The organism is Vibrio sp. MarTm2 (genome assembly GCF_027587055.1).
In the GTDB taxonomy this organism is placed as follows: domain Bacteria; phylum Pseudomonadota; class Gammaproteobacteria; order Enterobacterales; family Vibrionaceae; genus Vibrio; species Vibrio sinaloensis_D.
In genome coordinates, this window is sequence record NZ_JAPPTK010000004.1 from 115,344 (window position 1) to 173,014 (window position 57,671).

The window sequence follows — 57,671 nt, forward strand, 5'->3', positions numbered from 1 at the left end:
TTTGCGGTATTGGTCGATTATCCAAACGTTCAATTGTCGCAACTCTGATCTTTATGACCGTTGCAGCCATTACCGTGTTTGCACGATTTCATCTTTTATAAACCTTAGTGAGAGACACAATGAATAAAGTAATTTTCCGTTTAACGTCTTTGTTTGCAGGGATTTTATTTGGGTTAGGGATGATTATTTCAGGTATGGCTGACCCTGCAAAAGTTGTCGGGTTTTTGGATGTTGCTGGGCAATGGGACCCAAGCCTCGCTTTTGTGATGGGCGGTGCGTTGTTGGTATTTATGCCAGCCTACTTTTTCGTCATTAAGCCTAGAACACGTCCTGTTGTCGCGGGTGAGTTCTGCCTTGCTAAAAAAGACAAAATCGACAAGCGATTAGTGAGCGGCGCAGTGGTCTTTGGTTTAGGTTGGGGTTTAGCGGGTATTTGCCCGGGTCCTGCAATGTCTAGCTTGGCTCTAGGGAACATGGGTGTTTGGCTGTTCTTTGCCAGCATGATGGTGGGATTGGGAGGAACAAACCTACTGATTTGTATGAAAAATAGCCGAGAGTCGCAAACGCAAGCTGCGTAACGACTACAATGGATGAAACAAGCGTGATGGAGTGGTGATGATGAGAAGGATGAGTTTGAGTGTTGCTATTGCCTGTTCAATAGCAATGGGAGCAAATGCGCAGCAAAATGAACAACTGTACACCGTCAATTTGGAGCCACTTTCACAAGTTATTCATTTAGACGGGGTGGTGCAGCCTATCAATCAGGGGACGGTTGCGGCGCAAACATCGGGCCGTATCGTAAGTTTGAATGTTGACGTGAATGACTATGTCAAAGAGGGGGCTGTTCTACTCGAAATCAGTGCCGTGCAGCAATCCGCCTCTTTGGATGCGGCTCAAGCTCAACTTTCCAGTGCCGAGGCTCAAAATAGAGAGGCTCAGGCACAACTGAAGCGCTTTACACAATTGTTTCCCAAAGGAGCGATTTCCCAAGATCAGATGGATTCAGCTCAAGCGCGAGCCAGAAGTGCAGCGGCTTCCGTCAAATCGGCGCAAGCAAACGTGGAACAAGCCAAAGAACTGTTGGGATACACCAGTGTAACCGCACCGTATGATGGCATTGTGACCAAGCGACATGTGGAGTTAGGAGAAACCGTCGCACCCGGTACGCCGTTACTGAGTGGCTTCGCCCTTAATGTGCTGCGTGTCGAAACCGATATTCCTCAACGTTACCAAGCAAGGGTAGAAACCGTCGAGCAGTTCCAAGTGGTTGCCCCAAGTGGCGAGGAAATCACGCCTATCGAGATGAGTTTGTTCAGTTATGCCGATCCTCAATCTCATACTTTCAAGATTCGATTATCGCTACCGGAAAACACGGAAGCTGTTGTACCGGGAATGTGGGTTAAAACTGAATTTGTCTATGGTGAGAAAGAGACATTAGTCATTCCCTCTACGGCAGTTGTACGCAGAGGTGAACTCAGCTCTGTCTACCGGATTCAAAACCAGCAACGTGTGTTGAATCCTGTTCGCTTAGGTCAAGAGTATGGGGATTATGTAGAGGTTTTATCTGGGCTTGAAGAGGGCGATGTGATCTCAACGGTTGCGTTGGCGCCAAAAGGAGAGTGATGATGGATAACCGATTAGGGATTTCAGGTCGTATCGCAGCTGCGTTCCAAAACTCCGCGATGACGCCACTTTTGGCTCTCGTCGGGATCTTAATGGGCGTGTTTGCCGTAATCGTCACACCAAAAGAGGAAGAGCCGCAAATAGATGTCACCTTCGCGGATGTCTATATTCCATTTCCAGGTGCTTCACCGAAAGAAGTAGAAAGTTTGGTTACCACCCCAGCCGAGCAAATCATCTCCGAAATCCAAGGTATCGATAAGCTTTATTCGTTTTCGCAGCCCGACGGCGCGATGATCGTTGCGATTTTCGAAGTCGGTGTGAGTCGAAATGACGCGGTGGTAAGACTTTATAATAAACTCTATTCAAACAAAGATTGGATGCCTCAAGGCATTGGCGTTGGTGAACCTATCATTAAACCGAAAGGCATTGAGGATGTGCCGATTGTGAGTTTGACGTTAAGTGATCACTCGGGCCGTCTAGATCAACAACAACTCACACAAGTTGCTCATGGGTTAGAAACTGAACTCAAGCGCATTCCTGGTACACGCGATATCTACACGATCGGGGGGCACAATACCATTGTCGATGTGCGTCTTGATCCCGCGAAAATGAACAGCTTTGGTATCACATTGGATCAATTGAACCAACATTTACCTTCTGCGAATAACAGTTCACCGATGCTGCGCCTTACTCATGATAACCAAGAGTTCCCAGTGCAAATTGGCCAGTTTCTAACACGTGTGCAAGAAGTTAAGCAATTGGTGATTGGTTTACATAATAATGCTCCTGTCTATCTTCAAGACGTCGCGGACGTCACCTTGGGGGCCAACACACCCACGCAAAACGCATGGACTAGCGATAAGCAGCAGATTTACCCAGCGGTAACTTTGGCCATCGCTAAAAAAGCGGGCGAAAACGCGGTTAATGTCGCGCAAGCGATTGAAAGCCGAGTTCAAGAGCTTGAAAATCAACTTATTCCAAAGAGCGTCACGGTCAAGATCACGCGAGATTACGGCAAAACAGCAGCGGATAAGAGTAATACACTCATCGGCAAGTTGGCATTTGCAACCGCCGCGGTCGTGATTCTTGTTCTGCTTACCATGGGGTGGCGCGAAGCCTTTGTTGTTGGTTTTGCAATCATCGTGACACTTATGATCACCTTGTTCGCCTCTTGGGCATGGGGTTTTACACTCAATCGCGTCTCTCTGTTTGCGCTTATCTTTTCTATCGGGATTCTTGTCGACGACGCTATCGTTGTCGTTGAAAACATCCACCGTCATATGTCGCAGGGGAAAGCGAAACTGAGCGAGCTTATCCCTAGTGCAGTAGATGAAGTAGGTGGACCGACGATCTTAGCGACGTTGACGGTTATCGCAGCGTTGTTGCCAATGGCGTTTGTGAGTGGGCTAATGGGACCTTATATGAGCCCAATTCCGATCAACGCGTCAATGGGGATGCTGATTTCATTGGTGGTCGCGTTTGTGGTTTCTCCTTGGTTAGCTAGCAAGGTATTAAAGCCGGCAGCACACGGAGAATCAAAATCCGGCGGTACTTTCTTCCACCGAATCATGTCACCCTTTGTCACCGCAAAAGCGCAGGGCAGAAATCGATTTATGTTGCTGCTTGCGATCTTAGCGCTGATTGCCGGATCCGTTATGTTGCCAGTGGTTCAAGCCGTTGTATTGAAAATGCTGCCATTCGACAACAAGTCGGAATTCCAAGTGGTATTGGATATGCCAGAGGGAGCGTCATTGGAGAAAACTCAGCGTGTGCTATTTGAAATGGGCGCGCAGCTCGATAATGTGCCGGAAGTCACTGATTACCAAATCTACGCTGGTACGGCTGCGCCGATTAACTTTAACGGTCTTGTTCGTCATTACTTTATGCGCAATCAATCTCATCAAGGTGATATTCAAGTGAACTTGATTGGGCGGAAAGAGCGCGATCGAGACAGCCATGAGATTGCTTCTGCGGTTCGTCCTTTGTTAAACGAAGTCGCGCAAAAGTTTGGTGGCAAAGTCAAAGTGGTTGAAGTTCCACCGGGGCCGCCAGTGTGGTCGCCAATTCTTGCCGAAGTATACGGACCAACGCCGGAGCTTCGTCATCAGGCTGCTCGCGAGATTCGACAAATCTTTAAAGGTACAGAAGACATTGTTGATGTGGATATGTACTTACCTGAATCACACCAGAAGTGGCAAGTTGTAATCGACCGAAGCAAAGCCGCACATTTTCAAGTGCCTTATGGTGCGATTGTTGATGCGCTCGCTACCTCGGTGGGCGGAAAACCGGTCAGTTACCTACATAGCGAACACAGCAAATATCCGGTTCCGATTCAAGTTCAGGGGAGTGAGAGCGCTAAAGTAAGGCTAGAGCAAGTTCTGAACATGAAGGTGGGCAGTGTTAATGGTCATGCTTATCCACTGTCTGATTTGGTGTCTGTCCGTCAAACACGTATGGATGACTATATCGTACACAAAGATATGGTGCCGATGGTGATGGTGGTCGGTGATATGTCTGGTTCGGTCGATAGTCCACTGTATGGCATGTTTACTATTGGCAGCGCGATCGATGAGAAAATGGATGTCGAGCAATTCTATGTCAACCAACCAGATGGTTTGCAAGGCATCTCTATTTTGTGGGATGGTGAATGGACCATTACATACGAAACTTTCCGCGATATGGGCATAGCGTATGCGATAGGGATGGTATTGATTTACTTGTTGGTGGTCGCTCAGTTCAAATCCTATCTTGTTCCACTCATCATTATGGCGCCAATTCCGTTGACGATTATAGGCGTTATGCCGGGGCACGCGTTGCTAGGGGCTCAGTTCACTGCAACATCTATGATTGGCATGATCGCGCTCGCAGGGATTATTGTCCGCAACTCAATTCTGTTGGTGGACTTCATTAACCAACAAGTTGAAGAAGGGGTTGAGTTTTCAGAAGCGGTGATTCAATCGGCCGCGGTGAGAGCAAAGCCTATTATGCTGACGGCACTGGCGGCAATGATTGGCGCGGTGTTCATTCTCGACGACCCAATATTTAATGGACTTGCGATCAGCTTGATATTCGGCATCTTTGTTTCTACCGTACTCACTTTGCTCGTAATACCCGTCCTGTATTATGTCGCGATGAGAAAGCGCTTTGCTTAGGGCGTGTTGACTAAACTAAAACCCCGCAACGTATCAGCGGGGTTATTTTATTTGATCAGGGTAATAGGGCAATGGTCGCTGAGCTTGTACCGAAATAAATCGTCAGTCTTGTAGTTACGCTGCTCGATTTTAGAAACTGAGATTTGATCACTGGTAATCACATGGTCAATCAAAGAGCGGAACTGGTGAGTCTTGCTTGGGTTGTTGCGCGATCTCACTTTGCAGGTTGCTTTGGTCTCTTTGGTTGCCAATTTTGCGGTTGAATCCTGTGAAACGATTTCCCATAGCCAATCCTTGGGGTAACTCATATTGTGGTTGAAGTCACCCAAAATCATGTAACGTTCGCCACGCGCTTCTCGTTCTCTAATCCAGTGGTTGAGCGCCTTTCCTTGTCTCTTTAATGTTCGGCACGCATCGTTGTTTCGAAAAGCGCCTGAACACCGTGCCTTCAAGTGAACAGACAGCGCGTGGATGGGCGTGTCAGATGTCGGTGAGATAACAACATAACTCGCAAAGCGCAATTTACTGCGATGGCTTGTGTCAAGCTGAAGGCTCTCTTTCTCAATTACAGAAATGCCTTCGCGTACAGCAAAGCCGGTATATTGATTGATCGCTGTAAACTGATGCTCGGCATGCTCTGGGTTGCGCCGAGTAGAGAAATAGACTCGATACTGCTGGCCTATGACTTTGCGCAGAGCCTTTTCATCATTCACTTCCTGAAACGCGACGATGTCGCTATCCATAGACGAAAAGTGCGCTGCGAGCGCTGCATAATCTTTTTCTAAGCGTTGCGACTGCGGAAATTTATCGGATGGGGTGGAACTTAACCACTCTAGATTCCATGTGGAAAAGTTGAGTGTCTTTTCGGCATGTACAGAAAAACAGATGGGCAACAGTAAAGTGACCAAAAGTGAGCGCAGTTTAGTGTGTGTCATACTCTAACATTCATAAAATGGATTACAGCCTTTATTCTATAAGAGCTTGAAAAAAAGCAAGCTTAAATATCCTCATTTTTGCAATTTTCATGGTTTTCTTTCAGCCTGAGATCGGTGCCACTAAGATCGCGTTGATCTTAATCTACGGCCTATTTTTATTGATCGAAATCAATACTTTTTGTCGGTTCATCCCGTTAAATACGCCACAACATCTTGTGTCAGCTTAACAAAAAATAGCCTATATAGTGTATTTGTGGATAACGCTGTGAATATACTAAGGGTAAGGAGAATCAGTGAATCCAATCGTAATCAAGCGTGATGGCTCTAGAGCAGAATTTACTAGAGACCGCATCCAAGCAGCAGTGGAAGCAGCAGCGGATCACAATAGCAAAGAAACCGCGATTTACGCACTTAATGTGGCGTTAGCGGTGGAACTAAAGCTACAAGATCGCGATGAAGTTGAGATCACTGAAGTTCAAAAATTGGTTGAAGATGAGCTAATGCAAGGTCCATACAAAGAGCTTGCGCGTGCTTATATTGAGTATCGCCACGATCGCGATATCGCCCGTGAAAAGCAGAGTGCGCTTACTCAAGAAATTGAAGGGTTGATCGAGGAAAGCAACCTTGATTTGATCAATGAAAACGCCAATAAAGATGGCAAGGTCATCCCTACGCAACGAGATCTATTAGCTGGCATTGTTGCAAAGCACTACGCGAAAACGCACATCCTACCGCGAGACATCGTTCAGGCTCACGAGCAGGGGGATATTCACTACCATGATCTAGACTATGCGCCGTTCTTCCCAATGTTTAACTGCATGCTCATCGATCTACAAGGCATGCTTACAAGTGGCTTTAAAATGGGCAACGCGGAAATCGACACGCCTAAGTCTATATCCACAGCGACTGCTGTTACGGCACAAATCATCGCGCAAGTTGCAAGCCATATCTATGGCGGTACCACAATTAACCGCATTGATGAAGTCCTTGAGCCGTATGTGCTAACAAGCTACGAAAAACACTTAAAGATCGCTAAAGAATGGAATATTCCAGAACCGGAAGCGTTCGCAACGGCGCGCACTGAAAAAGAGTGTTATGACGCTTTCCAGTCTTTGGAATACGAAGTGAACACATTACACACAGCGAACGGTCAAACGCCTTTCGTTACGTTTGGTTTTGGTTTAGGCACAAGTTGGGCATCGCGTCTTATCCAACAATCTATCCTCAAAAACCGAATTGCGGGACTGGGCAAAAACCGTAAAACGGCGGTATTCCCTAAACTGGTATTCGGCATCAAAGATGGTCTTAACCACAAAGCGGAAGATCCAAACTACGACATTAAGAAGATCGCACTGGAGTGTGCTTCTAAGCGTATGTACCCAGATATCCTGAACTACGACAAACTTGTTGAAATCACGGGTTCTTTCAAGACGCCAATGGGGTGTCGTTCATTCCTTGGCACTTATGAAGAGAATAGCGAGCTTATTCACGAGGGTCGCAACAACCTCGGCGTTGTTAGCCTAAACTTGCCTCGAATCGCTATTCAGGCGAAAGGCAGTGAAGTCACCTTCTATCAACTGCTTGATGAGAAGCTGAAACTGGCACGACGTGCACTACAAACACGCATTACTCGTCTTGAAAACGTTAAAGCGCGTGTTGCGCCAATCCTCTACATGGAAGGGGCGTGTGGCGTTCGTCTAAAAGCGGATGATTCCATTGCTGACATTTTCAAAAATGGCCGCGCGTCTATCTCGTTGGGGTACATTGGTATTCACGAGACCGTGAACGCGTTGTTTGGTACCGAAGCGCATGTTTACGATGATGCCGTATTACGCGAGAAAGCGTTGGATATCATCAAGCACATGAAAGATGCTGTTAACCAATGGACTGAAGAAACAGGTTACGGTTTTAGCTTGTATGGAACACCGAGTGAGAACTTATGTAGCCGTTTCTGTCGCATCGATAATAAAGAGTACGGTGTGATCAAGGGAGTAACCGACAAAGGTTACTACACCAACAGCTTCCACCTTGATGTTGAAAAGAAGGTAAACCCTTACGACAAGATCGATTTTGAGATGCCTTATCCTGAGATCTCGAGCGGTGGTTTTATCTGTTACGGTGAGTTTCCTAACATGCAGTGCAACATTGAAGCGCTAGAAAACGTTTGGGATTACAGTTACACACGCGTTCCTTACTACGGCACCAACACACCGATCGATGAGTGTTACGAGTGTGGTTACAACGGTGAGTTTGAATGTACCAGTAAGGGCTTCACCTGCCCAAGTTGTGGTAACCATGACTCGACGAAAGTGTCGGTGACACGCCGTGTCTGTGGCTACCTAGGCAGCCCTGATGCTCGTCCGTTTAACTTTGGTAAGCAAGAAGAAGTTAAACGTCGCGTTAAGCACCTGTAATTGACCATTTGCCTCGCTCGTATGAGTGGGGCATTGTGAAAACGACTAAGCCCTCTATTGGGCTTTATTTTTTGAGTTTCAAGATGAATTATCACCAATATTACTCAGTGGATGTGGTCAATGGCCCTGGCACGCGCTGCACCTTGTTTGTTTCTGGGTGCGTGCATCAATGTCGTGGCTGTTATAACCAGTCTACTCAGCGATTAGATTCGGGAATTGCTTTTACTCAGCAAGCAGAAGACCAAATCATCTCAGACTTAAAGGATGAACGAATCAAGCGTCGTGGCCTATCTTTGTCCGGAGGGGATCCTTTACACCCTGCGAACGTCCCCGACATTCTCAAGTTAGTGAAGCGCGTTAAAGCTGAGTGCCCTGACAAGGACATATGGGTATGGACAGGTTACACCTTGGCGGAGCTGGACGAGGCACAACGCGAGGTGATCCAGTACATCGACACGTTAATTGATGGTAAGTTTGAACAGGACAAAAAAGACCTCAACCTTGAATGGCGTGGCAGCTCAAACCAGATTATTCATACCTTCAAGTTGGGTTGAAGAGTGGCTTTACACGCTTGCGTGCGAGATATGGTTTGTTAAATGTATGTTAAAGTTTACAGATTTTTATCCTGTTTTGCTCTGAGCCAGTGAAATTTTATTTCTAGATTTATAATTTAGATGCTAACGTGTTGGTCGTTACTTGAATTTCAAAGGGTTGTGACTTTCATGTTCTCACATTTACCAAAACCAACTTTAGATCCGATTCTCTCTCTTTCCGTTGCGTACCGTAACGATCCTCGTCCTGACAAAGTCGACTTAGGCATTGGCGTATACAAAAACAGCGCGGGCGAAACGCCTGTGATGAAGGCGATTTTGCAAGCTCAAAATATCGTTGTTGAAACGCAGAAAACCAAGTCTTACGTTGGTCTCGCAGGGTGTGAAGAGTTCAACCAAAGCATGGTGAACTTACTTCTTGATGGCACTTCCGCGATGGATCGTGTCGCCGCGATTCAAACGCCTGGCGCCAGTGGTGCACTGCGCATGTTAGGTGACTTGATGAAGGTGGCTCAACCGAATACGACGGTTTGGATTTCAAACCCAAGTTACGTGAACCATCGTCCAGTAATGGAAGCGGCTGGCCTTAAAGTTCGCGAGTACCGTTATTTTAGTTGTGATACCAAACAAGTCGACGCTGCCGCAATGCTAGATGACCTCGCCAAAGCTGGGCCGGAAGACGTTGTTTTACTGCATGGTTGCTGTCATAACCCAACGGGTGCAGATATCGATTTCGATGCGTGGAAAGCGATCACCGAATTGTCACAGAAAAACGGTTTCACACCTTTCGTTGATATTGCGTATCAAGGCTTTGGTGATGGGCTAGAACAAGACGCAAAAGGCCTACGTTTTATGGCAGACAACGTCGAGGAAATGCTCATTACTACCTCATGCTCTAAGAACTTTGGTTTGTATCGCGAGCGTACTGGCGCGGCTATCGTGGTTGGTAAGTCGATGGAAGATGTTGGCAACGCGAAAGGTAAACTACTGACACTTGCTCGTGCGACTTACACCATGCCACCTGATCACGGTGCGGCTTTGGTTAAAACTATCCTGCAAAATCAAGACTTAACCGCGGTTTGGAAGCAAGAGTTAAGTGAAATGCAACAGCGTTTGTTAAACCTTCGTCAAACCTTGTGTGAGGAATTGAGAAATTCGCACAATACTTCACAATTCGATTTCATTGAAAGTCACAAAGGCATGTTTACTGTGCTAGGCTTTAGCCAAGACCAGATGCTACAACTACGTGAAGAATATGGAATTTATGGCGTGGGTGATGGTCGTATTAACATCGCTGGTCTGACAGAGAAAGACATTCCGTACGTTGCGGATGCTATTGTTAAAGTGTCTTAATAGACCGAGTTTTTAATTCCGGATCTAAGGCTCACTTTTGTGGGCCTTTTTATTGCGTGTAACTATTGTCAATTGAATTGGGTGATCGAATGAACAAAACGTGGAAGCTAATTATTCCAGTTATGCTTAGTGGCGGTTTAATGGCGTGTACAACAACGGGGCAGACGCCAGTTGAGCCAGAACAAAAACCACAAATTGAAAAGCCTAAAGTCGAAGAGCCAAAGGTCGAAGAAAAAGAAGTGGTTAAAGAAACCAAGCTTGCGGAAAAACCAAAACAACCAGAGGTTGTCCTAAAAGCGAAGAAAACTTCAGATGGTAAGCTGATTCTTGGTGAGAAGGAATGGGTTTATGTACCAGGGTTAGAGCAAAACTTTAGAGCTCGTATCGACACAGGCGCTACCACCTCATCGATCAGCGCTGTCGACATCGAACCTTTTGAACGAGATGGTAAAGATTGGGTTAAGTTCAAAATTGAACATGAAGGGCACAAGAGTAAAGAAATTGCACTGCCTGTTCAGCGTTGGGTGAAAATTCGTCAATCGAGTGCCGATGGCACGCAAGAGCGCGCGGTCGTTGATGCCTGGATTCAAATTGGCGATCTTAAAGAGAAAACAGAGTTCACATTAGCGGATCGTACCCATCTTACATTTCCACTATTATTGGGGCGTAGCTTCTTCAAAGACGTCGCAGTTGTGGACGTAAGCCAGCAATATGTCCAAGACAAACACAAGTAATCAATAACCAGCGAAAAACCGGCAACTGAAAAGAAGCCGGTTTTTTTGTGCTGCAAAACCATAAATGTGAATCAGTTCATAAGCAATAACACACATATTGCGATATCATCCACGCCAATCAACAGTGATCCCAATACAAACGGACTGGCGGCGACGCCAGTTTTTTATATGGAATGGAAGGAGTCAGGCATGAAGCACTTATCTATGGCGGTGGTAGTCAAAGATGGAAAGGTGTTGGTACAAGAAAGATTTAGACCAGCGAAAGGGATGGTGGTCGAGTTCCCGGGTGGTCAAGTGGAAAATAATGAGTCAGGGACAGACGCTGCAATCAGAGAGCTGTATGAAGAAACCCAGCTTCAAGGCCTAAAGCACGTTGCAACTTTCTCTAACGTTAATGAATACGGTGGGAGAATTTACTACGCGGTATTAAAAGCACTAGAGGAAGTTGAACCGACTCAAGTGGATGAACAAAGACAGCAAACCTTTAAGTGGTTGGCACCAACAGAGCTACCCGTTGAAGAGTTTTACGCAGCTGATAGAGAGTTTATTCATAAGAAGCTCCCTGAGTTTTGCTAGCAAATACAAAGAAGCCAGTCATGTGACTGGCTTCTTTTGTTCATTACTTGATTTCTAGCAGTTCGACATCAAAAATCAGGGTCGATGCTGGTGGAATAGGGCCTGTGCCACCTTTCCCGTAAGCAAGTGGGCTCGGGATGAACAAGCGGAATTTGTCGCCCGGAGACATGTAAGTAAGACCTTCTTGCCAACCTTTAATCACTTGATTCAATTTGAAGCTAATTGGCTCACCACGGTTTACAGAGCTGTCAAAAACGGTGCCGTCAATCAGCGTGCCGTGGTAGTGAACTTTGACAGTGTTACTTGTTGTTGGTTTCTCGGTGCCTTCGCCTTTAGCTAAGATCTTGTACTGCAGGCCACTTTCTGTGGTAACAACACCTTCTTGCTTACCGTTTTCCAATAAAAATGCTTGGCCAGCAGCAAAGTTTTCTTCACCCGCTTTGTTGTTATTCCACGTGCGGTAAATCATGAATACCGCTAAAACCAAAATGACAATTGGGAAAATAAATTTTGACATTGATAACGTCCAGTTTGTTTAAGGTTGGTTGATTAAATAGTTGATGGTGTTTGCGATGCCTTCAATGTCCTGATGACCCGCAGTCAAAACCATGTATTTGCCGTTGACGACAAAAGTCGGCACAGAGTTAATTTGACCTTTCTCAGTAATATCTTGTGCTAGGTTCATTGCCTCAAAGAGCTGCTCTTGTTGTTGTTCGTTTAGCTCATATGGGCTAATTAACCCGCGAGATTGGAACGCATCATCAATGGCTTGTTTTTTGTCAGCTAATGTCGCGCCATCACCCATTTGGGTCGCGGCGAATAGCGCATTCATGAACTCATGATCCGGTTTTTTACCAAGTTGCATCTCTGCGGTGTAGTAGATCATGGCCGCGATTTGTGCGCTCTCGTTAAAGGTCACGTGAATTTTACCAATAGATTGTTGGGTCAGTTCTTCTAATTGAGGAAGGACAGCCTCCATCTTTCGGCAATGGCCACAGTTTAGCGAGAAGACTTCCGTGACTTGAGGTAAACGAAACGTAGCGAGGTTAACAGGCAGTTGTTGGTATTGCTTGCCTTCTTGCGGCGTATTACTGTCAGAGCAGCCTACTAAAACCGTAGCTGTTAAAATCGTCAGCAAGGTGAAGAGCTTTTTCATAATCGATTTCTCAAAATTGTTCGCGCAACATGATGCACGATGAATCAGTGCTAGGATTTTACTCTTTCAATACGCAGAACTAAATAGTTGTAAGGCTGATTTTATTACCAAATTGTTTCGGGGGGAACGGCGTCAAACAGTTCAAAAAGAGGCTAAAATTTACTAAAGATTTGGTAAATCTGTCGATACAGTATTTGTAGTAAAACGGAACTTATGGTGTAGAGATGAAATATGTAACTTTGCCTCTGATAATCTTGCTATCAGGATGTTCAAATATGGCGCAGAACATCGCCAACATGACCGATGATATGCTTGATACGGCACCAAAAACTGATTTTGAAGTTAAGTATCCAGAGTGGGGCGCGGACCCTAAGTTAACCGCGTCAGATGTGAGAGATCCACTAGGACAAAAACGTGCGCCGCACTATCAGGATTTGCAAAGTTTTCTGCTTAAAAATGGTGTGGACTACGAGGTGCTGCCTGGCAACCACATCATGGTCAAGTTGACTGATACCATCAAGTTCAATACGGGGTCATCGAAAGTGATGCCCGATTCCGCCTATTGGTTGGATATGATGGGTGAGTATCTAGCGACACAACCGGGTATTGATATTGTCATTGACGGTCACGCCGATAGCACGGGCGCACCTTCGTTTAACGATAGTCTTTCTATGAAGCGAGCGAAAGCGGTCAAGCAACAGCTGGTTCGTAACAACGTCGCGATGGATTCAATATTTACTCGCGGTTACGGAGAGTTCGTTCCGGCGTGTTCAAATGCATCAAGTGCGGGTAAGGCGTGTAATCGAAGAGTTGAGGTGTTATTCATTGTTTCGAATAACTAGTAGCTTCGTTTCTGGGAAGTAAAAAAGAAAACCCTAGACAATGTCTAGGGTTTCAAATTTTTTAGGCTGCGCTTTTCGCGTCTTCAGACTTTTTTTCGCTTTGCATCTTCGCTAGGAAATAGACGTTCACACATGCAATAAATCCGTTAGTTACCACAACTGGCCAAGCGTCAATCATTAGGCCGTAAGCGGTAAACAGAGCACAGCCGATGAAGTTCAACACGCGCAGTTTTACGATATCTTTCATGGTAAGTGAAATTGCAACCATGATAGAAGCTGCGTAACCTAGAATTTCAACCATATTCATTTCCATTATTTGACCCTCTTAAAGTTTGCCGATCAGTGTCAGTGTCGGTACCAATTCTTCTCTTCGTGAGATAAGTGAGGAAGCTCCATGCCTCGAATGGTCTAGTTGTCTGTCTGAAATTAAATATAGCAGTGGTAAATGTGTGATGAAAGTCAGAATTTTATGAACGGAGAAGGTTAGCGATTACGCAAACGTTTAGCGCTATTTAGTGAATTATTATAACGATTTATGTTGGAATCGGCGTGCAGCGAGCAACAAAAAGGCCCACACAATGTGCAGGCCTTAAACAGAGTAAGAGCGGCAGGAATTATTTCTTCTTACCTAGGCTTACTTGCTTATCTTCTTCAGTCAGTTCGCGGATACGACGGCTGATGTCACGACGCTCTTTAGAGATTTCCGCGCTCTTGATGATATGATCATCGACACGATCTTCGTAATCCGCTTTCATGTTTTTGATAATACCAACGATTTCCTCGTTGCTCATATCCGCTTTGATGTAGTCAAGTAGGTTTTCTAATAGGTCTACACGTTTACGGTTATCGCGAACTTTCTTTTCGTTATCAATAAGCTCACGTTTCAATTTGTTCTTACGACGTGCTTGAGACACGATTTCAAATACACCACTCATAGGTTTTCTTTCCTGATTTTACCTTTAACTACCAACGATTAAATCACATCATTAGGGGCGATAACAGTCTTAAGATCAATCATTACAGTATGTTGACGGTTTTATCGCCAATCTCGTAATTTGGTGATTGAGACTCGCCTACCGTTCGATATATGATTCGAAAATACAGTGACATCGAATGCAATAAAACATGCTTACTTCTGACATTATAGTTACGAAAGAAGAAAAAATGGTGACGCCATCTCCTGCACAAAAACTCATTGACGCATATCGAAGTGAAAGAACTCGACAAGAAATCACCGAGGTCGAGCTCAATCGAACTAAGGTCGTTATGATTGACGAGGATGGCAACATGAAAAAAGTTCCCCTACTTGCAGAGCACTAGTGAGCTTTGTAAGCGCATAATAAGGAAATAATAATGAATATCGAACTGAGTCCTATTGAGGCGAGAATCGTAGGCTGCCTTATAGAGAAAGAGGTGACCACGCCAGATTACTATCCTTTAACCCTGAATAGTTTGACCTCCGCCTGCAACCAAAAGAGCAACCGTGAGCCAGTCATGTCGTTGAGTGATCTCGATGTTCAGCAAGCTGTTGATGCCTTAATCGCGCAGCGACTTGTCAGTGATGAAAGCGGTTTTAACAGCCGTGCGAGCAAGTTCCAGCATCGTTTTTGTAACACCGAGTTTGGTGACCTTAAGTTGTCCAAACAAGAAAAAGCCGTCACTTGCTGCCTACTGCTTCGAGGTCCTCAAACGCCAGGCGAGCTGAGAACGCGGACCAATCGTCTTGCGGACTTTGCTGACGTCAAAGAAGTTGAAGCGGTGCTAGAGAAAATGGCAGCACGTGAAGAGGGCGCATTAGTGATTAAGTTGCCACGTGAAGCGGGCAAACGTGAATCGCGCTATATGCACTTATTTAGCGGTGAGGTTGATATTGAAGCGCTTACTGATGCCTCCGCGGCATTGCCAAACGTTGGCCAAGGTAACGAGCGTATTGAGGCACTTGAGAATGAAGTCGCACAGCTAAAGTCTGAGTTGGCTGAACTCAAGCAACGCGTTGAACAGTTGACAAGCTAAATGTCTGCACCTTCGAATTCCAGTACGGGTTGGTATGTTTACCTTATCCGTACTGCTTCTAACGCGTTGTATTGCGGGATCACTACAGATTTAGAGCGGCGTTTTAAAATGCATGTATCTGGTCAAGGTGCAAAAGCGCTAAAAGGGAAAGGTCCACTTTCTTTGGCTTGGCAGAGTGATGTGGTTGAGTCGCGCAGTATCGCATCGAAGATAGAATACCAAATCAAACAGTGGCCAAAATCTAAAAAAGAACAGTTGGTGAAAGGCCGTATTGAACTAATAAATGTGATTGATGTGACATCAGTGGAATAATTAAGCATCAAATTAGTTCAAATGTATTAACCTTGATTATGCAAATAAATAAGAAGGTTGATGCGAATTATGAAACAACGACACTTACTTTCCACCGCAGTGGCTTGCGCCCTTATTGGTACCTCAGCTTCAGCAGCAAACCTTGTCGCCGATGGTCGAGGCAATGCCATGGGCAACACTGGCGTCACCAGCGCCGACTATCTCCTTGCTCCTTTCTATAATCCAGCACTCACTGCTGTCTATCGTGATGAAGATGACTTTGGCATCTTGGCGCCAGCCATTGGCTTTACGGCGCGAGATACAGATGAGTCTTTAACAACGTTAGACGACCTGCAAGACACTATCGAACAATACGAAGATAGTGGCAGCAGCAATGTTAGCCTGCGAAATGACCTAAACACTCATTTGGATAATCTATCTGACGACAAACCTTTGGCTGTTAGTGTTGGCGGCGGATTGGCCGTTGCCGTCCCATTTGGATTGGTTTCTGGCAACTTCTACACTCGTGGTTACGCTGAAATCATCGCCCAAACCGATATTGCTGAGTCCGATACTAGTATCGTCGATGAAGATTTAAGGGTAGCCGACCGCTATAACAACTCAAATGTCAATATGGCTGCATTTGGCTATGTTGAATATGGCGTTACCTTAGCGAAACGTATGACCCTTGCCGGTCAAGACTTCTCGTTCGGTGTGACTCCGAAATACCAAGAACTGACCACCTACAGTGAAACACTGACCGTAGAAGATTTTGATTTAAGTGATTACGACGAAAGCGAAACCTCAAAAAGCGCATTTAACCTAGATTTGGGCGCAGTCTGGTTTTATAACGACTTTCGCGCTGGCATCGCAATCAAAGATCTTCTCTCTCAAGAAATCGAAACCAAAGACAAAACGGACAAGTACAAGCTAGATACGCAAGTGACCATTTCAGGCTCTTATGCGACTGAACTGTTAACTGCGACCTTGGATTTTGATGTTACGACACAAAAACGTTTTTCTGGTTCAAATGATGACACACGTTTTGTACGAATGGGCATTGAAGGAAATGCTTGGGGCTGGGCACAGTTACGCGCCGGGTACGAAATGGATATGGAGGACACTTTAGACAATTCATTTACCGCCGGATTGGGGATTAGCCCGGGCGATCTTGTAAGTATCGATCTTGCTGGTAGCTATGCAGGAGACAATCAGTTCGGCTTATCAGGCAATCTCGCGTTTACATTCTAGGGTGCAATAAGTTTGTAAATAACCGTGTCAAATTAATGACTTGAGACTTTAATTTGACATGGTTAAGCGCTTGAAAACACAAAAGGAAATGAAATTTATTGAATCCGTCGTTTTAATGAACACTCAACACGTTAGAGGGTTTTTATGCTACCAAGATTGGTATGAATCATTATACTGAAATTAGATTTCGATAAGTGTAGGAAGAATAATCACCAATGTATAAAGCCTCACTATTCTCTTTGTTGGTACTCGCGTCGGCAGTATCACAAGCGCATACCACTCAAGTTCTCAATGGTTATTGGCAATACGATAGCTACTTGGAACAGCACCCAGCACAAAAACAGCTGACGGACGCGTTGACCGATGCGGTCAGAGATTATCCAGTCCCTGTCAGTTTAACTCAAAGCAAACCAATTTCGATCTCTGTCGTCTATCCTGGGCAGCAGGTCTCGGACTATTGGAGCCGTAACATTAAAGCGTTCGAGACTCGTCTTGAGAAGCTCGGTATTCGCTACAGCATTAATCAGGTGTTTACTCGCCCAAATGTTGATGTTAGGCAGCAGAGCCTTTCGCTGTTAGAGGCTATACAAAATAATACGGATTATTTAATTTTCACGCTCGATACGACGCGCCATCGCAAATTCATTGAGCACGTGATGAGTTCGACTGACACAAAACTCATCTTGCAGAACATCACCACGCCAGTTCGCGCATGGGATAACCATCAACCCTTTTTATACGTTGGATTCGATCACCTCCATGGCGCAAGGTTGCTAGAGGAGTATTACAAGTCAACGGTTAAGAAAGATAGCCGCTACTCGGTGCTGTATTTTTCTGAAGGTTATGTGAGTTATGCGCGCGGAGATACGTTTATAGAGGAAATGAGCCACCATGACAGCTACAAACTTTCCTCCTCTTTTTATACAGAGGCGACAAGGGAGTCTGGTTATAAAACAGCACTTCAAGCGCTAGGCAGTGATAAGGACTTAAGTTTTATTTACGCTTGTTCTACCGATGTGGCTTTAGGAGCGGCAGATGCGCTTAAAGAACTAAACCGCACTGACATATTGTTGAATGGTTGGGGTGGGGGAACGGCAGAACTCGATGCGATTGCCAAAGGTGATCTCGATGTGACCGTTATGCGCATGAATGATGATACCGGCATTGCAATGGCAGAAGCGATCAAGTGGGATATTGAGGGTAAACAGGTACCAGTGGTTTACTCGGGTGATTTTGAGTTGGTAACCAAGCAAGATAGCCCAATCAAAATTGAAAAATTAAAGCAACGTGCATTCAGGTACTCTGATCTTTAATGATGAAGATATTTAAGCGTGGACGGCGTTATCAACTCGCCACGCTTCTTACTAACTCAATATTTCTGACCATAGGTGTGTTGACCTTGGTTATGGTGCTACAAAACTTCCAAGTAAACCGAGAAGTTGTCGCGCAGGAAGTTGCGCGTACAAAAACTCAGACCCAAAGCCTCGTCCAAGAAATATTCAACTTCCGCCTGAAAGCTCTAGAGATACAGCAAGACAGCTACTCACGAAGCGTCTCTTTGATAAATGGCGTCGTCAGCCGAGACGAGATGGCGATAGACCGATTCTTCACCAGTATTGATCAGATTCTGCCTAATTTAGCGCCCGACATCCGATTTCTGGCCAGTGGTGAAGGGCTGTTTTGGGATGACGGCAATGCAGAATTTTATGGTATTTCCCCTTTTCAACTTCAGCACTTGAATACTGATGTTGTTACGGGAAATTCTTGGCATATTTCGCAAACCCCATCAAGCATGGGAATGCGGTATTTGATGATGCGCCGCTCGCCAGTGGTGAACCTAACCAATGGTGAGGTGGTCGCGCATCTTTATATTGGTGTTGTCCTGAACAACAACTTCTCGCTAGTCAATGCGATCACCAAAGGAAGCAATGCGGATGAGCTTATTCTTGCGGTAGGATCTCAAGTGATCGCATCAAGTAAGAAAATTGATGATTACCGTTATGTTGCCCTACTTGAGGAGTCCTCTGAAGCGCTCAATACCAGTAGCTACATGGTGTCACGAACCGACCTGACCATTGCTGGTGTGCCTACCTTCTTATCGGTCTACACCGTCCAAGGCAACAATCACATTGAGCACTTTGTAAAAAGCCAATATTTGTGGATGCTGTTTACAGGCGTCATGATTGCTTTCATCGCGATTTCGACACGTCTATGGCTTGGGAAAAGAGTCTCGCTTGAACTGAAGAAGTTGATGTACTTCATCGAATCGACGTTTACTGAACAGAAAACACATCAGTTTGATGGTTCGGGTATCGAAGAGTTTAACCAAATCGGTCAACGCTTTGAACTTTCATTTAAGCGACTCAACGAGCAAGAAAAACAGTTTGCCGATCTATTTAATTTCTCCCTTTCACCTATCACGTTGTGGAGCACCGACGATGGTCAGCTGCTTCGGTATAACCCAGCGGCAGAACGTTGCTTTAAAGACGAAGTCTCACGAGAGCGCTTGGTTGAGGCATTGTCTCATCACGTCAAAATGTGTGCTCAAGGTGCGACCCTAACAGGCGTGAACACTACCATTGGCGGCATCACTTACCGTTGGAATCTTTCGCCGATCATTAGTGATAATGCCACCAAGCAAATCATGGCTCAGGGGCAAGACATTACCAGCTTCGTTGAAGCGGAAAAACAGAGCCAAGCAGCGAAAGAAGAAGCGGAAGAGTCAGCACGAGTGCGTGCGGATTTCTTAGCGAAAATGAGTCATGAGTTACGCACCCCTTTGAATGGAATTCTAGGCGTTTCGCAACTACTCAAACATAGCTTGAATGAACAAGAAGCATTGGAGCACGTTGACGTGCTATGTAACAGTGGTGAGCATCTGCTTGCCGTTCTTAATGATATTCTCGACTTTTCTAAAATTGAGCAGGGCAAGTTCAACATAGAAACCAATGAGTTCCGCTTAATTGAGCTTGAAACCACCGTCGAGAAAATATTCATGCCACTGTGTGTCGAAAAAGGGATCGAACTCTCTATGCGCAGTGATATCGAATCACAGATGTGGGCCAACAGTGACCAAGTTCGCTTGAACCAGATTCTGTTTAATCTTGTGAGCAATGCTATCAAGTTCACCCATCAAGGTAAGGTTTGTGTTGAATTGTCGAGCATCGAAACAGAGCAGCAGTTTGAGCTTGAAATTGTGGTGAAAGATACCGGGATTGGAATTGAAGAGCCGCAACTTAAAACCATCTTCGAACCCTTTATTCAAGCGGAAGCAACCACGATACGCGAGTATGGTGGAAGTGGCTTGGGTCTGGCAATTGTTCATAGTTTGGTTGAGCTGATGAACGGCACGATCTCCATTGACAGTGTTGTGGGGAAAGGGACGACACTCGTGGCGCGAATCCCGATGGATATGTACGTCGGGGAGCGCAATGTCGAGCCAAACAGTTTACTTGTTGATCCTCAATCGCTGTTTGATGAGTCGCTGCACGTTTTGTTAGTAGAAGACAACCACACCAATGCTTTTATCGCGAAGGCATTTTGCGAAAAGTATGGCATGAGCGTTACTTGGGTCCAAGATGGTCATAACGCCATCGACTATCTGCGCGATGATCCAAACGTCGCCTTGGTATTGATGGACAATCAGCTTCCTAGCTTAGGTGGCATTGAATCGACTCGAATTATTCGAGAAGAACTTGGGCTGAATGTGCCCATTTTCGCGTGCACTGCAGACGGTATGCAAGATACCAAGCGAGCGTTTATCGCCAGTGGTGCCGATTACGTGATTGTTAAACCAATCAAAGAGTTAGCCCTGAACAAAGCGATGATTTATTTTAAAGAGAAGTTTATCGACATCGAGCGTTAATACCGACTTGCCAAGTAAGCGTGCTCTACCAAGGCTTGCTTTAGCTCATCATCAATATTGATGGGAGTATTAAATTTGATGCCAAACTTATGCCCGTTACGCTCTCTGGTGATGTTTACGATACTCAGTTTACTTCCCTCCGGTAAGAACTCCGTAAGTGCACTTTGCAGCTCTATGACGCTGTTCGTAGTCAACTCATTCTCGCCCGAGAGAAAAAAGCCACATCCTGACGCCGAAAAGTCCACTAATTTGCCATGATAAGTGACATCTTGGCTTTTAAGCTCAGCGGGAAGGTCCATTGAATGTCGCTCATGTTGCCTTATTGGCTTTGAGGCGAAATGAGTCGGCATTCGAAGAAAAAGCAGCGCGGAAGGAGTCGAAGATTTAACGATAATAGTCGATTTAAACGCGATGATATGACCCAACTTGGTATTGGTTATCGCTCGAACAACAATTTCTGTGTTGCTCAGTTTTCGAATGATCAGTGCTTCACGCGCCTTTGTCGGTAAATCAACAATTAAAAACTGAGGAAGTTTGCACCCAACATACGTGGTGGCAAACGAATAGCGGTCATCAGGGCCAAAATGAATGGTCGCTGAGAGCTTACTCCCAGGCTGAAGTAAATTCACGAGCTCTTCTATTGAATCTTCTTTGCTAGGCATTGTGTTGTAGTGCATTGAGGTGAATGACGGAACTATACAAAATTTCGACATTGCCCGCATAACTACAGGATAAGGAATTGATACCCCGCACATTTTGAACAAGGGGCTGAGTGCAGTCAGCCCCATATCCAAACTGTTTTTCGATCAGCGTGCGAGCTTTTGATGAGCTTTGGAAAAGTGCTCTGCGCAAAATGCGCCAACGATAGAGAGCTCACCGGCGAGACAAAGTGCAGCGGCGACTTCTGCTAATGCCTTCGCTTTCCCGTTACCGTGTAACCCTAAAATATCTAAACACGCTTTTTGGCTGGGTAATCCAGTGCCGCCACCGACAGTCCCGACCATAATGTTAGGTAAAGTCACACACGCATAGAGTGCGCCTTGCGGGTTTAGCTCCATGCGGGTTATGCCTATTGCAGACTCCGATACGCAAGCGGCGTCTTGGCCACATGCAATATAAAGTGCCGCCAACGCATTTGCGTAGTGAGCGTTAACGCCAATTCCGCCACTGAGGGCCGATCCTGTGGTTGTCATTTGGCCAAACTTGACCATTTTCTCTGGCGTAGTATGAAGATACTTTTCAACCAAGTGTCGAGATAAGGTGACTTCAGCCGTGACCTTTTTACCGCGGACATGCCTCATGGTGTGCGCATTGGGTTTCTTGTCGCCCGATAAGTTGCCATCAAGGAACGATTCCTTTGGCTCGATAGGCGCGTGTTCAAGGATGTATCGATAGACTTCGTTTGTGGCTATCGTCACCATGTTTTGTCCAGAGGCGTCACCAGTGTGGAACTCAAACACTAAATAGACGTGATTCCCTTCAATGTTGATATTGATGTCGTGCAGCTTGCCGTGAGAAGTCGTCGACTCTGCGACCTGCTTAAAGTGATCGTATTGCGTAACGACCCAAGCAACAAACTGGCCTGCATCTGCAATGTTATGGAAAGCAAAAACTGGCGTTCGCGTTACGCCTTCGTTGATCAGCATCGCACTGGAGCCACCCGCGGCAGTAATGAGCTGGGAGCCGCGATTGTAAGATGCCACCAACGCTGCTTCCGTGGTCGCGAGTGGTATAAGGTAATCATCGTTGGCATAGAGGCCATTCACACGCAGAGGCCCAGCAATACCGACAGGGAGTTTCACCGTGCCGATAAAGTGCTCGATATTTTTGTTGTAGTGCTCTGCATGTTCAAGGGTGTGCTCATCCAACAGGTGTTTTTTTTGTGTGAGAGGATCTATTTTTTGCCAACGTTTTTCGAGCGTCTTTTGGCTGATGTATGGGCTAGGTGTCAATCGAAGGGAAGGGCGTTCAAAACGCGGGCTGAGTAATTGTTCTAACTCGTCCGTGTGCGGACCTTGATCGAAGATTGGATGCAGGTCGCGGTAAGACAAATTTAATTTGGGCATAGCGAAATAGTATATAAAAGTTATCGGAGGATTCTAACGGCTCTGATAGGGATAACAACCGTTGTTTATGGATTGCTACAATTTAAACGTGAATATCTAACAGTGTGCCGATCATCTCTTGGTCTCTTTGTAGCATGTTGGTTCCCACTTTACTGTATTGAGTGGCTTGGCTAAGTTTGACCATCGAATCAACATAAGAAGGGTCGGGAACGGCTGGGGCTTTAAACTCAACTTTGTTGAAATCAAGAGATTTGTCGTTTTCGACTTGCGGAAGTGAAGAGGTAAGATTAACGTCGCGCGCCGCTTCCTCAGCCATTTTCGATGACTGATCAATCAATTGATGCCCTGATTGAATAACTGACACGGCCATACACACCTCCCTTAATTAAAGCTTAAGGTGAATTTGTGTTTTGAGCAAGTTGTGCTAGGAAAACAAGCTGGAGATCAGGTTTAGCTCTTCGTCAGTGATTAACGTACTTGAACTGTCCTCTAGCGTGTTATTGATTTCACCGCGTAATGCCTTTAGCTGCTGAGGGGTGAGCTGGCTAATCTGCTGTTTAAATAATTCAAACTGGATTGGGGTCATCGTATTCTGCCTCCGAACCTTAGGACTTGAGTGTTCTCCTTTCACACTCATCTCCAATTGATTGATTTATTTCTAGTCTATGCTTGGCTGTTCAATAATTGTCCGAAAACTGTCAGGTAGTGTAAGGGTTAGGTGAAGGAGGCTTAACTTAACCTCCTTCTATAACGGCTCTAAATTGATCTCTAATGAGTCACTCTTACCGCGAATTTGGCGGCCAAAGAGTGAAGCTCTGGAAGCATTCGGTAGATCAAGTAGAGCTGTTGAAGAACCATTCTGACTGAATTGTCATCTTCTTCTCGCCACTCCGATAAACGCGCTTCCAGATTTGGGTCATCGATACTGGCGGTTTCACATGTTTCGCAGTGTTCATTCAACTGATCAAAGAGCACCTGTAAATGTTGATGGATGGTTCGGTGAGCATCCAATACCAGCTGGTGAGTATCTTCATTGTCAATGCGTTGTCGATGCGCGCCCAGTGCAGAGATATAGCTCAATAGCGCGTGACTCAGGGTTAAAAAGCGAAAACTTTCATCGGTGGCGCTGCGGTACTTGCCGGGCTCTGCCAACATCGCACTAATTGCATTGGTCAGATTTGCATCTTGGTTATGCGCGTGACGTCTAGCGATGCGATAGGAGAGGTTATCCTTCTTACCGATACGATATTGGCCAATGATTTGTGCAAGATAGGCTCGATGAGCGTTGATCGCCTCCGCCATAACTTTGTGCAAACGCTTGGATTGCCAATCGGGCAAGATAAAAGCCACCGCGCCCACTGCAAGCGCGCAGCCAATTAAGGTGTCGGCAAGACGCGGCAAGACAACCGCATAGCCTTCGCCCAGTTGGTTAAAGCAAAACAAGACCAAAACGGTAATAAAGCCCGTCGCATAGCCGTAATTTGCCAAACGAAACGCAAAAAAAGCGACACCGGATAGAACGATAAACACCAGTTGACTCTCTTGAGACGGGAAAAATGTCAGCAGTGGTACGCCCACCAGCAATCCTGCAAGCGTGCCTATGACACGAGCGACGAGTTTTTGCCTAGTGGCGCTGTAGTTGGGTTGGCAAACAAAGAGGGTAGTGAGAAGAATCCAGTAACCGCGTTCAATATCGAACCCTTGGATGATGCCATACCCTAGTGTAAGGGCAATTGACATACGAACGGCATGGCGAAACAGCATCGAATCTTTGTTTAGATTGGACTTTATGCGCAGCCACATCACCTTGATGGTATGGGCTTCAGTATCGTCGAGAACATCTTCTTCCAGTTTATTCGCATCCGGATTATTAACGTTGCTCAACTGCTTTTCAACGGTGGCCAAATTATTAAACAGATAGTTCAACTGATTGATCAACGAACGCCATTGCGGTTTCTCTTGTTGCTGCAGGTAGTTGAGTGAGTTCATTACCTCGTCAAGAGCGACGATAGACTCATCACTGTGTTGGTATTCCTTGCCCAAACGAATTGACTTAGCGATCTCGCGACACGCTTTTGCTTGGCTTTCTAGTAGATGTTTGAAGCGAAACAGGACATCAGAGCGCTCGAAGTGCGCCGAGAGCTCTTGGTATCGATAGTGACTAGAGCTGACGCGTTCATGAATGTCTTGTGCTAGGAAATAGATGTTGAGAAAACGGTCAGACGCACCATCAACGTGGCCGCGTTTAGAGCGCGTTAATAGCGTCATCTTACACGTATTTAACGCATTGACGGTGGCGGCATTTAGGCGCGCTTCTTCGATTCTATGAGGCTGAGGTGTTAAGTCGTTTACTGGGTGAAAAAGCTGACTCTTGGAGTCAAGGTAGTTCGCCAGTTGAAGAAAGACGGTTGCCAAACTTTGTTGGACCGGCTGCATTGGCCAAAACGCCGACCAGATCATCGACATAAAGAAATACCATGCGGCACCAGACAGCAACATCAATGGTTGAAACCAAAGGTTAGTACTTTCGTGAGCGCCAAGCATAGCGTAGATGGCAATCAGCAATGAGCCAAATGCGATGCTGGCATAGCGAGGACCAATGGCGCCTAGCATAATAAAGCCGAAGGTTGAGGTAAATAAGCCGATCGCAAAGAAAACAGGCGTATTGAACAGCAGTTCAATTGAGAAAGCGGCGATGGCGAAACAAATCAGGGTGAGCGTGATCGACTTGATCCTGCCCGTGAACTTATCATCACTCTCTGCAAGTGCCGCGGCAATGATCCCGAGAATCAGAGGAATGATGAGGGAGTTCAGCTCATAATACCAAGTTGGAATGACGACACCTAACAGCGTCACAAGGATAAGTAAGCTGTAGTTAACGGTTTTGTTGGCCCAGTACAGGCGTAACTGACTAAATAATTGCACGTCTCGTCTACTTGTAAGTTTTGATGCAGGCAGTATAGCCTGTTCGTCAATGGTAAACTTCTGATACAGAATAAGAAACCGGTTCGTTTGTTTATTGATTGTTCAACGTGAACTTGACGGCGGATATTGACAGGATCTTTTCAAACTCAATGCGTGTTGAGTTATCATACCCGCCATGAAAAACATGGATACGGCACAATGCAGCTAATCGCAAACAAGACTGCACAGTTTTTGGTTCAAAACGAATATCATCGAGTCACTTTAGAGTCCGACTACCTCGTCCTCGCGTCTGAATGGAGCGAAGAGCGCATCCCTTTCAATGTTTGGAGCGGAAAAATAAAACTTAAGCGAGGCCTCTTCTGGGGTGGTTTGCAGTTTTTCGCTCATCAAGAAGAAGGCGTTGAAAAATCTTGGCTAGTGCAAGGACTCGATTGGGAGCGTTGCCGTGAGTTTGCTCGATTTGCGGTGGCATCTTACCAGCAATGGCATCAAACCCAGTGCCGGCAACTGATTGAGTATTTGCCAAAGTGGGAAGCGAAAGTTCGTAGTTTCGAGCGCCAACCTGCCTTTTTGACCCACTCAGCGGTCAACGCTTGGCTTGCCGAATTGGATAACGACTTCAACAAAATGGAAATGGACTTGGAAGATGCGATGCTGCGTATGCCGGATCGTGTGGATAGATTGCTTCCTTGGATCCTAGAAACCAATCAAACCTTGGCGAAACGAAATGAAGATTGGATGGTTAACGAACTTGAGAATTGGAAAGTGCTGTTTTCCCAGATAGAGTCTTCTCCTCTCAATCATACCCAGCAGCAAGCCGTGCTGCTTAATGACGACAATAACCTTGTGCTCGCAGGGGCAGGATCAGGAAAAACGAGTGTGTTGACGGCTCGCGTTGCGTACTTGCTGCAAAGCCATTTGGCGCAGGCAGAGCAGATTCTAATGCTAGCCTTTGGTCGTGAAGCTGCCAATGAAATGAAGGCGCGGTTAAACGACAAAATTGGTTTAAGTGCAGAACCAATCCGTGTGAATACTTTTCATCAACTGGGCCTTTTTATTCTTAAGCAGGTTGAAGGCAATGACGTAACTATTTCACCTATGGCGCTTGATGACGGTTTACGTACTGCATGGTGCGTGGATTGGCTGAAGAAACACTGGATGACGCCGACCGCCTTCAAGCGTTGGCAAAAGCACCTCCAGAAATGGCCAATAGCCTACTTAGCTGGGGATGAAGAACTGGGCAGTCATGTCGAAAACCCCAAACTCATTGCTTGGTTGGAAAAACAGCTTTCTCAATTGAGTGCAATGGGGACAACCAAAAAAGAGATCCAGCAGTCGCTTATTGAACATCCTGAATACACTCGCCTTAACAGTGAACTCGCTTTGGTGTGGCCTTGTTACACGGCTTGGCAGGAGATGCTCAAGAGCGAAGGACATGTTGACTTCAATATCATGATCACCCAAGCGACAAAGTGGGTCGAAAAGGGCAAATTTGTCTCGCCGTGGAAATACATCATGATCGACGAGTATCAAGATATTTCACCGCAAAGACTGGCGCTGGTTGAAGCACTGTGCAAACAAAGTGAACACCAAGAGTGTGTGCTGTTTGCCGTTGGCGACGATTGGCAATCTATTTACCAGTTTGCGGGTTCCGATGTCGACCTTACTACCGGATTTAAAGATCGTTTCCCGCACTCGACGATCCACCACCTAGATACGACTTATCGTTTTAACAATCGACTTGGTGAAGTGGCTAACCAGTTTGTGCAGCAAAACCCGTCCCAACTTAACAAAGCGCTCAATAGTCACAAAGAGCAGAAAGCGAAATCGGTTGTGTTGGCACCAAGCGCAAATGTTGAGAAGATCCTTGATGATCTGAATCGAAAAGCCAAAGCGACGCAAACCGTGCTATTGCTAGGGCGTAACCATTATCATAAGCCAGAGTTGTTAAGTGATTGGCAAAAGCGCTTTGCCATGTTGTCGATTGATTTCATGACATGTCATGCCAGCAAAGGCAAAGAGGCAGATTTTGTTATCCTTGTCTCAGTGGATGAAGGGCAGTTCCCAGCTCGAGTGAAAACGCTTCATCTTGATAGTGCACTCACTCAATCTATCGATACTTACCCATATGCTGAAGAGCGTCGTTTGTTTTATGTGGCGCTCACCAGAGCGAAGAAAAAGGTATGGGTAACCTATAAAGGGGATGGCTCGAGCTTTGTCAGGGAGCTGGTTAATGGCGATTATCCTGTGATTGTGCAACATTAACGAATAGAACAACAGATAGGCGGAAAAATGAGTGGCCAATACTGCATCGTGTTAACGACAACCAACAATGAAGAGAATCAACAATCCATCATTTCTGGTTTGTTGTCCAAAGGCTTGGCAGCCTGCATTCAAGCGATCCCGATTCAAAGTCACTACATGTGGAAAGGGGAGGTGTGTTGTGATGATGAATCTTTATTGGTCATCAAAACCAAGAAATCGTGTTACGCAGAGCTCGAACAAGTGATCGTCGAGCTTCATGATTATGAAGTCCCGCAGGTGGTTCAAGTGCCATTTGTTGAGGGCTTCAACCCTTATCTAGCCTGGATTGAACAAAATACACGTTGTTAATCGTTGAGTTAGAACTCTACTGCTATCCAATGGCGATGCGCTGCTGAGCAAAGACGTCGCCACTCCCTCCGATAACAAAATCTGTTGAAAGACCTTTTAACTGCACATTAACTCGTTAAAGTTGCTGTTTCATTTCATCAAAGTTTGATTTACCTATATGTCACACTTAGAATCCTGCTTCCAATATCAATAACTAAAAAAGTAAAGTCATGAAACTGGAAACTGTAGATTACCTTGCAAACGATGCCGCAGAGCAATTTGTTACCTCGCTGCGTGAAACCGGCTTTGGGGTACTAAAGAATCACCCAATTCCCAAAGAGCTTGTCGAGTCTATCTATGACAACTGGTACAAGTTCTTTATGTCTGAAAGAAAGAACGAATTTACCTTCAATGTTGAAACTCAAGATGGTTACTTTCCGCCTTCTGTGTCAGAAGTAGCTAAAGGCCATTCGGTTAAAGACATTAAAGAGTACTTTCATGTTTACCCGTGGGGTCAAATGCCGGAAGAACTTAAAGAGCAGATCATGGAGTACTACCAACGCGCTAATGCGTTTGCTGAAGAACTCTTAGGCTGGGTTGAAGCGCATGCGCCAAAAGAGGTTCAGGAGAAGTTCTCAGTAGCGTTGTCTGAAATGATCAACGGCAGTGATAAAACCCTACTGCGTATTCTCCACTACCCGCCGATGACAGGCGATGAAGAGCCAGGAGCCATCCGCGCAGCAGCTCATGAGGATATTAACCTGCTCACCGTGCTTCCTGCTTCCAATGAACCGGGTTTACAAGTTCTGGGCAAAGATGGCGAGTGGATTGATGTGCCATGTGATTTTGGTAACTTGATCATTAACATTGGTGACATGCTGCAAGAAGCATCGGGCGGTTACTTCCCATCGACAACACACCGAGTGATTAACCCAACGGGTGAACGTCAAGAGCAATCGCGCATTTCGTTGCCATTGTTCCTTCATCCTAAGCCTGATGTTGTATTATCTGAGCGTTACACGGCGCACAGCTACCTAATGGAGCGCCTGAGAGAGTTGGGTGTAATCTAATCTTCTCATTGCGTGAACGAAAGCCAAGAGTCATGACGACACCGTCATCTCTTGGCTTTTTCGTTTTCCAAGGTCTGTGATGCCTTGGAGTAAACTCTCAATCTGATAGAAAACCCTGTGAATTGATCGATTGCGACTCGACAAATCGGTTGGAGTGGCTTTCAATTAGAGTATCTCCAACAATCAGTGATTCGTATGCCACAGCAATCAGGACTTGCCGCACAATTTCAGCAGTACATGGAAAATCCGCTACTCTGGCCCATTCTTGAAGTATTGAGAAAGCAACCGAGCGGCTGGAAAGTTCACACCCTAGCGTCTCATTTAACCGAAATTGAGATCATGCCTTTGCTGGATGCATCACCAGACAAAGACCTATTTAAGCGTAATTTTCTGATCATGAACGCTCTGTACCAGCTGCAAGAGACGCTCTATCCCGACAACTGGTTACAAGTCCAAGCGATGGACATTATTTTAATGCCCCAAAGCCAAGTGTTTGGCCATGAAGTTGATCACCACGATCCACTGCGAGATTACTATTTGGATTGGCAAAACTACGAAGCAGAGGAAGGGGAGATTAAGCGGCTACTTAACGAGTTCTGGACACGTTATCGTGAGTTTGTTGGCGGTACGGACGGTAAAGACATGGATAGAGCAAAAGCGCTCAAATTGTTTGAACTGCCTCACGATGCAACCCACACTGAGATTCGTAAAACATGGCGCAAGCTAGCGTTGAAATGGCACCCCGACCGAGACAACGGCGACAGTGACCGATTTCGAATTCTGTGTGAGGCATGGAATGTTCTCAGACATTAAAAAAGCGCCGTTATCGGCGCTTTTTACTTAGCGAGCTGGCTTGAATTGAGCCTTACGCATTCGGTTTAAGGCGGCCATCACATCCATCACGCGAGGTTTGGCAAGGTCACCATGATTTGGCATTGAAGCGTGCCAGTTGCCATGAAGCATTTCGCTGAACTCTTTGGCAGGGTTTGCGGACCAACCTGGTAACTGGGCAAGCTGGAACCACAACCAGCCGATGGCATTAATCTCTGCGCTAGATTCAAGTTGTTCCAGTGCAGATAAATCGGTGAACTCCTTACCGAAACGCAGTGACTCAACACCTTTCGCGGACACTCTAAACTTGCCGTCGGCCAAAATACTCTGCAGATTTGCTCGGTTTACCGAACGAGGTCGGTAGGTTACCAATGGTGATTCACACTCGTTGTCACGTTGACTTGGGTGCTGAGCAATGACTTGCTGTGCTTTTTCCGTCACGTCTATGGCTTGATAGTCGTGCATTTGGATCACGGTATCTGCAACGTCGAGATAGTCGCCAGATCCCCCCATTACAATGACAGAAGAAATATCGAGCTCGTCGCGGAGCTGACCAATGCGGTCAACAAGCGGTGTAATCGGTTCATCACCTTTACTCACCAATGCCTGCATTCGTTCATCACGAATCATAAAGTTAGTGGCCGATGTATCTTCGTCGATCAGCAAACCCGTTGCGCCAGATTCAATAGATTCTTGTAGCCAAGCCGCTTGAGATGTTGATCCAGACGCATCTTGTGTCGAGAAGTTTTCGGTATCTTTACCCATTGGCAAATGGTTAATGTAATTGGCCAAACTTAGGTTGTGGACACAACGACCATCCTCAGCTCGAATCTTCATAGCATTTAGGTTGGTCACGATACGCTCACGACCGTCACCGGGGATGTGATCGTAAATTGAGCGCTCAATCGCAGTGAGTAGGGTGGATTTACCATGGAAACCGCCACCAACGATCAAGGTGATACCTTTGCGAATACCAAGACCAGTAATAGGGCCTTGGTTTGGCGTTTCGATCGTCACCTCAAGAGATTTCGGGGCTGTGATAGCGACGGCGTCTTTCATTGGTAAGTCACAGTTGCCAGCAATACGTGGCAGAACAGAACCGTTAGCGACAAAGGCCAATAGATTATGTTCATCCAATTTGCTGCGCAAGAATGCTTGATCTTCTACCACTTCACAGTGGTGAACGAGCGCTTCAATGTCTAACTCACGCTCAAGTGTCGCGCGTCGAATATACTTAGGCAGGTGGAAGGTTAAAATATTGTCGGCTTTTTTGCCAAGCACGCTTCTCCCTTCTGCGGGTAGATTGATACGAAAACGAAGTTCAATACCTTCATCGGTGAAGAGCACGGCAGTGCTGTCTAGCACCACTTGCCCTGACAGCGCAATGCTGACGCTCGACTCTTGCTTGGCTAACTGGGCAAAGCTGCGTGCGATAAAGTCACGTGCTGCGACTTGGTAAGCCGCTGATTTTTCTCGTAGCCATTGGAGGCCAGTCACCGACCAAGGACGTACAGCTCTTACACGTGTAGGGGAGGCGTACGGGTCAGCTTGAACGTAATCAATATAGAAAGTGAAGTCGCTAAAGTCATAGCAGCCTTTAATTTGCTGATACGCGCGATAGTTCTGTTTTTCGATTTTTTTTAGTGCAGCGGTTAACTGATCCATAAGACGTTCACTTGGTAGAGAAATAAAAGGCGCGATTATATACGTGAAGATCGCCTATTGCGAGTAAATTGGGCCTTTCAGGTCTTGCGTCAATTCAAGGCTGCTCAGAGGGATGTCTGAGCCGAGTCATCAATTTGATTGGTCAAATGTTGCTTTAAAAAGCTCGCTTCGAACAGATCGCAAGGCATCGGTTTTCCATACAGGTAGCCCTGACCAACCTCGCATTCTTCTTCGAGAATAAAGGCTTCGTGAGCTTCGTTTTCAATTCCTTCTGCGGTCACCGTCAAATCAAGCTTTTTCGCAATGTTGATAATCGAGCGAACGATTTCTCGGTCTTCATTGCTCTCATCTAGGTGGTGGACAAAGCTTTTGTCGATTTTTATCGCATCGAACGGAAACTTCTTCAGATAATTGAATGAAGCATAACCGGTACCAAAGTCATCAAGTGACAGTGTCACCCCTAATTTACTCAGTGCTGTCAGCGTGTTACGCGCGACGACCTCATCGGCAATAAGGCCACTTTCCGTCACTTCGAGCTCAAGATAATGGGCAGGGAGTTTATACGTGTTGAGTAAGTCTCTTACCTGATGAACAAACTGGGGGCTTTGCAGTTGTACGGCAGACACATTGACGCCAAGTTTGAACTCTTGCACATGGTCGACCCACTCAGACGCTTTCTGTATTGCGGAGCGAAGAACAAAACTGCCCACTTCGAAAATCAGGCCATTTTGTTCCGCTAAATGAATCAATGTTTCGTTGGAAATATCGCCGAGAATAGGGTGGCGCCAACGCAGCAGCGCCTCTGCACCAATCCACTGGTGAGTATGCGGAGAGACTTTCGGTTGGAAGTACAGCAACAAGTCGTCGTTGCGTACGGCTTGTAACAGGTAGCTCTCAAGCTGGTTAATGTTTTTCTGCACATCGGAAATATCTTGCGAATAGAAACTGAACTTGTGCCCAGAATCCTTGCAAGACTGCATCGCTTCAACCGCGAACTTCAATATGCTTGAGGTGCATAAGGTATCTTTAGACGTTGCGATGCCGATGTAACTGTGAAGGTGCAGTTTTTCTCCCTCAATATCAAAGTGAGACTGACTCACGTCAATCAACAAGCTACACAATTCTTGAATGTCACCATCGAGGTTTTTTGACTCGAACAGAAAGGCTAAATCGGTAGAGGTTGGTCTTGCCGTCAGCACCTTGAATTTTGTTAAATCTCCCAATCGATGCCTAAATTGAACCAAGATATGGTCCCACACCGAATAGCCATATTTTGATTGGATACGGCGACCGTTCGCAAAGCCGATATGCACAACGGCGACATCGCTCGTAACGTTGTCGGTAATGGACTTGAGAAGCGTCTCAGTCTCAAACTCTAGCGCTGAACGGTTTAAAAATCCGGTGCCAATATCGTGTCGTTGCTGATAGCGAATTTTTTGCTCTGCCGCTCGGCGTTTATCAATCTCGACGTTCAGCTCGTAGTTCAAATCAACTAAATCTTGAGTCCTGGTGTGAACCCGAGATTTTAACTCGTCGTTAAGCTGTTTTAGGCGATGGTTTTGATACAGCGTTTTTAAATGTGATTCGACAGAGTCTCGAAACGAGGTCAGCAAATCTTGATAGGTCTGTGTGAAGTTGTTTTCTTTGTTGTCGAGCACACAAATGGTGCCAAAGACATCGCCATTTGGCCAACGCACCGGCAACCCGCAGTAGGCCATAAGACCGTGCGCCATATCCGGATTGTTTTTCCAAGCTGGATCATTGTTGGCATTCGGTACATGGAGCATACGCATTTCGTTCACCACGGTCTCACAGTAGAGCCCTTGATTGAGAGACTCTTTATCTCCGGGTTTATATGGGTGAGACGCGTTGTTATTGGCAGTGAATACTTCAATTTCATCGGAGTGAATACGCATCACCAGAGCAGCAGGCACAGAAATGATGTCAGCAAGAAGATTTACAATGGTCTGCCAGCTTTGAAGTATCTCATCAGGAATACTCACATTGGCAGTGTTAATTTTTGACATACGGTATCCATATTGGAAAAGGCAATAGAGTGTGAGCTATCCGTGCTCTTGTTTTAATAATAGTCTTTATTCAGCAAACGTTTTAGGTATGAGTCGTCCGCTGTCCTAAAAATAAGAATTAACGATATTACCGCTAAAAAAAGCTCGCTGGAAACAGCGAGCTGGAGGGATTAATGATTTCTCAAAAATGAGACGACTAAGCTAGTCAGTATCGCTGTTTATCCATGATTCAAGATCGATCTCTTTACTGTAGTCAACGTCATCAAACGAGAAACCGTTGAGTCGCAAAAACTCTTGTTTGAACCCTTGATAGTCACCGAGTTGCTTGAAGTTATCGGCGTTAAGTTGCGATACCAATTGATTCACTTCGCGCTGGGTCTCAACGTCCAGTTCCCAGTCATCCATGCGCAGCAGGCGTTCACAGTCGACAGGAATCTTACCTGTTGAATAGACTTTGTCCCTAAATAGACGCTGCATTTGCTCAATGCATCCCTCATGGGTGCCACGTTGTTTCATGACTTTATAGAGCGCAAGAATGTACGGCGTTAAACCGGGGATAAACACACTGGCTTTTGTCACGAGCGCCTTACAGACCGTTGCGTATGCGCCGCCATCAAAGTTGGCAAGCTTAAGATTTAGGGAATGGCTGGTTTGGTGAAGATCAATTTTTGCCCTGCCTAATGTTCCATCTAGGTAAATCGGATGGGTCAGCTCTGGGCCAATGTAGGAGAATGCGAGCGTTTTACATCCTTCACCGATGGACTCTGAATTGATTAGCGCATCAACCCAGGCTTCCCAATCTTCGCCGCCCATGACCTTGATTGTTTCGTCAACTTCTTGGTCTGTGGCTGGTGGGAGAGTCGTTTGCTGCCATGTGTCGGTTTCGAGGAGAATACTGGCGCCCGATACCGATTGACCGATCGGTTTGATAGCCGAGCGCCACATTTCGTCGCTGTTTGGCTTTGGACGCACGCCGCTGGCGACGCTATAGACGATAAGGTCAACCTCGCCTTCGAAATAGGTTTCAACCGCCTCGATGACTTGTTCTTTGATGGAATCAGAGAAGGCATCACCTTGAATGTTGACTGCGATGCGACCTTCCTCTTCGGCGAATTTTTTAAAGGCGATATTATTGTAGAAACCAGCTGACCCGACGCCTTTCGAGGAGGGACCATGTTCGTATGAGACACTGATTGTATCGGCTTTGCTTCCACCGAAGGTGAGGGCGATGCGTGTGGCGAGCCCGAATCCAGAAGAGCCACCAATAATGAGAACCCTTTTGGGGCCATTTGTGATCGGCTCAGATTGCTTTACGTATTGAATTTGTTGGAGAACCGCTTGCTCACACCCAATAGGATGCGCAGATTTGGCAACAACGCCTTTAATAACAGGTTCAATTATCATTGTTATGTCCTTTTCCAACGAGGATTGAACCAGATTAACGTAAAGCTAAGTAAATTTTATTGAGCTAGACCAATTAGAGGTGATTAAGTAACTCTTTTGCAACAAACTCTGCAATCCAAGGTTGTGCTTCTGGTTGCGGATGCAGGCCATCTTGCATCATCCACTCCGGCTTGATGATTACGCCTTCCAAGAAAAAGGGCAAAAGAGGCACTTGAGTTTTGGCTGCCGTTTTTGGGTAGAGTTCGGCAAACGCCTCTGTATAACGTTTGCCATAATTAGGTAACACGCGGATTTGCATAAGCAGCGGCTTAGCATCAGCGTCACGGACCATACTGATTAGGGTCTCTAAGTTGTTTTGGATAAGGTTAGGCGGAAAGCCGCGCAAACCATCGTTAGCTCCCAGCTCTATCAATACATAGTTGGGTTGATGTTGTGAAAGCAGTTGAGGCAAGCGTGCGATACCGTTGCCGGTGGTATCTCCAGAGATACTGCCGTTGATGACGTTGACGTTTTGACCTTTCGCGAGTAACACATCTGGTAATAAAGAAGGCCATGCTTTTTCAATTGGCATTTGATAGCCTGCACTCAGGCTATCTCCTAAGATCAACAATTTGCTCGCGTTGGCTGAGTACGAAAACAGAAGAATAAAAGCAAGGGAAAGTAAACGAAACATGCAAACATCCGTAATTAAAGCAAATTCAATAACCAAAACAGTCTCTACTAATCAAGAGCAATTAACAATCCTTGAAGAGATAAATCTTGATATCAAAGAGGGTGAGAGTGTTGCGATTGTCGGTAGCTCCGGCGCAGGGAAATCGACGTTAATGACCTTGATGGCGGGCTTAGATACGCCAACCTCTGGTACTTTGGAGTTAATGGGGCAAGAGCTCTCTGCGCTAGATGATGAAGCTCGCGCGGCAATTCGAAGCGAATCGGTCGGTTTTGTGTTTCAAAGCTTCTTGTTGATTCCAAGTTTGAGTGCGCTTGAGAACGTGACTCTGCCGTGTCTTTTGAAAGGTGAAGCGGAAAACGTGGAGCGAGCTAAGTCATTGCTTGAATCGGTTGGTTTGGCTCACCGTATGGACCATTCACCAGCACAGTTGTCTGGAGGCGAGCAGCAGCGTGTTGCCTTAGCAAGAGCCTTCATGATTGAGCCCAAGGTGCTGTTTGCGGATGAACCCACAGGTAACCTAGATCAGCAAACCGCAGAAAAGGTGATTGAGCTGCTTTTCGAGCTTAACGAGCAACATGGCACCACACTGGTTCTTGTTACCCATGATATGGCTCTCGCCCAGCGTTGCCAGCGTCGAATGAGAATACACGCTGGACGTATAGAGGAGGCTTAATCATGTCAGAGGTCAGCTCACCACAACTCAATCGCCGCCTGTTAAGTTGGAGTTTGAGTGAAATCAGACATGGGCAACTGTGGCCCGTTTCAATTGCGCTAACGCTAATCATCGCGTGTATCTTTGCCCTTACCGCACTTGCCGAGCGCATGGAGCAAGTGGTTGTGAAGCAAGGGAAAGAAGCGTTAACCGCCGATACCGTTTATTCTTCTTCAAATCCCATTCCTCAACCGCTGTTGGAGGCGGTAAACCAGCAGCAACTGACGATTTCATCGCAGACGCGTTTTGCGACAATGGCGTTTAGCGATCGCGGCATGAAGTTGATTACCGTGAAGTCCGTTGACAGCGCATTTCCGTTACGCGGTGAGATGGTGCTGTCAGACGGCAAATCAACGTTCAATCAGGTTCAACCCGGCGAACTTTGGCTTGATGAGCGATTATTTGCACAACTCGATGTTTCTATTGGTGACGCTGTCACGGTAGGCGATGCCGATTTTGTTGTTTCCGGCCGCGTGGTTGAAGAGCCGGGTTTGAGTTTTAACCCGTTCCAACAAATGCCAACAGCGCTTATCCACAATACGGATTTGGAACGCACAGGCGCTGTTCAATTGGGCAGCCGAGTTCGCTTTAACCTTTTCATTAATGGCGACCAAGGCCAAATAGAGACTGTCAAGTCGTCTATTGAACTAACACCAAGCGACCGTTGGCGCGATCAAAACAGCGCCAGTCGAACTAATGAGGTCTTCCAACGCACTGAACAGTACTTATCGTTGACTGTGGCGATTGTTGTCATCATGGCGGCAACGACTTTAGTGCTTACCTGTCAGCATTATGTCTCGACCCGTAAAAAGACAATAGCCATGCTCAAAAGTTTGGGCGCAAGCAGAGGGTGGATTGGACGTTGGTTGTGGAGCCAAGTGGCGATTCTATTGGTTAGCGCTTCAATACTTGGGCTAGCGATTGGCGTCGGTCTAGAAATACTCCTGAGAGTACCATTGGTTGATTTACTGCCTAATCCATTGCCGAGCTATGGTCTTAAACCCGCGCTTGTAGCGGTCTCTACCAGCGTGCTGATTGCAGTGCCTGCGTTGGGCATTCCACTGCTTGGTTTACTTCAAGTGAGCGCTGCCAATGTGATGCAGTCAGATGTGGCTTACAATCGCAGTCGACCTTACTACTGGCTAATCGCTGTGCCATTGCTGCCGATGCTGTTTGTCTACTACCAGAACACGTTAGTCTGGATAATCTTAGCTGGTATCGTTGTGCTTTTCCTCGTGTTAGCGCTGCTCAGCATTGGCTTGACTAAGCTCCTGAGTAAAATGCCATTGCCGACATCAGTTCGTCTCGCATTGAGTCGAATTAATCGTTCTGCCATGTCGACAGGGATTCAGTTTGGTGCGTTGGCGCTATCTTTGATGTTGCTAGCAGTCATGTGGCTGGTAAGAACAGATCTATTGACCGATTGGCAGCGTACGTTACCTGCTGATGCGCCAAATGCGTTTGCCCTTAATATTGCTCCGTATGAAAAGGACGCGTATCTGCAGGTGCTCGATAGCAATCAGATTGACCGTTCTGACGACTACCCAATTATTCGCGGTCGTTTATCAACAATCAATGGTGAAGAAGCGAAAGAGTATGCGCAAGGTGGCGAAGGTACCGACGCATTGAGACGAGAGATAAATTTCACATTTGATGATGCTATTCCAGAGCACAACGACGTGCTCGAAGGCGAGTGGACCGACGCGAATGGCGTCTCGGTTGAAGCCGATGTTGCTCAGGATCTCGGCTTAGAAATCGGCGATGAACTTGGCTTTGTTATCAACAGTCAAACAGTCACAGCCAAAGTAAACTCGATTCGTCATGTCGAATGGCGAGACATGAAACCGAACTTTTATTTCATATTCTCACCTGATGTCCTGCAGTCTATTCCCGCGACCTATTTGGTCAGTTTTAGACTAGAGGACAGACATAATGATCTGATCAACCAGTTATCTCGTAATCATCCAACGGTAAGCCTAATGGATATCAGGAGTATGGGAGCCAAGATCCAAGGTCTGCTGGAGCAAATCGTGTGGTCGATTACTGTTTTAGCGGCACTAGGAGTGGTTTCAGGCGTGATGTTGATCTTCACCTTGTTACGTTTGAGCTTAGGGCAGCGGCAGAGCGAAATTCAGCTTTATCGAACTCTAGGAGCGAGTAAAAAACGTGTCGTTCGTACCATATGGGCGGAATACGGAATCATGTCCTTGGTCGCTGGATTTATCGCTGCCATCGGAGCAGAACTGGTTGTTGGCGCTCTGATGAAGTTTGGTTTCGAACTTGAGCCAAACCTGCATTTGGTGCTTTGGGCTGCGCTCCCTGTGGTGACTTTCTTTACTTTAGTATTAGTTGTTAACAGTATGATAAAACGTCTACTAACCCCTATAAATAAAGCGTTTAGCTAACTTAGGCTTGGCTGACTTTTCCACTTATCCACAAAATCAGTGGATAAAGTTTGGGATAAGTCAGCCTGTAGATAACTTCAAAATTGTCGTAGCCCTTGTAGGGGTAAAGCGTGGCGAAGTTTTGTTATTCACACAATCGATAATTGAGAAATTCACAGATATTGAGTCAAGCATTTTTTTCATTTTTTTGTCGTTAAAATGTCATTAATTTTCCTTGCAAAAATTGTGTTTTTCTTCTTGTCACGTAAACAGTAAAATGCACTCAGAATGAATGGATTAACCATACGAATGCAGTCAAAACAACTTCAAACCAGTGCATCTTCCGTCGCAGTTATTGGTGGTGGCATTGCGGGCGCTACCGCTGCCTTACACTTATCTGAGCTAGGAATCAAAGTCACTCTTATCGAAAAGAAACCGGGGCTGGTTTATGGTCCTCCAATTTGTCATCTACACGCCGGTGGAAACCTCTATCGAGAAATATCGACGCAGCAATGCCTAGAGCTTCTAAAGCAGTCGGTGGACACAGCACGCTTGTATCCACATACGATCAACAATCGCCCGACTATTATTGCTGTCCCTTATGCCGATGGCGGAACGCCTGAAGAGCTTTACGAGCGTTTGTTATTCATCCAAAAAGCCTACCAAGAGTTGGTAAATGAAGATGAGCGAAACAAAGTATTGGGTGAGCCTGAACACTACTACCGCTTCTATGGGAGAGAAGAGCTTGAGACGCTAGCTAACCGTACTCAGCCAAGTGAACCCTCCAGCTTCGACGATTGGATGATTCCATTTGCTAGAGGCGCTGATCTCGATTCGCTACGTTTTCCTGTTGTCATGGTCCAAGAGCCGGGGTGGAGCGTTTTTCGTATTGCTGCATCTGCGACATTGGCATTGGAGCAAAGCGAAAACTGTAACTTAATGCTCGACACTTATGTCACTGACCTTACCCATGATGAAGGGTGGACAGTGCACTGTACCGATGGCTCTGGGCGAAGTGTTCAAGTCAAAGCCGACTATCTGGTCAATGCGTGTGGTTACGAGACAGGGCACATTGATGATTTAGCGGATAAACCGAGAAACCGCTTGGTGGAGTTTAAAGCCGCATATGTAACGAAATGGGACCAGAGTGATGAATTGTGGCCGGAGGTTATCTTCCATGGCCCACGCGGTACACCTAATGGCATGGCGCAGCTAACCCCATACTCAAATGGTGTGTTTCAACTTCATGGCATGACCAAAGATATTACCTTGTTCGAAGATGGTTTGGTCTCATCTGATGCCCATTCGTCGCAGCCACAACTGCCAATGCGTCTGCGTAAAAAGATCATCGAAGGTTGGAATGAAGACGTTGTTATAGAGCGCTCTCGACGCGCGATTAACCATATGGCGCGGTTTGTTCCAAAATACCAATCTGCGGTTGAGTTCGGAACGCCTTTGTTCGGCGCTCAGCAAATCCCTGGTAATGACGAGACGTTACGCGCCGCTGATGTCACTTTTGCTGGCAACGATTACGCGCGTTTAGAAGTTGTGAAAGGCTCATCGGCACTCGAGGCCGTGACTAAGCTGGTTGAGCATTGGCATCTATACGACTACCGCGATCAATCGATTGAGGAGCTGCATCCTATTAGCATGTCATTAGCTTATGAACAGGTCGAAGAGCGCGCGAAACATTTAGCCTCAAGTCGAGATTATCCTGAAGAGTTAGCAGAATATTACGGACAATAAAAAAATGGGCGTGTGACGCCCATTTTTTATAAAAACTGCCACCGTCTCAGTACCCAAAATACCTTGCCCATTGGCTCCATACATCTTGTAACCCAAGTAAGTCGCCTCTCACAAAACGAACTTTTTGACCCGGTTTAGCTTGCGCTAGACGCGGAAGATCAATGCGCGCAACACAACCGATTTTTGGGTAGCCACCAATGGTTTGTCGATCGTTCATCAATATAATGGGCTCTCCATTGGGTGGAACTTGAATCGCTCCGAGCGCGATGCCTTCGCTTAAGTACTCTTTATTTGGAGGTTGGATGCGTCCGCTGGTCAGTCTATAGCCCATCCGATCGATCAATTGGCTTACTTCAAACTCCTGTTGGAAAAACAGCTCGACTTGCTCACTAGAAAATTCACTGACTTGATAGCCTTCGATGACGCGAAGTTCAAGCGTTCTGTCGTAATCCGGTTTATAGCGAAATGTCATTTGGATCGGTTTGCTTGACACTAAATGAGGCACGATACCCAGCACATCGCCTGCTTTGAGAGGCTCACCATTCATTAGTCCACCAAGTTTGTCACGACGAACACTCGCGCAGCTGCCAAGTTGCGTGTCGACAACGAAACCGTTCTTAACCGCAAGATAACTGCGTAACCCATTTTTAGGCAGTCCAAATGTTAGGCGTTGTCCGGGCTTAGCATCGAATGTCGACCAATTGGTTAGGGGGATTCCGTCCAATTGCGCGTTCAAGTCACCGCCAGCAATCGCCATCTCACAGCGGTGGTTAATTTCGAACTCGGCTTGGCCTAAGGTAATTTCCAATGTTGCCGCGTTTACATTGTTACCAAGAAGATGATTAGCCCAACTATACGCGTAATCATCAAGTGGTCCGCCTTGAGCAATACCGAAATGCGCAAGGCCAAATCGGCCAAAATCTTGAATCAGTGTTTGCTGTCCGGGCTTTATTACCGTGATGGATTCTTGTACGTTCATGTCCACTCCTGTTGCACTTTGCCACCTAAGCTAAAAAACTCTTCACGGCTGATGGGTTTGAATCGAACGCTATTGCCAATCGAAATCGGAAGAATCGACGCACTTTGTGGATCATACAAGTCAATTGGACAATTGCCGATAATGTTCCAGCCACCCGGACTTTGGGTTGGATAGATAGCGGTTTGATTATTGGCAATGGCTACGCTGCCTTTTGCTACATTGACCCTCGGTTGTTCCCGCCTCGGCCTTTGTAGTTTTGGATCAACCGTGGTTAGGAATGCGAAACCTGCGGTAAAACCAATAGCACCAACGCTGTACTCGACAGATGAATGTAGCGAGATGATCTCTTCTAAGCTAAGTCCACTACTTAAGTAGGCGTTAAGGTCGGGGGCGACGTCGGGGTGATAGTAAACCGGAAGCTCGATGATCTTAGGCTCGGGTTTTTCAGGCAAATGAAGGAGAGACTCGGTAACAATTTTTTCTAAATAGGGGATAAACTCAAAGATCGAAATTCGGTGCGGTAAGTAGTCAATTAATATGGTGTTAAACGAGGGGGTTACGTTCATTACCCACGCCCCCAGTTGGTTGCGTAAATACAGGCTGATCTCGCCAATGACCCACGAGAGCTCAGGGCTTGGTTCAGCCTCAAACTTAACCAAAACAGAGCATTCAGCCACAGGGTCGACGGATGTTTCTATTTTCACTATCCTTCCTCCGAGTCTATCACTTTACGTATTTTTTCAATCATTTGCACCGCGTCTAGATTGTCCCCGTGGACACAAATGGTATCCGCATCAATAGATAACGTGTAACCGTCCAATGTTCTTATTTTTCCGTATCGGACTATCTGCGTCACTTGGTCTAAGATCGCTTGCTCATCGTGTATAACGGCACCAGCCATAGAGCGAGGTGCTAAATGCCCGTTCGATAAATACCGTCGGTCGGCAAACGTTTCGAACAAAAGAGGGACATCATAATCGTCAGCAATGTCGAGTCGGTCTTGATTATCTTGAGTGGCTAACGTCATTAAGGGCACGTTAAAGCAAGAGACAGCATCTACAACCGCTTCAAATACACTGGTATTTTTAAGCATATCGTTGTAAAGCGCACCGTGAGGTTTGACATAGTGAAGGGTGGTATTTTCACTTTCACAAATCGCTTTTAGCGCACCGACTTGATAAATCACCATATTGGATATCTCGTTTCTCGAGAGCGTCATGCTTCTGCGGCCAAACCCTTGTATGTCTGGGTAGCTAGGGTGCGCGCCGATTGCAACATTGTGATTAATGGCCAGTTTCACCGTTGAATTCATGATCATCGGGTCGGATGCGTGAAACCCACAGGCAATGCTTGCTTGATCAATATGGGGCATGGCGAGCTCATCACACCCCATTGTCCACTGACCATAGCTTTCACCCATGTCGCAATTTAATTTAATGTTCGTTTTGTTCATTGCAAATAAGCTCTCCGAAATTGCCCCTACCACCTTGTTTCAATTCTATACTTTAAACAGTGATCAGTTTCATTATTTGATCAACAACTTAGCAAAAACATAGGCTTCTAAATATGAATCTTTACTGATAAGTGAAATAATATAGACTGCTAATATAGCAAGGAACTTAGATGTACAAGCGCTCGATTCTTTTTACTTCTCTCTCTCTCGCAGGATGCGCCGTATTCGCGGATGACAATTTGGACGAACTTATGTCAATGAGTTTAGAAGAGTTGTCGATGTTGGATGTTGCTGTAGAAACTGCCTCTAAATTCTCACAGAAAGTGTCAGATGTCCCTGCGTCTGTCTACGTGTTATCAAGCGAACGAATTCAACGTAGTGGGGCGACCAATATCCAAGAAGCCCTTGCTCTGGTTCCCGGTATGTACGTCACTAAATGGAACGAAAACACCTATCACGTTTCATCACGGGGTTTTCATGATGGCTTGTACAACAAAATGCTGGTCATGGTGGATGGGCGAAGTGTCTATAGCCCAGTCTATGGTGGCGTGTACTGGAGTGCTCTCGACTATATTTTGGCAGACATCGAGCGTATCGAAGTGATCAGAGGCGCGAGTGGAGCGATCTGGGGCGGTAATGCGGCGAATGGCGTTGTTAACATCATCACCAAATCAGCTCAAGATACTCAGGGCACCTACATGACCGGAACAGCGGGTCGCTACAATGCTTATGATTATTCGCTCCGTCATGGCTTGAAATTGGATGAAGATTTGTACGCGCGCGCGTTTTATAAGTCCAAAAGCAACCCAAGCTATTTGAATAATTCAGCGTCTAAGTGGAAAACGGACACGGCGGGGATAGAAGTGAGTCGGAAACTGACCGATTCCTCTTGGCAATTTAGAGTGGGCGGCACCAAACTCGCGCATGATTCAGAGGTTTGGACTGTCGCCTATGATAGAAATGATCCGTACAATCAGCCCGTTACCATTACGTTTGATAACGAGCGTATTCAAGTGGATAGCGCCTATGTTCAGCTCAATCATCAAAAGCAGTTAGATTCATCGAGCTTGATTAATACCAGCTTTTGGGTTGATCACGTGAAAGATGAATCCCCTGATGCGCCTGGTGAATACACGACTGTAGATCTCGAATCTAACTACTCGACAGCTTTGAGCGCCAAACATGATCTTATCGCAGGAATCGGCTTACGTTATGTTGGCTTAAGGTTTACGGAAAGCTGGCAGGACGCGGATTTATTCACTCTCGCAGGTTACTCTCGCAGTTACGACATCGATAAAGCCAATGACTACATTGCGAACGTTTTTGCCCAGTCCACTTACCAAATATCTGACCAGTTGAGCAGTGTTCTTGGTGTAAAAGGCGAATACTTTGAGCAGAACAAAACCTTTGAGCTGTCACCACAGATCAGGTTGCTTTACACTCCTAGCGATGCGCACCGTTTTTGGACTGGCATTGGTAGAGCGGTTGTTACGCCGTCTTATATGGACTCAAACTCCATTTATCAACAATCCTACATTGAATGGTACGGTGACACTCCGTATGGTTCCACTTACCTGACGCTGCCAAATGAAAAGCTAAAGAATGAGTCAGTTTGGACGGGTGAGCTAGGGTATCGCTATATGCCGTCCGAGCGTGTTGAGTTGGACGGCATGGTTTTTTACAGCCGCTACGACAACATTCGCGGTAATGACTGCTTTGATTCTCTGGTCTATCAAGGGTATGAACATCTTTGGTTTTGCTTTGTCTCTGATGATTATCAAGCGACAACCTCGGGTATAGAGCTCGCTGCGCATTATCAAGCGGCGGACAATTTGAGCTTCTATGCCACCTACAGTTATCTACGTGTTGACGCCGATTGGGACAAAGGAACCTATTCGAACGGCGGCAATGAAAGTTCGCTGTCACTACCAAGCCAGCATCTTGCCACCTTGCAAACGTTATGGTCGATTAACAAGAATTGGCAATGGGATTTCGCCCTGAAGTATAACAATACCCGTTACACTGACGAAATGAGGTCTGATTACGACATACCCGGCCGTGTAACGCTGGATGATGTCACGCCTCATGTGACCTTGGATACCCGTTTGGGCTGGCGTAAAAACGACAGCGCTCCGCTTGTCGAGCTGGTGGTGCAAAAAATGTTTGCCAACGAAATCTACGATTCTTGGAGTCTCTATCCAAATGAGCAGTTGGCTTATGTGAGGCTATCCCATGAATTTTAGACGTTGGGTGACAACTGCCTGCCTCGCTGCCGCCTTCGTTTCTCCTCTGGCAAACGCCAAGTTCACCCCGGAGCAGGTTAAAGCTGTATACATCTATCGTATTGCCAGCTTTGTGTTTTGGGGCGCTGACGAGCAGATGAACGAAATCAGTATTTGTGCTCCTGATGATGAGGAAGTGCGTGACATACTGACGGATATAACGAAAGACAAGTTGATTCGAAATAAACCGCTGAATATTTCTAACTCGGGGTGCGACGTTTTATACATCACCAAAAAAGAGAGCTTAGACCTGATTAAACTGAACCCTAACCGCACGATTTCAATCAGCGATATTCAAAGTTTTACTGAGCTTGGAGGGGTGGTTGAACTTAGTACGCTAGGTGGACGAATTAAGCCAAGAGTGAATTTAGAAAACGTCGGCGAGTACACGCTGTCGGCTAACTTTTTAAGGGTCGCTGAGATTGTTGGAGGTAAGCAATGAAACTTCTCCACAATATGTCGCTGAAAACCAAGCTTATTCTGCCGATCGTGATCTTTACTGGCCTTATTTTCTTCTCTTCACAAGGGTATGCGCTTTACAGTGCCTTTGAAACTCAAAAGGATAATTTGATTGATCGCGTTAGCGTACTTGCAAAAGGGGTGGCGTATAACCTTCAAGCGGCAATTTTGTTCAACGATAGCTACAGCGCCAATCAGGTTCTAGATGCGTTTTCCGCTGATGAAGAGATTGTCAGGGTGAAGCTGTATACCGCAAACGGACAGTTGTTTGCCATGTACGAACGTGAAGGAAGCGCGGCTCCTGTTCCAAATGAAAAAGAGCGTACTCAAATTCGTGAACATAAGTTTGCTATCGGCGACGAGTACATCTTCATTTTGATTCCCGTTGATATGGAAGGGGAAACCATTGCTCAATTACGACTTATCGTCTCTAAAGCGTCTTTCCAATCCTTATATAACTCCGCATTAAGTAACGGATTCGTATTCTTAGTGTTTCTTATCTGCTCGGGGATCGTCCTTTATATGACGGTCGATAAGTTCATTGTGGGGCCGGTTTATAACCTGAATTTAGCGATGAATGCGTTTATCAACCGCAAGCAGCGAGACTTCAATGTCGCGCCAGCCGCCAATGATGAAATTGGTGATTTGGTTCGAGCGTTCAACACCATGCTCGATAGACTTAGCCAACGTGAACAACAAGTTGCTTACACTTTAGATAAGCTAGAAGAAGAGAAATCATTTGCTAATGAAGTTGTTGAGACGGTCAAACATGCGTTAGTGGTCGTCAACAATAAAGGCGAAATCATGCATTTTAATGGCGCAACGTGCAGTGTATTTCGATGCACGAGTGCCTTCCTAAAGGGTGCGAACCTTGAAGATCTGGTTGAAAGTGAAGAGGCAAACGTCGTACGAGAGGCAATTTATCGCGGGCTGGAATTTACCGATAGAAAAATCTGGATTCGAGATGTGTTTAAGCAGTATCAATTGCTACAAATCAGCTGTACCAAGCTGACAAAAGCGGGGCAGATACTGTTCGCCATTCAAGATATTACCGAAGTGGATGCAGCGCTCAGTCGCCAACGTTTAGCTGCGGGTGTGTTTGAGAACAGCCAAGATGGTTTGATGGTCACGGATCAAGATGACGTTATCACCATGGTCAACCCATCGGTGACCCGATTACTGGGTTACACTCAAGAAGCACTGTTGGGTAAGAAGCCTGAAGAAACGTTGGAATGGCAACAGTTCCGTTCGCTTATGCCAACAATTAAAGAGTCCGTGATGCAGTATGGTCAATGGCAGGGTGAAATCTGGGAAAAACACTTATTTGGTCATAATGTACCAATGTTCGTTAAGGTCTCTTGTATCTACAACAGCGAGGACGAATCGCGTTGTGATTATGTGTACATCTTGTCCGATCTTTCCAGTGTTAAAGAAATGGAACGCTTAGAATACCTTGCTCACCATGACTCTCTGACAGGGTTAGCCAACCGTGCTCATTTGTATCGTGTCTTAGATGATTCTTTGAAAGATGAACGTGAGGCCAAAAATGGCTTAGCACTACTTTATCTCGATCTTGATGGTTTTAAACAGGTTAATGACACTTATGGCCACGACGCGGGTGATGAGGTGTTAAAGCAGGTGGCTGAACGTTTACTGTCTCAAGTGAGAAGTCAGGACTTAGTCGCCCGTTTATCTGGTGATGAGTTCGTGGTACTCCTGACATCAACCGACCGCAGCAGTATCACTGTTTTGGCGCAGCGTCTCATTTCGCTTATTAAGCAGGATATTGTCTATCGTGGGCGAGTTCTCAATGTAGGTGTGAGTATCGGTGTTCACTATATTGAGCAGCGCGATATCCCGATGGATCAGTTAATTAGAGCGGCGGATACCGCCATGTATCAGGCGAAAAGTTTGGGCAAAGGACAATTTGTATTGAGCGAAACCGAATGAAATTAAGTCTCAAGTTTGAGCTGTATTTTCGTTCTCAAGTCCGATAACATTTACGCCAAATTATTCAAAAGGTTATAAGCATGAACGTCTTGGTTACCGGCGGTATGGGCTACATTGGCAGTCATACTTCGATTCAAATGATTCACGCGGGTATGACTCCCGTTCTCTTCGACAACTTGTACAACAGCAAGTCTTCCGTTCTCGAGCGTATTGAAAAAGTGTCAGGGGTAAAACCTGAGTTTATCCAAGGTGATATTCGAGACAAAGCGCTTTTGATAGAGGTGCTTAAGCAACACAATATTCAAGCGGTGATTCACTTTGCGGGTTTAAAAGCGGTGGGCGAGTCGGTTGAAAAGCCGCTTGAGTACTATGACAACAACGTAAACGGTACGCTGGTCTTAGTCGACGCAATGCGAGAAGTGGGCGTGAAAACCTTGGTATTTTCCTCTTCAGCGACGGTTTATGGCGATCCTGCTTCTGTGCCAATTACGGAAGATTTCCCAACTAGTGCAACGAACCCTTACGGCCGCAGTAAACTGATGGTGGAAGAGTGTTTAACGGATTTTCAAAAAGCAAATCCAGATTGGAGTATTACTCTGCTTCGTTACTTCAACCCTGTTGGTTCACACCCTACCGGTGAGTTGGGTGAGGACCCGCAAGGCATTCCGAATAATTTGATGCCGTTTGTTTCGCAAGTCGCGGTCGGTCGGCGCGAGTACTTATCAGTGTTTGGTAATGATTATCCAACCGTAGATGGCACAGGCGTGCGTGACTACATCCATGTCATGGATCTCTCTGATGGTCATATTGCCGCGTTACAAAAAGTGGGTGATAAGTCAGGTCTGCACATCTACAACTTGGGTACTGGCAACGGGTCAAGTGTACTGGAGATGGTGAAAGCGTTTGAACAAGCGTCAGGCAAACCAGTACCTTATAAAATTGTTGAACGTCGACCAGGTGACATTGCAGAATGTTGGGCAGATCCAGCGAAAGCGATGAAAGAGTTGGACTGGAAAGCAACCCGCTCATTAGAGGAGATGACCTCTGATACGTGGCGTTGGCAATCAAACAACCCGCAAGGCTATCCTGAAGTCTGATTTTGCTTTAGATACAAGAAAGCCACCGCAACTGCGGTGGCTTTTTTACGCGTGATACAAAATAGGCAAAAATTGTGTCAGCGTCAGGAAGTCTTAATCAATCGACTCCCTTATCTTTGCCAAGCGATAGTAGCCATATAGAGATTGCAGCGACGACCGCGAAGCCAGATAAGATGATGAAAGGCATTGCTCCATAACCGAGGATGTGCCAGATAACGGATTCTAATGTACTCATTGTCTGTCTCCTTATTGCCAGCCTTCAACGCCATGCATGTCTGGCAGTTTGTGTGCAATACCTTTGTGGCAATCTACACAAGTCTTTTCGCCAGATGCTAGGGCAGTAGAGTGTTGTTTGGCACTACGAGAACTTTGCTCTGAGAAGTCCATGTATTCGAACTCGTGACAGTTACGACATTCCAACGAGTCATTTTTCTTCAATCGAGCCCATTCGCGTTCAGCTAGATGAGCACGGCGCTCTTGAAATTTCTCAGGCGTATCGATCGTTTTGGCAATGAAATGAGCATACAGCTCTTTTGATGCCTGAACTTTACGTACAATCTTATCTGTCCATTCATGTGGTACGTGACAGTCAGAACAGATTGCTCGAACACCAGAGCGGTTAGAGTAGTGAATGGTTTCTTGTATTTCCGCAACGATCGGCGCGTGACAGCCCGAACAGAACTCTTCGGTGTTGGTTGCTTCCATACCGGTATTGAATGCGCCCCAGAATAGAAGACCACCAGCGAAGCCCATAAACAAAACCACACCTACGGCAGCTTTACTTGGGCTCGTCAGTCTCTTCCAAAACGCTTTTAGTATTTTCATATGCAGCCTCTTAATTACTCTCGAACCGCTTATTTAAGCGAGTCTACGCTTTTGAATTCGTTCTCAATCAATGGCTGAGCATTCGCTTGAGGGACGTGACATTGTAGACAGAAGTAACGACGAGGAGACATGTCTGCCAGCACCGCATCTTCACGGTTCACATAGTGCGTTACACTGATTTTGGTTGCGCCCATCTCTTTGGCATTTTTCCAGCTGTGGCAGGCAAGACACTTGTTGGCATTGAGAGACACTTCATAGTTACGAATGCTATGAGGGATCAACGGTGGTTGATAGACAAAGCTGCTGTCGAGAACTTGCTCCTTTGGATACTTTTTAAACTCATCCGCAGGACGCGTAGATTCAAGCTCGCTCGCTCCACGTAGCGACTCCAAACCGCCGATACCACCTGGATTATCAAGTTCTGCTACCGCAACACCGCTCACAAGTGCGCCCACAGATAACAGTGCAATCAGAAATTTTTTCATTATTTTATCTCCGCCTAATGGCTAAATTCTTAGATGTGGCTGCCAATAGTTAGGCAGCCAAGCTCTGATAATTAAGCGATCTTGGTGATCTTAACTGGACACTTCTTAAAGTCTGTCTGTTTAGACAGCGGGTCAGTAGCGTCTAGGATCAGTTTGTTGATCAAGATGCGAGCATCAAAGAATGGTACGAATACCAAGCCTTCAGGTGGACGGTTACGACCACGTGTTTCAACACGAACACGAACTTCACCACGTTTGTTTGCAATCAGTACTTCTTCACCACGGCGAACGCCACGTTTTTTCGCATCAGCTGGGTGCATGTAGACCACTGCATCTGGTACTGCCTTGTATAGCTCAGGTACGCGGCGAGTCATGGTGCCAGTGTGCCAGTGCTCAAGAACACGACCAGTACATAGCCACATATCGTACTCAGAATCCGGAGCTTCCGGTGGAGCTTCATAAGGAGCTGAGATAATAAGCGCTTTACCATCTGGCTTACCATAGAAGTCCCAACCAGAACCCGCTTTCGCATATGGATCTGAGCCTTCTTTGTAGCGCCAAAGCGTCTCTTTGCCATCAACGACTGGCCAACGTAAGCCACGTACTTGATGGTATACATCGTAAGGTGCTAAATCGTGACCATGTCCACGACCAAACTCTGCATATTCTTCAAATAGACCTTTTTGAACGTAGTAGCCGAAGTGATGAGCGTCATCGTTTAGCTCGCGTGCTTCTTCGATTGGGTATTTGTTGATTACACCATTTGCGAATAGCATGTCATACATGGTTTTACCACGGTATTGAGGCGCTGCCGCTAGTTGTTCTTCGGTCCAAACTTCTTCCATTTTGAAGCGTTTAGAGAATTCCATCACTTGCCATAAGTCAGATTTTGCCTCTCCGACAGTACCAACTTGTTGATACCATGCTTGAGTACGGCGTTCAGCATTACCGTAGGCGCCTTCTTTTTCGATCCACATGGCTGTAGGAAGGACTAAGTCTGCAGCTTGCGCGGTCGCTGTTGGGTATGGATCAGAACAAACGATAAAGTTTTCTGGGTTGCGGTAACCTGGCAGACGCTCACCATTGATGTTTGGACCCGCTTGCATGTTGTTGTTACACATTACCCAGTAAGCGTTTAGCTTGCCGTCTTTGAGCATGCGGTCTTGAAGAACTGCGTGGTAACCTGGTTTAGGAGGAATAACACCATCTGGGATGTTCCAAATACCTTCAGCGATCTTACGGTGTTTAGGGTTAGCGACGACCATATCCGCAGGTAAGCGGTGAGCAAAGGTACCCACTTCACGGGCAGTACCACACGCTGAAGGCTGACCCGTTAATGAGAATGGGCTGTTACCCGGAGTCGCGATTTTACCTGTTAGTAGGTGGATGTTGTAGATTAAGCTGTTCATCCACACGCCACGAGTATGTTGGTTCATACCCATAGTCCAAAGAGACATAACTTTAGTATTTGGATCGGCATACTGCTTAGCAAGTTCGATCAGTTTCTCTTTAGATACACCTGACATTTCAGATGCTTTTTCTAGTGTGTACGGTGCAACTGACTTTTTGTACTCTTCAAAAGAGATCGAAGACATTTTTCCTGAGTTCGGGTTCGCCGCTGTTTTTTGCAGTGGGTCATCGTCACGCAGCCCGTAGCCAATGTCGGTCGCGGTTTGTTTGAAGTTGGTGTGTTTGTTAACGAAGTCCCAGTTAACCGCATCATTCTCGATGATGTAATTTGCAATGAAGTTAGCGATTACCAAGTCGGTTTGCGGCTCGAAAATGTAGCCTTCATCTGCCAATTCAAAAGAGCGGTGGTAGTAAGTCGATAGAACATTGACTTTAACATGTGGGTGGCTGAGGCGACGATCTGTAATACGTGTCCACAAGACAGGGTGCATTTCTGCCATGTTTGAACCCCAAAGCACGAAAGAATCGGCAGCTTCGAAGTCATCATAACAACCCATCGGCTCATCAATACCAAACGTACGCATGAAAGCACCTACCGCAGATGCCATACAGTGGCGAGCGTTAGGGTCGATGTTGTTTGAACGGAAACCTGCTTTCATCATTTTAGCGGCCGCGTAACCTTCCATGACTGTCCATTGGCCAGAGCCAAACATGCCTACACCTGAAGGACCTTGCTTTTTCAGCGCTTCTTTCCATTTCTCGGCCATAGTGTCAAAAGCGACGTCCCAAGAAACTGGCGTGAATTCACCTTCTTTGTCGTATTTGCCATCTTTCATACGAAGAAGGGGCTGAGTCAAACGGTCTTGCCCGTACATGATTTTTGAAAGGAAGTAACCCTTAATACAGTTAAGCCCCTTGTTCACAGGTGCTTCAGGGTCGCCTTGCGTCGCGACCACTTTACCGTTTTGAGTGCCAACAAGAACTGAACAGCCTGTACCACAGAAGCGACAAGGTGCTTTGTCCCACGTAATTTTTGTTTGGTCTTTGCTTGCGATCAGATTGGTCGCTGATGCTGGTAGAGTGATACCTGCGACAGCGGCGGCTGATGCTGCTGCGTTTGCTTTCACAAACGCGCGTCTTGTCATCTTCATACTTCACCCTCGATTTGGGAATAGTTGGTTCCAGTGTTGTTATTGTCCGTGTCTTCGTCTTCTAACCCAGTTTCGATCTGGTGGTAGACGAGGGCGGTGCTCAATACGTTAGGTAGGTTGTTTATGGTCTCAATGGTATCGGTGATGAAGCCTTGATTCTCGGTCTCCAAAACCACCACGATTTTCCCTTCAGGGCTATCACCATAAATCTCTGCGTTGTCGTTCTGCTCTATTTGTGACTTCACCTGGCTAAGGTGTTCTGGCGCGCAGTGTACGACTAGGCTAGAAATGTGCACTTCGTTAAGTGACATACAATGTTTCCGTTGTTGTTCTAATTGCTCACAATGATTGATGATGTTGGGCAAACAGAGACACATGCTCCGCAGCCTGTACAATCATCAAGCTCGATGTTGGGTTGTGCGACTTTGCCAATTTCGATTTTGAATTTAATAGCCATGGTCTCGCACATATCTCCACAGCTTCGGCATTCGACATTTTGGTGCGCCAAACAACTTTCATTGATGGTCGCGTTTGCATTCCACGGTCTATCTTCTTTGGATAGAAAAATCGGTTCAGGGCAGACTTCTGCGCATTGATAGCAGAATGTGCATTCATCGATTGAAAAGTCGACGGTAGGGAACCCGCCATCGCCTTTTCGAATGATGCTTGTTTCACACGCTTGTTCACACTTGCCGCATCGGGTGCACAAATCGGTAAAACGGACGCTTTCCTTAACCCAAGGTAAACGAATCATTGAATCGTCAACTTTAGTTCTAGAGAAAAAACGACGTTTTGCTAAATCGACCACGAATGCTCCCGACCAGTATGTTCTGAAATAAGCCCAGCTCAGAAGTTTGTTAATAAGCTGTCATTTACCGACATATAAATTGTAGGTTTTGACATATTTGTATAAATACCCCTTAGGGGTTAATCGCTATGGGTTCTTGTTTCAGATCAATAAATTCCAGCAGGTTTGATCACATATTGGGCGTGTGAGTTAAGATATGGGAAGAATTTGTGATTGTTCAAAGCCTTCCAAACGGTGAAAGAGTGTTTAAAAGTGTGAAAAACTCGGTGACGAGAACCGTTGCCAAGGCGATGGGACTGATCTTGGCTTTGTCTGTTGCGACGACGAGTTTTGCGATCATTACCTTAGCCTCAAGTCTCAATGACGCGGAAGCCGTGAACGTGGCGGGCTCGATGCGTATGCAGAGTTATCGTTTAGCCCATGATATTCAAACCCAGTCTGTCGATTATCCTTCCCATATTCAGATGTTTGAACGTTCAATCTATTCGCCCTCGATGAAGGCGCTGCAAGGCTGGACCGTCCCGAGTGATATCACCCATGATTACTACAGCTTAATCATGCGTTGGCATGAGCTTAAACAGGTACTAAAAAGCCAAGAACGAGAGCGCTATCTTGTGCTGGTGGAAGGCTTCGTTAACCAGATCGATGCGTTCGTCTTTAAGTTGCAGAATTTTTCTGAACAGAAATTGATCAAACTTGCTTGGGTCGGCGGGTTAGGGCTGGGTGGCATTCTGATCGTCAGTTTGTTTGTCGTTCATTACATTCGCAAGCAGATTGTTCGTCCGTTAAATGCACTGGTGCACGCCAGTGAGCAAATTAAATCACGATCATTTGATGTAGAACTGAATGTCTCTAGCGATAACGAAATGGGAATTTTAACGCGTACGTTTAATACGATGGCAGCGGATCTTGGAAAGCTCTATCGCGGACTTGAAAAAGCGGTCAATGAAAAGACCCAAAAATTGCAACACGCCAACGACTCGCTCAAAGTACTTTACAAATCTTCCCAAGAACTCACCGCATCGCGAATTGGTCAGGACAATTTCGAAGCGATTCTAGCTCATATTGTCAGTCTTGAAGGGATCAGTGCTGTGAAACTCGAGATTACTGCTGAGGGGGAGCGACCGCTTGTGTTGACTCAAGGTGAAGCGTGCAGTGGCTGCGAGAATTCTTGTCAGAGCAAGGCGTTATCATTAGATGGCGTTGAACTCGGGACCTTGTATTGGAAAATCGCGCTACCGTGCCCAGATCAAGCTTTGATTGACAACTTTGTTCAGATACTGTCGCGTGCCGTCTATTATAACCAGGCTCAACGTCAAGCTGAGCAGCTATTGTTGATGGAAGAGCGTGCCACGATCGCAAGAGAGCTGCATGATTCGCTTGCTCAATCTCTTTCCTATCTAAAGATTCAAGTATCATTGCTTAAACGGAGCATGGCAAAACTGCCGGAGTCACATCAATTGGAAAAAACAACGCCAATCCTCGCTGATCTCGATACTGGTCTATCTGCGGCTTATACTCAGTTACGGGAGTTGCTCACCACCTTTAGGCTGACAATCAAAGAAGGCAGTTTTGGCCACGCATTAACGGAAATGACAGAGCAACTGGCGGAGCAAACTAACGCTGAGATTAAGTTGATCAATGAATTATCGTCCATTGAGCTCGATGCCAATCAACAGGTTCATTTGTTGCAGTTGATCAGGGAAGCCACCATCAACGCAATCAAACACGCAAATGCGAAAAATATTACTATTCAGTGTCATGAGACAGAGACTAAAGTTGTCGTATCCATCCTTGACGATGGACAAGGGTTCGATCAATCGGTTGAGAAGTTGAATCACTATGGCATGAGTATTATGCACGAGCGAGCGTCTCGCCTTTGTGGCACGCTCGCGGTAACGAGTCAAGCCAATCAAGGCTGTGAAGTATTGTTAGAATATCCGAAAACTAAGGAACCAAACATTGACCGAATGTAGAGTATTACTTGTGGATGACCATCCACTCATGAGGCGAGGAATCCATCAACTACTTAGCTTTGAGGACGAATTTGACGTCGTCGCAGAAGCGAGTAATGGTGCCGATGCCGTGGCGAAAAACCACGAGTGCAAACCCGATCTTGTGCTACTTGATTTGAATATGAAAGGCATGTCTGGCTTAGATACCTTGAACGCTCTTCGTGCTGATGGCTGTGACGCTACCATCGTTATTTTAACGGTGTCAGATAGCCCCGCGGATATTGAAGCCATTGTTAAAGCGGGAGCAGATGGCTACTTGCTAAAAGATACCGAACCTGATGAGCTAGTCAAATTACTAAAATTGTCGTTACGTGGTAACAAAACGTATAGCAAAGAGGTCGCCAAGTATCTTGCTGATCGTGAAAATAGCACCGATGTCTTTGACGAGTTAACGGATCGTGAGATGCAAATTTTAAAAGAAGTGGCGAAAGGGTATCGAAACAAGCAGATTGCTGACACGCTGTTCATTTCTGAATCTACGGTCAAAGTTCATATGAAAAGCTTGCTCAAAAAGTTGAGCGTACCATCGCGTACGGCAGCTACTGTTATGTACTTAGAGCGCTACGGCGAAATAAAATAGCCATTAAACACAAAAGGGCGCATCGAGCGCCCTTTATACTGCAATAAGGATTATGCGGTCATTGGTACCAATACGAGTGTGCCAAAGATCACGGTGATCAAGCCACACAGTACTGGGACCGAAGTTCGTTTTACCACCTCAAACGGGCTTATTTTGCCCATTCCCGACGTCGCAACCACAACGCCTGACACAGGAGAAACGGTGCGACCAAGGTTAGAGGCTTGAAGCATCGGGATAATCAAAAACGCTGGGTTTAATCCCATCTTAGCGGCTAGCGCAGGCGCAAGCTCAACAAACGCATAGAATGGCGCGTTGCCAGAGCCAGTTGCAATAGCAGCAGCAACCGTTAAGCCAGTCAAGATGAGCATCAGTGCAATGCCACCTGCGCCAGCCGTTTCCGCAAGGTGAAGCAAGTTATCAATTGCGCCAATCGACATTAGACCTTGAGCAAACACCCCAGCCGCTACCAATAGCATGACAACGCCTTTAAACGCATCGGCCATCCCTTCATAACAAGACTCTAAATCTTCGAGTGTTTCCTTGCCCTTGAAGCGCTTAGTGACAAAGTCTACCAAGGCACCGAGGAAAATCGACAACACGACAATGGTGTAAATATCGAGCTTTAAACCTTCAATCGTACGACCATTGAAAAGAAATACTCCGACGATTGGCAAGAAAGGTAAAACCGCGTAATAGGCCGGTGCTTTTACTTCGATTGCTGACACATCCACGCGTTCCATTGGCGAGTTGTCTTTTTTATCTAGGTATTTGTTCCAGAAGAATGCCGCAGCAGCCATGACGATAATCGCGCAGATCGACACAGGTAGAACGGTTTGTACCGCGAAGACATCTAAATCTAACCCTGATTTTTCAGCGGCAATCACCACGTCACCAGAGGTAGGAGATAAGATAATAGCCGCTGGAGAGGCGCACACAGCAACAGCCGCAGGGCGTGAAATTCCCATTGCCGTCATCATCGGGAACAGGGTTGCCATTAATAAGACACCAAGCCCAGTCGCTGAACTGACCGCAAGAGACATCAAACAAGCGACAATGTAAGCGGCAACAAGCAGTACATAAGGTGATTTGATGACTGACAACGGCTTGGAAAACTGTTTAACAACGACATTGTTTGCGCCAATGTGAGTCATGTAGGATGCGAATCCACAAAGCAACATGATTTGCATACCCAAACCGCCACCACGATATTGAAGCATGTATTTCACATACTCCAGTGAATCCGTGACCATATTGCCGGTCGACGCGATTTTAGCAGGGAGAACGGTATGTCCGAGTAAACCTGTAAGAATAAGAAGAATTAAACCG

At 46.1% G+C, this 57,671-nt stretch carries 52 protein-coding genes and 1 pseudogene (2 of these 53 cut by a window edge); 29 read left to right on the forward strand and 24 right to left on the reverse strand.

The window, feature by feature from the left end; all coding sequences use genetic code 11:
• The 4 genes in view from OH458_RS10875 to OH458_RS10890 are tightly spaced (at most 40 nt apart) and all read left to right on the forward strand, a layout consistent with a single transcriptional unit that may run on beyond the window.
• Window positions 1–101 carry the end of a YeeE/YedE family protein gene (locus OH458_RS10875; RefSeq protein ID WP_269978353.1) on the forward strand. Its footprint begins 319 nt before the window's first position, so 101 of the gene's 420 nt are visible here — the last part of the coding sequence; its start codon lies off the left edge, out of view; it ends in the stop codon at window positions 99–101.
• A gap of 18 nt (window positions 102–119) precedes the next feature.
• Entirely contained in the window at window positions 120–578 is a 459-nt protein-coding gene (locus tag OH458_RS10880) for a YeeE/YedE family protein (protein ID WP_269978354.1), read from the forward strand.
• A 40-nt stretch (window positions 579–618) separates the two neighbouring features.
• Window positions 619–1,623, forward strand: a complete 1,005-nt coding sequence (locus OH458_RS10885) for an efflux RND transporter periplasmic adaptor subunit (RefSeq protein ID WP_269978494.1) — start codon at window positions 619–621, stop codon at window positions 1,621–1,623.
• Window positions 1,624–1,625: 2 nt separating this feature from the next.
• The gene (locus OH458_RS10890) at window positions 1,626–4,775 is read left to right on the forward strand and encodes an efflux RND transporter permease subunit (RefSeq protein WP_269978355.1); all 3,150 of its coding nucleotides are present in this window, start codon (window positions 1,626–1,628) and stop codon (window positions 4,773–4,775) included.
• A gap of 47 nt (window positions 4,776–4,822) precedes the next feature.
• On the opposite strand, the gene OH458_RS10895 is transcribed toward OH458_RS10890, so the two are convergent.
• Complete coding sequence (locus OH458_RS10895) at window positions 4,823–5,710, reverse strand: endonuclease/exonuclease/phosphatase family protein (RefSeq protein ID WP_269978356.1); 888 nt, start codon at window positions 5,708–5,710, stop codon at window positions 4,823–4,825.
• Window positions 5,711–6,003: 293 nt separating this feature from the next.
• Here OH458_RS10895 and nrdD point away from each other — a divergent pair, with 293 nt between their 5' ends.
• The 5 genes from nrdD (at window position 6,004) to OH458_RS10920 (ending at window position 11,338) form a co-directional block, all read left to right on the forward strand.
• Window positions 6,004–8,124, forward strand: a complete 2,121-nt coding sequence (gene nrdD / locus OH458_RS10900; protein ID WP_269978357.1) for an anaerobic ribonucleoside-triphosphate reductase — start codon at window positions 6,004–6,006, stop codon at window positions 8,122–8,124.
• A gap of 83 nt (window positions 8,125–8,207) precedes the next feature.
• Entirely contained in the window at window positions 8,208–8,678 is a 471-nt protein-coding gene (gene nrdG / locus OH458_RS10905; protein ID WP_269978358.1) for an anaerobic ribonucleoside-triphosphate reductase-activating protein, read from the forward strand.
• Between the two features lie 168 nt (window positions 8,679–8,846).
• Window positions 8,847–10,028 carry an amino acid aminotransferase gene (locus OH458_RS10910; RefSeq protein ID WP_269978359.1) on the forward strand — a complete coding sequence of 394 codons (1,182 nt, stop codon included), beginning with the start codon at window positions 8,847–8,849 and terminating at the stop codon, window positions 10,026–10,028.
• An 89-nt stretch (window positions 10,029–10,117) separates the two neighbouring features.
• Complete coding sequence (locus OH458_RS10915; RefSeq protein WP_269978360.1) at window positions 10,118–10,762, forward strand: ATP-dependent zinc protease family protein; 645 nt, start codon at window positions 10,118–10,120, stop codon at window positions 10,760–10,762.
• A 189-nt stretch (window positions 10,763–10,951) separates the two neighbouring features.
• Window positions 10,952–11,338 carry an NUDIX hydrolase gene (locus OH458_RS10920; protein WP_038136730.1) on the forward strand — a complete coding sequence of 129 codons (387 nt, stop codon included), beginning with the start codon at window positions 10,952–10,954 and terminating at the stop codon, window positions 11,336–11,338.
• 43 nt (window positions 11,339–11,381) lie between these two features.
• Here OH458_RS10920 and OH458_RS10925 read toward each other — a convergent pair whose 3' ends face one another.
• Both OH458_RS10925 and OH458_RS10930 read right to left on the reverse strand, forming a co-directional pair.
• Window positions 11,382–11,855, reverse strand: coding sequence for an FKBP-type peptidyl-prolyl cis-trans isomerase (locus OH458_RS10925; protein WP_039480677.1), 474 nt, complete (start codon window positions 11,853–11,855; stop codon window positions 11,382–11,384).
• Between the two features lie 18 nt (window positions 11,856–11,873).
• Window positions 11,874–12,494: a thiol:disulfide interchange protein DsbA/DsbL gene (locus tag OH458_RS10930; RefSeq protein WP_039473941.1), complete on the reverse strand. Its 621-nt coding sequence runs from the start codon at window positions 12,492–12,494 to the stop codon at window positions 11,874–11,876.
• 224 nt (window positions 12,495–12,718) lie between these two features.
• On the opposite strand from OH458_RS10930, the gene OH458_RS10935 reads away from it, so the two are divergent.
• The gene (locus OH458_RS10935) at window positions 12,719–13,336 is read left to right on the forward strand and encodes an OmpA family protein (protein WP_269978361.1); all 618 of its coding nucleotides are present in this window, start codon (window positions 12,719–12,721) and stop codon (window positions 13,334–13,336) included.
• 61 nt (window positions 13,337–13,397) lie between these two features.
• On the opposite strand, the gene OH458_RS10940 is transcribed toward OH458_RS10935, so the two are convergent.
• Together OH458_RS10940 and OH458_RS10945 are read right to left on the reverse strand one after the other, a co-directional pair.
• Window positions 13,398–13,649, reverse strand: coding sequence for a YgjV family protein (locus OH458_RS10940; protein WP_038136740.1), 252 nt, complete (start codon window positions 13,647–13,649; stop codon window positions 13,398–13,400).
• A gap of 301 nt (window positions 13,650–13,950) precedes the next feature.
• A pseudogene (locus OH458_RS10945) lies at window positions 13,951–14,274 on the reverse strand (DUF496 family protein); the annotation flags it as partial.
• 187 nt (window positions 14,275–14,461) lie between these two features.
• Between OH458_RS10945 and OH458_RS10950 the strand changes: the two are divergent.
• The 6 genes from OH458_RS10950 (at window position 14,462) to luxQ (ending at window position 20,756) form a co-directional block, all read left to right on the forward strand.
• Complete coding sequence (locus tag OH458_RS10950; protein ID WP_269978363.1) at window positions 14,462–14,656, forward strand: hypothetical protein; 195 nt, start codon at window positions 14,462–14,464, stop codon at window positions 14,654–14,656.
• Window positions 14,657–14,689: 33 nt separating this feature from the next.
• Entirely contained in the window at window positions 14,690–15,349 is a 660-nt protein-coding gene (locus OH458_RS10955) for a YceH family protein (protein WP_269978364.1), read from the forward strand.
• Window positions 15,350–15,661: a GIY-YIG nuclease family protein gene (locus OH458_RS10960; protein ID WP_269978365.1), complete on the forward strand. Its 312-nt coding sequence runs from the start codon at window positions 15,350–15,352 to the stop codon at window positions 15,659–15,661.
• A 69-nt stretch (window positions 15,662–15,730) separates the two neighbouring features.
• Window positions 15,731–16,891, forward strand: coding sequence for a conjugal transfer protein TraF (locus OH458_RS10965; RefSeq protein ID WP_269978366.1), 1,161 nt, complete (start codon window positions 15,731–15,733; stop codon window positions 16,889–16,891).
• Between the two features lie 215 nt (window positions 16,892–17,106).
• On the forward strand, window positions 17,107–18,204 hold the full coding sequence (locus tag OH458_RS10970; RefSeq protein WP_269978367.1) for an autoinducer 2-binding periplasmic protein LuxP: 1,098 nt from the start codon (window positions 17,107–17,109) through the stop codon (window positions 18,202–18,204).
• On the forward strand, window positions 18,204–20,756 hold the full coding sequence (luxQ, locus tag OH458_RS10975) for a quorum-sensing autoinducer 2 sensor kinase/phosphatase LuxQ (RefSeq protein ID WP_269978368.1): 2,553 nt from the start codon (window positions 18,204–18,206) through the stop codon (window positions 20,754–20,756). Before OH458_RS10970 ends, luxQ begins: the two co-directional genes overlap by 1 nt.
• Here the strand turns inward: luxQ and OH458_RS10980 are convergent.
• The 5 genes from OH458_RS10980 to yccS form a co-directional block, all read right to left on the reverse strand.
• The gene (locus tag OH458_RS10980) at window positions 20,753–21,385 is read right to left on the reverse strand and encodes a flagellar brake protein (RefSeq protein ID WP_333482670.1); all 633 of its coding nucleotides are present in this window, start codon (window positions 21,383–21,385) and stop codon (window positions 20,753–20,755) included. The genes luxQ and OH458_RS10980 overlap by 4 nt on opposite strands.
• A gap of 177 nt (window positions 21,386–21,562) precedes the next feature.
• Window positions 21,563–22,822, reverse strand: a complete 1,260-nt coding sequence (locus OH458_RS10985; protein ID WP_269978370.1) for a hydroxymethylglutaryl-CoA reductase — start codon at window positions 22,820–22,822, stop codon at window positions 21,563–21,565.
• 82 nt (window positions 22,823–22,904) lie between these two features.
• Complete coding sequence (locus OH458_RS10990) at window positions 22,905–23,192, reverse strand: hypothetical protein (protein ID WP_005473289.1); 288 nt, start codon at window positions 23,190–23,192, stop codon at window positions 22,905–22,907.
• A 54-nt stretch (window positions 23,193–23,246) separates the two neighbouring features.
• Entirely contained in the window at window positions 23,247–23,408 is a 162-nt protein-coding gene (locus tag OH458_RS10995) for a hypothetical protein (RefSeq protein ID WP_005473120.1), read from the reverse strand.
• A gap of 182 nt (window positions 23,409–23,590) precedes the next feature.
• The gene (yccS, locus tag OH458_RS11000) at window positions 23,591–25,747 is read right to left on the reverse strand and encodes a YccS family putative transporter (RefSeq protein WP_269978371.1); all 2,157 of its coding nucleotides are present in this window, start codon (window positions 25,745–25,747) and stop codon (window positions 23,591–23,593) included.
• Window positions 25,748–25,945: 198 nt separating this feature from the next.
• Between yccS and helD the strand changes: the two genes are divergently transcribed.
• The 4 genes from helD to OH458_RS11020 all read left to right on the forward strand — a co-directional run bounded on the left by helD (window position 25,946) and on the right by OH458_RS11020 (window position 30,222).
• Window positions 25,946–28,012, forward strand: a complete 2,067-nt coding sequence (gene helD, locus OH458_RS11005) for a DNA helicase IV (RefSeq protein ID WP_269978372.1) — start codon at window positions 25,946–25,948, stop codon at window positions 28,010–28,012.
• 27 nt (window positions 28,013–28,039) lie between these two features.
• Window positions 28,040–28,360: a divalent-cation tolerance protein CutA gene (gene cutA, locus OH458_RS11010; RefSeq protein WP_005473225.1), complete on the forward strand. Its 321-nt coding sequence runs from the start codon at window positions 28,040–28,042 to the stop codon at window positions 28,358–28,360.
• A gap of 209 nt (window positions 28,361–28,569) precedes the next feature.
• Window positions 28,570–29,409: an isopenicillin N synthase family dioxygenase gene (locus OH458_RS11015; protein ID WP_038190564.1), complete on the forward strand. Its 840-nt coding sequence runs from the start codon at window positions 28,570–28,572 to the stop codon at window positions 29,407–29,409.
• 195 nt (window positions 29,410–29,604) lie between these two features.
• Window positions 29,605–30,222 carry a DNA-J related domain-containing protein gene (locus OH458_RS11020; protein WP_038190561.1) on the forward strand — a complete coding sequence of 206 codons (618 nt, stop codon included), beginning with the start codon at window positions 29,605–29,607 and terminating at the stop codon, window positions 30,220–30,222.
• A gap of 27 nt (window positions 30,223–30,249) precedes the next feature.
• On the opposite strand, the gene OH458_RS11025 is transcribed toward OH458_RS11020, so the two are convergent.
• The 4 genes from OH458_RS11025 to tesA all read right to left on the reverse strand — a co-directional run bounded on the left by OH458_RS11025 (window position 30,250) and on the right by tesA (window position 36,009).
• Window positions 30,250–31,905 carry an ABC-ATPase domain-containing protein gene (locus OH458_RS11025; RefSeq protein WP_269978373.1) on the reverse strand — a complete coding sequence of 552 codons (1,656 nt, stop codon included), beginning with the start codon at window positions 31,903–31,905 and terminating at the stop codon, window positions 30,250–30,252.
• A gap of 104 nt (window positions 31,906–32,009) precedes the next feature.
• Window positions 32,010–33,932, reverse strand: a complete 1,923-nt coding sequence (locus OH458_RS11030; protein WP_269978374.1) for a sensor domain-containing phosphodiesterase — start codon at window positions 33,930–33,932, stop codon at window positions 32,010–32,012.
• A gap of 201 nt (window positions 33,933–34,133) precedes the next feature.
• Window positions 34,134–35,336, reverse strand: a complete 1,203-nt coding sequence (gene fabV, locus OH458_RS11035) for an enoyl-ACP reductase FabV (RefSeq protein ID WP_269978375.1) — start codon at window positions 35,334–35,336, stop codon at window positions 34,134–34,136.
• 73 nt (window positions 35,337–35,409) lie between these two features.
• Window positions 35,410–36,009, reverse strand: a complete 600-nt coding sequence (tesA, locus tag OH458_RS11040) for a multifunctional acyl-CoA thioesterase I/protease I/lysophospholipase L1 (protein WP_038190552.1) — start codon at window positions 36,007–36,009, stop codon at window positions 35,410–35,412.
• On the opposite strand from tesA, the gene OH458_RS11045 reads away from it, so the two are divergent.
• From OH458_RS11045 to OH458_RS11055, 3 genes are all read left to right on the forward strand, one after another.
• Complete coding sequence (locus tag OH458_RS11045) at window positions 36,008–36,682, forward strand: ABC transporter ATP-binding protein (protein ID WP_038216447.1); 675 nt, start codon at window positions 36,008–36,010, stop codon at window positions 36,680–36,682. The two genes, tesA and OH458_RS11045, sit on opposite strands and share 2 nt — an antisense overlap.
• 2 nt (window positions 36,683–36,684) lie before the next feature.
• Complete coding sequence (locus OH458_RS11050) at window positions 36,685–39,126, forward strand: ABC transporter permease (RefSeq protein ID WP_269978376.1); 2,442 nt, start codon at window positions 36,685–36,687, stop codon at window positions 39,124–39,126.
• 288 nt (window positions 39,127–39,414) lie between these two features.
• Entirely contained in the window at window positions 39,415–40,851 is a 1,437-nt protein-coding gene (locus OH458_RS11055; protein WP_269978377.1) for an FAD-dependent oxidoreductase, read from the forward strand.
• Between the two features lie 46 nt (window positions 40,852–40,897).
• Here OH458_RS11055 and OH458_RS11060 read toward each other — a convergent pair whose 3' ends face one another.
• From OH458_RS11060 to OH458_RS11070, 3 genes are read right to left on the reverse strand one after another with little or no spacing between them, the layout of a single operon-like run.
• Window positions 40,898–41,830: a biotin-dependent carboxyltransferase family protein gene (locus tag OH458_RS11060; protein WP_269978378.1), complete on the reverse strand. Its 933-nt coding sequence runs from the start codon at window positions 41,828–41,830 to the stop codon at window positions 40,898–40,900.
• A complete protein-coding gene (locus tag OH458_RS11065) occupies window positions 41,827–42,534 on the reverse strand; it encodes a 5-oxoprolinase subunit B family protein (RefSeq protein WP_039480634.1) in 708 nt (235 codons plus the stop codon). Before OH458_RS11065 ends, OH458_RS11060 begins: the two co-directional genes overlap by 4 nt.
• Window positions 42,534–43,283, reverse strand: coding sequence for a 5-oxoprolinase subunit PxpA (locus OH458_RS11070; protein ID WP_269978379.1), 750 nt, complete (start codon window positions 43,281–43,283; stop codon window positions 42,534–42,536). The genes OH458_RS11065 and OH458_RS11070 overlap by 1 nt, the downstream gene beginning before the upstream one ends.
• Window positions 43,284–43,453: 170 nt before the next feature.
• Between OH458_RS11070 and OH458_RS11075 the strand changes: the two genes are divergently transcribed.
• The 4 genes from OH458_RS11075 to galE all read left to right on the forward strand — a co-directional run bounded on the left by OH458_RS11075 (window position 43,454) and on the right by galE (window position 49,071).
• Window positions 43,454–45,526, forward strand: coding sequence for a TonB-dependent receptor plug domain-containing protein (locus OH458_RS11075; protein ID WP_269978380.1), 2,073 nt, complete (start codon window positions 43,454–43,456; stop codon window positions 45,524–45,526).
• Window positions 45,516–46,007, forward strand: a complete 492-nt coding sequence (locus OH458_RS11080) for a YfiR family protein (protein WP_269978381.1) — start codon at window positions 45,516–45,518, stop codon at window positions 46,005–46,007. The genes OH458_RS11075 and OH458_RS11080 overlap by 11 nt, the downstream gene beginning before the upstream one ends.
• Window positions 46,004–47,974 (forward strand): sensor domain-containing diguanylate cyclase, encoded by a 1,971-nt coding sequence (locus tag OH458_RS11085; RefSeq protein WP_269978382.1) that lies wholly within the window; start codon window positions 46,004–46,006, stop codon window positions 47,972–47,974. The genes OH458_RS11080 and OH458_RS11085 overlap by 4 nt, the downstream gene beginning before the upstream one ends.
• Before the next feature lie 80 nt (window positions 47,975–48,054).
• Entirely contained in the window at window positions 48,055–49,071 is a 1,017-nt protein-coding gene (gene galE, locus OH458_RS11090; protein ID WP_269978383.1) for a UDP-glucose 4-epimerase GalE, read from the forward strand.
• Between the two features lie 97 nt (window positions 49,072–49,168).
• On the opposite strand, the gene OH458_RS11095 is transcribed toward galE, so the two are convergent.
• From OH458_RS11095 to napF, 6 genes are all read right to left on the reverse strand, one after another.
• Window positions 49,169–49,306, reverse strand: coding sequence for a TIGR02808 family protein (locus OH458_RS11095; protein ID WP_269978384.1), 138 nt, complete (start codon window positions 49,304–49,306; stop codon window positions 49,169–49,171).
• An 11-nt stretch (window positions 49,307–49,317) separates the two neighbouring features.
• Complete coding sequence (locus OH458_RS11100) at window positions 49,318–49,896, reverse strand: NapC/NirT family cytochrome c (RefSeq protein ID WP_269978385.1); 579 nt, start codon at window positions 49,894–49,896, stop codon at window positions 49,318–49,320.
• 29 nt (window positions 49,897–49,925) lie between these two features.
• A complete protein-coding gene (locus OH458_RS11105; protein ID WP_269978386.1) occupies window positions 49,926–50,381 on the reverse strand; it encodes a nitrate reductase cytochrome c-type subunit in 456 nt (151 codons plus the stop codon).
• Window positions 50,382–50,452: 71 nt separating this feature from the next.
• On the reverse strand, window positions 50,453–52,942 hold the full coding sequence (gene napA, locus OH458_RS11110; protein ID WP_269978387.1) for a periplasmic nitrate reductase subunit alpha: 2,490 nt from the start codon (window positions 52,940–52,942) through the stop codon (window positions 50,453–50,455).
• Window positions 52,939–53,253, reverse strand: a complete 315-nt coding sequence (locus tag OH458_RS11115; RefSeq protein ID WP_038136794.1) for a chaperone NapD — start codon at window positions 53,251–53,253, stop codon at window positions 52,939–52,941. Before OH458_RS11115 ends, napA begins: the two co-directional genes overlap by 4 nt.
• 20 nt (window positions 53,254–53,273) lie before the next feature.
• Window positions 53,274–53,750: a ferredoxin-type protein NapF gene (gene napF / locus OH458_RS11120; RefSeq protein ID WP_269978388.1), complete on the reverse strand. Its 477-nt coding sequence runs from the start codon at window positions 53,748–53,750 to the stop codon at window positions 53,274–53,276.
• 242 nt (window positions 53,751–53,992) lie between these two features.
• On the opposite strand from napF, the gene narQ reads away from it, so the two are divergent.
• Both narQ and OH458_RS11130 read left to right on the forward strand, forming a co-directional pair.
• Window positions 53,993–55,726 (forward strand): nitrate/nitrite two-component system sensor histidine kinase NarQ, encoded by a 1,734-nt coding sequence (narQ, locus tag OH458_RS11125; protein WP_269978495.1) that lies wholly within the window; start codon window positions 53,993–53,995, stop codon window positions 55,724–55,726.
• Window positions 55,713–56,345 (forward strand): response regulator, encoded by a 633-nt coding sequence (locus tag OH458_RS11130; protein ID WP_269978389.1) that lies wholly within the window; start codon window positions 55,713–55,715, stop codon window positions 56,343–56,345. The genes narQ and OH458_RS11130 overlap by 14 nt, the downstream gene beginning before the upstream one ends.
• 50 nt (window positions 56,346–56,395) lie before the next feature.
• Here OH458_RS11130 and dcuC read toward each other — a convergent pair whose 3' ends face one another.
• On the reverse strand, window positions 56,396–57,671 hold the 3' portion of the coding sequence (dcuC, locus tag OH458_RS11135; protein ID WP_039624568.1) for an anaerobic C4-dicarboxylate transporter DcuC. 92 nt of this gene lie beyond the right edge of the window; 1,276 of the gene's 1,368 nt are visible here — the last part of the coding sequence; its start codon lies off the right edge, out of view; its stop codon occupies window positions 56,396–56,398.

Coding starts and splice junctions, on each gene's coding strand:
- OH458_RS10880 (WP_269978354.1), top strand. CDS start 120: ATGAATAAAGTAATTTTCCGTTTAACGTCTTTGTTTGCAGGGATTTTA.
- OH458_RS10885 (WP_269978494.1), top strand. CDS start 619: ATGAGAAGGATGAGTTTGAGTGTTGCTATTGCCTGTTCAATAGCAATG.
- OH458_RS10890 (WP_269978355.1), top strand. CDS start 1,626: ATGGATAACCGATTAGGGATTTCAGGTCGTATCGCAGCTGCGTTCCAA.
- OH458_RS10895 (WP_269978356.1), bottom strand. CDS start 5,710: ATGACACACACTAAACTGCGCTCACTTTTGGTCACTTTACTGTTGCCC.
- nrdG (WP_269978358.1), top strand. CDS start 8,208: ATGAATTATCACCAATATTACTCAGTGGATGTGGTCAATGGCCCTGGC.
- OH458_RS10910 (WP_269978359.1), top strand. CDS start 8,847: ATGTTCTCACATTTACCAAAACCAACTTTAGATCCGATTCTCTCTCTT.
- OH458_RS10915 (WP_269978360.1), top strand. CDS start 10,118: ATGAACAAAACGTGGAAGCTAATTATTCCAGTTATGCTTAGTGGCGGT.
- OH458_RS10920 (WP_038136730.1), top strand. CDS start 10,952: ATGAAGCACTTATCTATGGCGGTGGTAGTCAAAGATGGAAAGGTGTTG.
- OH458_RS10925 (WP_039480677.1), bottom strand. CDS start 11,855: ATGTCAAAATTTATTTTCCCAATTGTCATTTTGGTTTTAGCGGTATTC.
- OH458_RS10930 (WP_039473941.1), bottom strand. CDS start 12,494: ATGAAAAAGCTCTTCACCTTGCTGACGATTTTAACAGCTACGGTTTTA.
- OH458_RS10935 (WP_269978361.1), top strand. CDS start 12,719: ATGAAATATGTAACTTTGCCTCTGATAATCTTGCTATCAGGATGTTCA.
- OH458_RS10940 (WP_038136740.1), bottom strand. CDS start 13,649: ATGGAAATGAATATGGTTGAAATTCTAGGTTACGCAGCTTCTATCATG.
- OH458_RS10950 (WP_269978363.1), top strand. CDS start 14,462: ATGCTTACTTCTGACATTATAGTTACGAAAGAAGAAAAAATGGTGACG.
- OH458_RS10955 (WP_269978364.1), top strand. CDS start 14,690: ATGAATATCGAACTGAGTCCTATTGAGGCGAGAATCGTAGGCTGCCTT.
- OH458_RS10960 (WP_269978365.1), top strand. CDS start 15,350: ATGTCTGCACCTTCGAATTCCAGTACGGGTTGGTATGTTTACCTTATC.
- OH458_RS10965 (WP_269978366.1), top strand. CDS start 15,731: ATGAAACAACGACACTTACTTTCCACCGCAGTGGCTTGCGCCCTTATT.
- OH458_RS10970 (WP_269978367.1), top strand. CDS start 17,107: ATGTATAAAGCCTCACTATTCTCTTTGTTGGTACTCGCGTCGGCAGTA.
- luxQ (WP_269978368.1), top strand. CDS start 18,204: ATGATGAAGATATTTAAGCGTGGACGGCGTTATCAACTCGCCACGCTT.
- OH458_RS10985 (WP_269978370.1), bottom strand. CDS start 22,822: ATGCCCAAATTAAATTTGTCTTACCGCGACCTGCATCCAATCTTCGAT.
- OH458_RS10990 (WP_005473289.1), bottom strand. CDS start 23,192: ATGGCCGTGTCAGTTATTCAATCAGGGCATCAATTGATTGATCAGTCA.
- OH458_RS10995 (WP_005473120.1), bottom strand. CDS start 23,408: ATGACCCCAATCCAGTTTGAATTATTTAAACAGCAGATTAGCCAGCTC.
- helD (WP_269978372.1), top strand. CDS start 25,946: ATGCAGCTAATCGCAAACAAGACTGCACAGTTTTTGGTTCAAAACGAA.
- cutA (WP_005473225.1), top strand. CDS start 28,040: ATGAGTGGCCAATACTGCATCGTGTTAACGACAACCAACAATGAAGAG.
- OH458_RS11015 (WP_038190564.1), top strand. CDS start 28,570: ATGAAACTGGAAACTGTAGATTACCTTGCAAACGATGCCGCAGAGCAA.
- OH458_RS11020 (WP_038190561.1), top strand. CDS start 29,605: ATGCCACAGCAATCAGGACTTGCCGCACAATTTCAGCAGTACATGGAA.
- OH458_RS11025 (WP_269978373.1), bottom strand. CDS start 31,905: ATGGATCAGTTAACCGCTGCACTAAAAAAAATCGAAAAACAGAACTAT.
- OH458_RS11030 (WP_269978374.1), bottom strand. CDS start 33,932: ATGTCAAAAATTAACACTGCCAATGTGAGTATTCCTGATGAGATACTT.
- fabV (WP_269978375.1), bottom strand. CDS start 35,336: ATGATAATTGAACCTGTTATTAAAGGCGTTGTTGCCAAATCTGCGCAT.
- OH458_RS11045 (WP_038216447.1), top strand. CDS start 36,008: ATGCAAACATCCGTAATTAAAGCAAATTCAATAACCAAAACAGTCTCT.
- tesA (WP_038190552.1), bottom strand. CDS start 36,009: ATGTTTCGTTTACTTTCCCTTGCTTTTATTCTTCTGTTTTCGTACTCA.
- OH458_RS11050 (WP_269978376.1), top strand. CDS start 36,685: ATGTCAGAGGTCAGCTCACCACAACTCAATCGCCGCCTGTTAAGTTGG.
- OH458_RS11055 (WP_269978377.1), top strand. CDS start 39,415: ATGCAGTCAAAACAACTTCAAACCAGTGCATCTTCCGTCGCAGTTATT.
- OH458_RS11060 (WP_269978378.1), bottom strand. CDS start 41,830: ATGAACGTACAAGAATCCATCACGGTAATAAAGCCCGGACAGCAAACA.
- OH458_RS11070 (WP_269978379.1), bottom strand. CDS start 43,283: ATGAACAAAACGAACATTAAATTAAATTGCGACATGGGTGAAAGCTAT.
- OH458_RS11075 (WP_269978380.1), top strand. CDS start 43,454: ATGTACAAGCGCTCGATTCTTTTTACTTCTCTCTCTCTCGCAGGATGC.
- OH458_RS11080 (WP_269978381.1), top strand. CDS start 45,516: ATGAATTTTAGACGTTGGGTGACAACTGCCTGCCTCGCTGCCGCCTTC.
- OH458_RS11085 (WP_269978382.1), top strand. CDS start 46,004: ATGAAACTTCTCCACAATATGTCGCTGAAAACCAAGCTTATTCTGCCG.
- galE (WP_269978383.1), top strand. CDS start 48,055: ATGAACGTCTTGGTTACCGGCGGTATGGGCTACATTGGCAGTCATACT.
- OH458_RS11095 (WP_269978384.1), bottom strand. CDS start 49,306: ATGAGTACATTAGAATCCGTTATCTGGCACATCCTCGGTTATGGAGCA.
- OH458_RS11100 (WP_269978385.1), bottom strand. CDS start 49,896: ATGAAAATACTAAAAGCGTTTTGGAAGAGACTGACGAGCCCAAGTAAA.
- OH458_RS11105 (WP_269978386.1), bottom strand. CDS start 50,381: ATGAAAAAATTTCTGATTGCACTGTTATCTGTGGGCGCACTTGTGAGC.
- napA (WP_269978387.1), bottom strand. CDS start 52,942: ATGAAGATGACAAGACGCGCGTTTGTGAAAGCAAACGCAGCAGCATCA.
- OH458_RS11115 (WP_038136794.1), bottom strand. CDS start 53,253: ATGTCACTTAACGAAGTGCACATTTCTAGCCTAGTCGTACACTGCGCG.